Annotated in this window: 42 protein-coding genes, 1 tRNA gene and 1 pseudogene (2 of these 44 running past the window's edge); 19 read left to right on the forward strand and 25 right to left on the reverse strand. The window is 67.9% G+C overall.

Annotated features, from left to right (window positions below):
- On the forward strand, positions 1 to 518 hold the end of the coding sequence (locus L880_RS0113540) for an MFS transporter (RefSeq protein WP_027476143.1). The gene continues 1,069 nt to the left of window position 1, outside the view; 518 of the gene's 1,587 nt are visible here — the last part of the coding sequence; its start codon lies off the left edge, out of view; the stop codon is at positions 516 to 518.
- Here L880_RS0113540 and L880_RS0113545 read toward each other — a convergent pair.
- Positions 500 to 2,656 (reverse strand): EAL domain-containing protein, encoded by a 2,157-nt coding sequence (locus L880_RS0113545; RefSeq protein ID WP_084461297.1) that lies wholly within the window; start codon positions 2,654 to 2,656, stop codon positions 500 to 502. The two genes, L880_RS0113540 and L880_RS0113545, sit on opposite strands and share 19 nt — an antisense overlap.
- Positions 2,657 to 2,753: 97 nt before the next feature.
- Positions 2,754 to 3,959, reverse strand: a complete 1,206-nt coding sequence (locus tag L880_RS32385; protein WP_051443296.1) for a GGDEF domain-containing protein — start codon at positions 3,957 to 3,959, stop codon at positions 2,754 to 2,756.
- Positions 3,960 to 4,323: 364 nt separating this feature from the next.
- Between L880_RS32385 and kdpF the strand changes: the two genes are divergently transcribed.
- From kdpF to kdpE, 6 genes are all read left to right on the forward strand, one after another.
- Positions 4,324 to 4,422, forward strand: a complete 99-nt coding sequence (gene kdpF, locus L880_RS0113560) for a K(+)-transporting ATPase subunit F (protein ID WP_027476145.1) — start codon at positions 4,324 to 4,326, stop codon at positions 4,420 to 4,422.
- Positions 4,423 to 4,428: 6 nt separating this feature from the next.
- Complete coding sequence (gene kdpA / locus L880_RS0113565; RefSeq protein ID WP_027476146.1) at positions 4,429 to 6,228, forward strand: potassium-transporting ATPase subunit KdpA; 1,800 nt, start codon at positions 4,429 to 4,431, stop codon at positions 6,226 to 6,228.
- A gap of 25 nt (positions 6,229 to 6,253) precedes the next feature.
- On the forward strand, positions 6,254 to 8,344 hold the full coding sequence (gene kdpB / locus L880_RS0113570) for a potassium-transporting ATPase subunit KdpB (RefSeq protein ID WP_051443297.1): 2,091 nt from the start codon (positions 6,254 to 6,256) through the stop codon (positions 8,342 to 8,344).
- A gap of 51 nt (positions 8,345 to 8,395) precedes the next feature.
- Positions 8,396 to 8,968 (forward strand): potassium-transporting ATPase subunit KdpC, encoded by a 573-nt coding sequence (gene kdpC, locus L880_RS0113575; RefSeq protein ID WP_027476148.1) that lies wholly within the window; start codon positions 8,396 to 8,398, stop codon positions 8,966 to 8,968.
- A 118-nt stretch (positions 8,969 to 9,086) separates the two neighbouring features.
- Positions 9,087 to 11,792: a DUF4118 domain-containing protein gene (locus L880_RS0113585; RefSeq protein WP_027476149.1), complete on the forward strand. Its 2,706-nt coding sequence runs from the start codon at positions 9,087 to 9,089 to the stop codon at positions 11,790 to 11,792.
- Positions 11,793 to 11,802: 10 nt separating this feature from the next.
- Positions 11,803 to 12,516 (forward strand): two-component system response regulator KdpE, encoded by a 714-nt coding sequence (gene kdpE, locus L880_RS0113590; RefSeq protein ID WP_027476150.1) that lies wholly within the window; start codon positions 11,803 to 11,805, stop codon positions 12,514 to 12,516.
- Between the two features lie 14 nt (positions 12,517 to 12,530).
- Here kdpE and L880_RS0113595 read toward each other — a convergent pair whose 3' ends face one another.
- The 7 genes from L880_RS0113595 to L880_RS0113625 all read right to left on the reverse strand — a co-directional run bounded on the left by L880_RS0113595 (position 12,531) and on the right by L880_RS0113625 (position 18,868).
- Entirely contained in the window at positions 12,531 to 13,340 is an 810-nt protein-coding gene (locus L880_RS0113595) for an enoyl-CoA hydratase-related protein (RefSeq protein ID WP_027476151.1), read from the reverse strand.
- A gap of 32 nt (positions 13,341 to 13,372) precedes the next feature.
- A complete protein-coding gene (locus L880_RS0113600) occupies positions 13,373 to 14,347 on the reverse strand; it encodes a branched-chain amino acid ABC transporter permease (RefSeq protein WP_027476152.1) in 975 nt (324 codons plus the stop codon).
- A 9-nt stretch (positions 14,348 to 14,356) separates the two neighbouring features.
- Positions 14,357 to 15,229 (reverse strand): branched-chain amino acid ABC transporter permease, encoded by an 873-nt coding sequence (locus L880_RS0113605; RefSeq protein WP_019575701.1) that lies wholly within the window; start codon positions 15,227 to 15,229, stop codon positions 14,357 to 14,359.
- A 13-nt stretch (positions 15,230 to 15,242) separates the two neighbouring features.
- Positions 15,243 to 15,983, reverse strand: a complete 741-nt coding sequence (locus L880_RS0113610; RefSeq protein WP_043329439.1) for an ABC transporter ATP-binding protein — start codon at positions 15,981 to 15,983, stop codon at positions 15,243 to 15,245.
- Positions 15,980 to 16,780 carry an ABC transporter ATP-binding protein gene (locus L880_RS0113615; protein WP_019575699.1) on the reverse strand — a complete coding sequence of 267 codons (801 nt, stop codon included), beginning with the start codon at positions 16,778 to 16,780 and terminating at the stop codon, positions 15,980 to 15,982. Before L880_RS0113615 ends, L880_RS0113610 begins: the two co-directional genes overlap by 4 nt.
- Positions 16,781 to 16,787: 7 nt before the next feature.
- Positions 16,788 to 17,966 carry an acetyl-CoA C-acetyltransferase gene (locus L880_RS0113620; protein WP_027476154.1) on the reverse strand — a complete coding sequence of 393 codons (1,179 nt, stop codon included), beginning with the start codon at positions 17,964 to 17,966 and terminating at the stop codon, positions 16,788 to 16,790.
- Between the two features lie 119 nt (positions 17,967 to 18,085).
- Positions 18,086 to 18,868: an SDR family NAD(P)-dependent oxidoreductase gene (locus L880_RS0113625; protein WP_027476155.1), complete on the reverse strand. Its 783-nt coding sequence runs from the start codon at positions 18,866 to 18,868 to the stop codon at positions 18,086 to 18,088.
- 185 nt (positions 18,869 to 19,053) lie between these two features.
- On the opposite strand from L880_RS0113625, the gene L880_RS0113630 reads away from it, so the two are divergent.
- Complete coding sequence (locus L880_RS0113630) at positions 19,054 to 21,789, forward strand: winged helix-turn-helix domain-containing protein (RefSeq protein WP_027476156.1); 2,736 nt, start codon at positions 19,054 to 19,056, stop codon at positions 21,787 to 21,789.
- A 25-nt stretch (positions 21,790 to 21,814) separates the two neighbouring features.
- On the opposite strand, the gene L880_RS0113635 is transcribed toward L880_RS0113630, so the two are convergent.
- From L880_RS0113635 to L880_RS0113655, 5 genes are all read right to left on the reverse strand, one after another.
- Positions 21,815 to 22,717, reverse strand: a complete 903-nt coding sequence (locus tag L880_RS0113635) for an SDR family oxidoreductase (RefSeq protein WP_027476157.1) — start codon at positions 22,715 to 22,717, stop codon at positions 21,815 to 21,817.
- A 30-nt stretch (positions 22,718 to 22,747) separates the two neighbouring features.
- Positions 22,748 to 23,542: an enoyl-CoA hydratase/isomerase family protein gene (locus L880_RS0113640; protein ID WP_027476158.1), complete on the reverse strand. Its 795-nt coding sequence runs from the start codon at positions 23,540 to 23,542 to the stop codon at positions 22,748 to 22,750.
- Complete coding sequence (locus L880_RS0113645) at positions 23,535 to 24,662, reverse strand: CaiB/BaiF CoA transferase family protein (RefSeq protein WP_027476159.1); 1,128 nt, start codon at positions 24,660 to 24,662, stop codon at positions 23,535 to 23,537. Before L880_RS0113645 ends, L880_RS0113640 begins: the two co-directional genes overlap by 8 nt.
- 110 nt (positions 24,663 to 24,772) lie before the next feature.
- Positions 24,773 to 25,624, reverse strand: a complete 852-nt coding sequence (gene dinD / locus L880_RS0113650) for a DNA damage-inducible protein D (RefSeq protein ID WP_027476160.1) — start codon at positions 25,622 to 25,624, stop codon at positions 24,773 to 24,775.
- A gap of 126 nt (positions 25,625 to 25,750) precedes the next feature.
- Complete coding sequence (locus tag L880_RS0113655) at positions 25,751 to 29,359, reverse strand: indolepyruvate ferredoxin oxidoreductase family protein (protein WP_027476161.1); 3,609 nt, start codon at positions 29,357 to 29,359, stop codon at positions 25,751 to 25,753.
- A gap of 121 nt (positions 29,360 to 29,480) precedes the next feature.
- Between L880_RS0113655 and L880_RS0113660 the strand changes: the two genes are divergently transcribed.
- The gene (locus L880_RS0113660) at positions 29,481 to 29,960 is read left to right on the forward strand and encodes an Lrp/AsnC family transcriptional regulator (protein ID WP_027476162.1); all 480 of its coding nucleotides are present in this window, start codon (positions 29,481 to 29,483) and stop codon (positions 29,958 to 29,960) included.
- An 8-nt stretch (positions 29,961 to 29,968) separates the two neighbouring features.
- Here the strand turns inward: L880_RS0113660 and L880_RS0113665 are convergent, their stop codons facing one another.
- Together L880_RS0113665 and L880_RS0113670 are read right to left on the reverse strand one after the other, a co-directional pair.
- Positions 29,969 to 31,279 carry a PepSY-associated TM helix domain-containing protein gene (locus tag L880_RS0113665; protein WP_425389184.1) on the reverse strand — a complete coding sequence of 437 codons (1,311 nt, stop codon included), beginning with the start codon at positions 31,277 to 31,279 and terminating at the stop codon, positions 29,969 to 29,971.
- Positions 31,248 to 33,458, reverse strand: a complete 2,211-nt coding sequence (locus L880_RS0113670) for a TonB-dependent siderophore receptor (protein WP_027476164.1) — start codon at positions 33,456 to 33,458, stop codon at positions 31,248 to 31,250. The genes L880_RS0113665 and L880_RS0113670 overlap by 32 nt, the downstream gene beginning before the upstream one ends.
- Before the next feature lie 157 nt (positions 33,459 to 33,615).
- On the opposite strand from L880_RS0113670, the gene L880_RS0113675 reads away from it, so the two are divergent.
- Positions 33,616 to 34,818 carry a M20 aminoacylase family protein gene (locus L880_RS0113675; RefSeq protein ID WP_043329443.1) on the forward strand — a complete coding sequence of 401 codons (1,203 nt, stop codon included), beginning with the start codon at positions 33,616 to 33,618 and terminating at the stop codon, positions 34,816 to 34,818.
- A 23-nt stretch (positions 34,819 to 34,841) separates the two neighbouring features.
- On the opposite strand, the gene L880_RS0113680 is transcribed toward L880_RS0113675, so the two are convergent.
- The gene (locus L880_RS0113680) at positions 34,842 to 35,231 is read right to left on the reverse strand and encodes a hypothetical protein (RefSeq protein ID WP_027476166.1); all 390 of its coding nucleotides are present in this window, start codon (positions 35,229 to 35,231) and stop codon (positions 34,842 to 34,844) included.
- Positions 35,232 to 35,538: 307 nt separating this feature from the next.
- Here L880_RS0113680 and L880_RS0113685 point away from each other — a divergent pair, with 307 nt between their 5' ends.
- Positions 35,539 to 38,133 carry an adenosylcobalamin-dependent ribonucleoside-diphosphate reductase gene (locus tag L880_RS0113685; protein WP_051443298.1) on the forward strand — a complete coding sequence of 865 codons (2,595 nt, stop codon included), beginning with the start codon at positions 35,539 to 35,541 and terminating at the stop codon, positions 38,131 to 38,133.
- 7 nt (positions 38,134 to 38,140) lie between these two features.
- Here L880_RS0113685 and L880_RS0113690 read toward each other — a convergent pair whose 3' ends face one another.
- From L880_RS0113690 to L880_RS0113705, 4 genes are all read right to left on the reverse strand, one after another.
- Positions 38,141 to 38,452: a hypothetical protein gene (locus L880_RS0113690; RefSeq protein ID WP_027476168.1), complete on the reverse strand. Its 312-nt coding sequence runs from the start codon at positions 38,450 to 38,452 to the stop codon at positions 38,141 to 38,143.
- A 190-nt stretch (positions 38,453 to 38,642) separates the two neighbouring features.
- The gene (locus L880_RS34390; RefSeq protein WP_051443299.1) at positions 38,643 to 39,020 is read right to left on the reverse strand and encodes a hypothetical protein; all 378 of its coding nucleotides are present in this window, start codon (positions 39,018 to 39,020) and stop codon (positions 38,643 to 38,645) included.
- A gap of 127 nt (positions 39,021 to 39,147) precedes the next feature.
- Positions 39,148 to 39,597 carry a carboxymuconolactone decarboxylase family protein gene (locus L880_RS0113700; RefSeq protein WP_027476169.1) on the reverse strand — a complete coding sequence of 150 codons (450 nt, stop codon included), beginning with the start codon at positions 39,595 to 39,597 and terminating at the stop codon, positions 39,148 to 39,150.
- Between the two features lie 89 nt (positions 39,598 to 39,686).
- On the reverse strand, positions 39,687 to 40,610 hold the full coding sequence (locus L880_RS0113705; protein ID WP_043329445.1) for an RNA polymerase sigma-70 factor: 924 nt from the start codon (positions 40,608 to 40,610) through the stop codon (positions 39,687 to 39,689).
- A 992-nt stretch (positions 40,611 to 41,602) separates the two neighbouring features.
- Between L880_RS0113705 and cysC the strand changes: the two are divergent.
- Positions 41,603 to 42,190 (forward strand): annotated as a pseudogene (gene cysC, locus L880_RS0113720) (adenylyl-sulfate kinase); the annotation flags it as partial.
- A gap of 386 nt (positions 42,191 to 42,576) precedes the next feature.
- Here the strand turns inward: cysC and L880_RS0113725 are convergent.
- Both L880_RS0113725 and L880_RS0113730 read right to left on the reverse strand, forming a co-directional pair.
- Positions 42,577 to 42,652 (reverse strand) — tRNA-Arg (locus L880_RS0113725).
- Between the two features lie 119 nt (positions 42,653 to 42,771).
- Positions 42,772 to 43,401, reverse strand: coding sequence for a TetR family transcriptional regulator (locus tag L880_RS0113730; RefSeq protein WP_027476172.1), 630 nt, complete (start codon positions 43,399 to 43,401; stop codon positions 42,772 to 42,774).
- A gap of 154 nt (positions 43,402 to 43,555) precedes the next feature.
- Here L880_RS0113730 and L880_RS0113735 point away from each other — a divergent pair, with 154 nt between their 5' ends.
- The 7 genes from L880_RS0113735 (at position 43,556) to L880_RS0113765 (ending at position 56,375) form a co-directional block, all read left to right on the forward strand.
- Positions 43,556 to 44,812, forward strand: a complete 1,257-nt coding sequence (locus L880_RS0113735; protein ID WP_027476173.1) for an efflux RND transporter periplasmic adaptor subunit — start codon at positions 43,556 to 43,558, stop codon at positions 44,810 to 44,812.
- A 12-nt stretch (positions 44,813 to 44,824) separates the two neighbouring features.
- Positions 44,825 to 47,998, forward strand: a complete 3,174-nt coding sequence (locus tag L880_RS0113740) for an efflux RND transporter permease subunit (RefSeq protein WP_027476174.1) — start codon at positions 44,825 to 44,827, stop codon at positions 47,996 to 47,998.
- Positions 47,991 to 49,445 (forward strand): efflux transporter outer membrane subunit, encoded by a 1,455-nt coding sequence (locus L880_RS0113745; RefSeq protein ID WP_043329476.1) that lies wholly within the window; start codon positions 47,991 to 47,993, stop codon positions 49,443 to 49,445. The genes L880_RS0113740 and L880_RS0113745 overlap by 8 nt, the downstream gene beginning before the upstream one ends.
- A 198-nt stretch (positions 49,446 to 49,643) precedes the next feature.
- Positions 49,644 to 50,897 (forward strand): efflux RND transporter periplasmic adaptor subunit, encoded by a 1,254-nt coding sequence (locus tag L880_RS0113750; protein WP_157462860.1) that lies wholly within the window; start codon positions 49,644 to 49,646, stop codon positions 50,895 to 50,897.
- Between the two features lie 12 nt (positions 50,898 to 50,909).
- A complete protein-coding gene (locus L880_RS0113755) occupies positions 50,910 to 54,050 on the forward strand; it encodes an efflux RND transporter permease subunit (protein ID WP_027476177.1) in 3,141 nt (1,046 codons plus the stop codon).
- Positions 54,043 to 55,503 (forward strand): efflux transporter outer membrane subunit, encoded by a 1,461-nt coding sequence (locus L880_RS0113760; RefSeq protein ID WP_084461299.1) that lies wholly within the window; start codon positions 54,043 to 54,045, stop codon positions 55,501 to 55,503. Before L880_RS0113755 ends, L880_RS0113760 begins: the two co-directional genes overlap by 8 nt.
- A 359-nt stretch (positions 55,504 to 55,862) precedes the next feature.
- Positions 55,863 to 56,375, forward strand: a complete 513-nt coding sequence (locus tag L880_RS0113765; protein ID WP_019575673.1) for a c-type cytochrome — start codon at positions 55,863 to 55,865, stop codon at positions 56,373 to 56,375.
- Positions 56,376 to 56,461: 86 nt separating this feature from the next.
- Here the strand turns inward: L880_RS0113765 and L880_RS0113770 are convergent, their stop codons facing one another.
- Together L880_RS0113770 and L880_RS0113775 are read right to left on the reverse strand one after the other, a co-directional pair.
- Positions 56,462 to 57,004, reverse strand: coding sequence for a DUF2946 family protein (locus tag L880_RS0113770; protein ID WP_027476179.1), 543 nt, complete (start codon positions 57,002 to 57,004; stop codon positions 56,462 to 56,464).
- A 13-nt stretch (positions 57,005 to 57,017) separates the two neighbouring features.
- A protein-coding gene (locus L880_RS0113775) for a YheT family hydrolase (RefSeq protein ID WP_211245318.1) crosses the window boundary here: on the reverse strand, positions 57,018 to 57,671 show its 3' portion. It continues 327 nt past the right edge of the window; the window shows 654 of its 981 coding nt (coding positions 328-981); its start codon lies off the right edge, out of view — the gene reads right to left on this strand; the stop codon is at positions 57,018 to 57,020.

Raw genomic sequence — 57,671 nt, forward strand, 5'->3', positions numbered from 1 at the left:
TGGCCTCGCTGGGGGCGTTTGCCATCGGCTCGGCCTTCTGGGGTGCGGTGGCCGAAATGGCCGGGCTCAATGCCGCCCTCACGGCCGCGGCGGTGGCCATGGCGGCCAGCCTGCTGCTGGCCCGGCCCATGCCGCTGCGCATGGGCGACCGCCATGACGTGACCCAGGCCACGCCCTGGGAGGATCTGTTCGTGGCCGACGAGCCCGAGGCCAGCGCCGGGCCGGTGGCGGTGGAACTGGGCTACCGCATCCTGCCCGGACAGGACCGGGCCTTTCTGGATGCCGCAGCCCAGCTCAAGGCGCATCGCAGACGCGACGGCGCCACCTTCTGGCGTGTCTATAAGGACCTGGGTGAGCCTTCGCGCTACGTCGAGCGCTTCATCGTCAGCTCCTGGGCCGACTACCTGCACCAGCGCGCCCGCTCCACGCTGGCCGATCAGGCCCTGGAGGCCGAGGTGCGCCAGCACCTGGCGCCGGGTGAGAGCGTGCACATGTCGCACTACATCGCCGAACGCTGACGCACCAGATAGGCCAGAAACTCATCGGCCGGCAGGGCCGGGCTGAACAGCCAGCCCTGGAAGCGATCGCAGCCCAGGGCCAGCAGCGCCTGCCGCTGCTCGGGCGTCTCGACATATTCCGCCACCACCTCGACGCCCTGCGAATGCCCGAGGCGGCACACGCAGGAGATGATGTCGCGGTCCACCACGTTGCGACAGACCTCACGGGTCAGGCTGCCGTCGAGCTTGATGGTGTGCAACTTGAAGCGATGCATGTACAGCAGCGAGGTGCTGCCCATGCCAAAGTCGTCCATGGACAGCAGCAGGCCCTGGGCGTTCAGCTCCGCCAGCGAGCGGTCGGTCTGCGCCGTGGACGCCAGGGCCTGGCCCTCGGTGACCTCCAGCTCCAGGTCGTGTGCCGCCAAGCCATGCGCCTGCAGCACCAGGCCCACCTGCCTGGACCAGGCCGGGTCTTCCAGCTGCAGGGGCGACATGTTCACCCCGACGTGGAAGCCCCGGTGGCCCAGATCACGCCAGGCGCGCATGTCGCGGGCCGCCTGGTTCAGTGTCCAGCGACCGATCTCGAGAATCAGCGAACTCTCCTCGGCGATCTTGATGATCACGGCCGGTGAAATGGGGCCATGCACCGCGTGGGTCCAGCGCAGCAAGGCCTCGGCGCCCACCAGACGCCCATCCCGGTCATGCTGTGGCTGGTAGGCCAGGTACACCCGCGGCCCCCCCAGGTCGGCCTCGAAGTCCGCGTGCAGGGAGCGGGCCACCGCCCCCACGGCATCGGCCCGCGCCAGCACCCGGGGCTGCACCGCCGTCTGGGTGACGCCCTGCAGCGTGCCCAGCGCCTCGCGGAAATGCGCCGCCAGCCGGGCAGCGCGACGCTGCTCGAAGCGACGCACAAAGGGGGCATAGACCAGGGCACTGAGCCCGACGCCGGCGGCCTGCACCGCCACCCCCTGCCAGCCCCCCGAACTCAGGTAGCCCGAGAGCAGGGCCGGTGTCGACCAGGTGAGCGCCGCGCCCTCCAGCGGCAGACACTGCAGGTACACGGCCAGCTCGGCCACCAGGCAGGCAGCGAGCGGCGCCAGCACAAAAGGCAGGAACAAGGTCCGGCTCAGGATCAGGGGCAGGCCGAACAACAGCAGCTCGTTCACATTGAGCAAGGCCGGCAGCACCGAATACCAGGCCAGGCGCCGCAATGCCGGGTCGCGGGCCCGCAGCAAAGTGCACACGATCAGCCCCCAGGTGGCGCCGGCGCCGCCCAGGTGGGCATAGGTGTTGAGAAACATCAGCGAGGCCTGGTGAGGGGCATGCCATTGGGCGCCGGTGGCCAGCAGCTCCGAACCCTGGCCGGCCAGGTGCAGCAACCATTGACCGCCATTGATGCCCGCCGTCCACAACAGCTGATTCACCAGCACAAACACCGGGTTGAGCCACCACGCGCTGAGCTGCCCCTGCTGCGCCCAGACATGGGCCAGGCCCTGAAAGCCCGTCGCCAGTTGCGCCAGCATGCCCGCCACCGACACCCGCAACAGCCCGACCACGATGAACAGCAGCAGGGCGTACACCACCATCTGCAAGGCATAGCCCAGCGAGGCGCCGGCCTCCAGCAGGTTGCGCTCGGACCAGGCCTCGGCATGGTAGGCCAGCGCATGCATGCTCTCGGCCACCAGCACACCGATCACGATGCTCTGGAACACGCTGGCATAGCCCAGCACCTGGAAATCAGGCCCCTCCAGGGGCAGCACGCACACCAGAAACGCCACGGCGGCCACCGCCGACACGGTGACGATGGAGTGCCGGTTGACGCCATCCTCCTGCTGCAACAGCCGTGTGGTGCGGGCCGCAATCGCCATGGCGCCGAGCAGGCCCATGATTCCGAAGGTGGCATTGAAGAACAGTTTGGCGGCCCGCACCAGGTCGGAGGCCGGCAGTTCGAGATGGCGCAGCAGGGCCACCAGCGGAGGCAGTTCGGCCAGGCCCAGTGCCAGGGCGCCCACAATGGTCATGGGCAGCAGCGTGACGTAGGCATCACGGATCGCACCCAGCCACAGGTGCAAGCGATGCGAGAGCGTGCGCCGCGTCAAGGCACCGCGCGCACCGGACCAACCGAGTAGCCGAAGGGCCAGAGCAAGATCAAGTCTCATGCCGCCTACACCTAGAATTTGGCATTTCTGACCAATTCTAGGAGCCGGCAAAACTCAAAGGTATTGTTAAGACGACAGACGGACTACCGCCTGTCGTCTAGCCCCCAGCATTCAGTGCCCCAGCGCCCCCCCCAGCGGCCGGCCCACCCGGATCGGCCGTCACCACCCTGTTGCGCCCCTGCGCCTTGGCCTGGTACAGGGCCGTGTCTGCCCGCGCCACGGCTTCACTGCCCTCCTCCGGTGGCCGGTACTCGGTCAGACCGAACGACACCGTGAAACGCAGCAGGTGGCCGTCCGGCAGGGGCACGGCCAGGGACTCGACATGCTGACGCAGGCGCTCCAGGGCCTGGCTGGCCTGCACGGGGTCGGCGCCTCCCAGCAGCAGCAGAAACTCCTCGCCCCCCCAGCGCGCCAGCACATCACCCTCGCGCAGCAGCGGCATCAGTTCAGAGGCGAAGCGGCGCAGCACCAGGTCACCGACCGCATGGCCACACCGGTCGTTGACCGCCTTGAAGTGATCGAGGTCGGCCAGGGCCACACAAAACCCGGCCCCGCGGCGGGCCTGGGCGCAACGCTCCTGCAGCTTTTCAACCGCGCGGCGCCGGTTCATCAGGCCCGTCAGTTCGTCCTGGCCGGCCTGTTCGTCCAACCGCGCCAGGGCACGCTGCAACTCAGACTTCTGCCGGTTCAGCTGGACACGCAAATTGCTCTGGCGCCCGGCCAGCAAGGCAAAGGCGGGCAGCACCGTCAGCACGATGATGAAGTTGGCCAGTTCCTCGCCCGCGGGGTAGCGGCTGGGCTGCCAGTGCGGCAGGATGCCCATGGCCAGGGCATACAGCGACACCACGAAGGCAGTCAACCAGCGCACCTGGCGCGCCGACAGGGCGAAGATGCTGAACACCAGCGCCAGACAGGCCATGGCCAGGGAGGGGCCCCGCATCGGGCCTACCGCGGCGTAGCAGGCCACGGCCGACACCGAGGAGTAGGCGATCTGCGGCACGGTCAGGGTCGGGTCGCGCCAACGCAGCCCGAAGCCCAGCGACAGCCCCAGCAGCACCCAGAGGGTGAGCGCCATCGACAAGGGCGCCCACACCAGCACAAAGGCCCAGGAGGCATGGCCCAGCCGGGCTGCGATCACCATGAACAGGATGCCCCCGATCTGGCAGAGCAGAGCCGCCAGGGCCTGCAACTGCCAATGGCGCACGCGCCGGGCATCGCGCACCGGGCTGGCGAGCGAAGGGGTGACTTGGGCCGGCGTTTCGGCGCGGCCCGCCTGCCAGGGCGAAGTGGAAACGTAGGACAAGTGATGGCTCCCTGCCCCATCTCAGCAACCTCGCCTGTCGGGGACAGCAAGATCATGACGCGAAGCGAGCGGTTTTGTACAGAGCCCGTCGTCTGCTGCCCCCTTCCCGAGGCATGGCGCGCGCCGTCGCAGGCGGGCAGCAGGGCTGCTCTGAGGCTGGATTTTTACGCTTTTTATACAGCCCTCAGACCCAATTCAACCCGCTTTTTACGCCTGAAATCCTACGCTTGGCCCATCGTTTTTCACCTCGATGGAGCGTTGATATGGACATCGCCTGGCTCGCCTGTGCGGCCTTGCTGGGGGGCCTGCTGGCCGCCCTCACCCGCGGTCTGCAGGCCCTTGAACCCCGCGCGGGAGACGCGTCATGAACGCCGCCGACTGGCTCTACGGCCTGGGCGCCGTGCTCGCATGCGGCCTGCTGGCCTACCTCGTGTTCGCGCTGATCCGCGCAGAGGAGTTCTGAATGGGCATGAATTCCTCCGCCTGGGGCCTGCTGGCCCTGTACCTGGTGCTGCTGCTGGCCCTGGCCTGGCCGTTGGGTCGCTACCTCGCCGCCCTGTGCGCAGGGCGCCTGCCCGCCTGGATGCTGCGCAGCGAAGCCGCCCTCTTGCGCCTGGGCGGCCAGGGCAGCGACGCGCCGATGCGCTGGACCCACTACGCCTACGCCTTGCTGGCCTTCAACCTGCTGGGTGTGTTCGCGGTGTATGCCCTGCAGCGCCTGCAGGGCTGGCTGCCCTTGAACCCGCAGGCCTTTGCGGCCGTGTCGCCCGACTCGGCCTTCAACACCGCGGTGTCCTTTGTCACCAACACCAACTGGCAGGGCTACTCGGGTGAATCCACCATGAGCTACCTGACCCAGATGCTCGCGCTGACGGTGCAGAACTTCGTCTCGGCCGCCACCGGCATCGCCGTGGTGTTCGCGCTGATCCGGGGCTTTGCCGCGCGTTCGGCCCAGGCCATCGGCAATTTCTGGGTCGACCTGACGCGCGCCACCGTGTGGCTGCTGCTGCCGCTGTCACTGCTGCTGGCCCTGGTGATGGTGGGCCAGGGCGTGATCCAGAACTTCAGCCCCTACCAGGAAGTGCACACGCTGGAAACCCAGGCCTACACCCAGCCCAAGCTGGGGGCCGACGGCCAGCCCGTGCTCGACGCCCAGGGCCAGCCGGTGCAAGAGGCCCAGAGCACCGACACCCAACTGCTGCCCATGGGCCCCGTGGCCTCGCAAGAGGCCATCAAGATGCTGGGCACCAATGGCGGCGGCTTCTTCAATGCCAACTCGGCCCATCCGTATGAGAACCCGGGCGCCTTCAGCAACCTGCTGCAGATGCTGGCCATCTTCCTGATCCCGGCGGCCCTGTGCCTGGCCTTCGGCATCGAGGTGGGCGACCGGCGTCAGGGCGTGGCGGTGCTGGCCGCCATGACGCTGATGTTCGTGGCCGCCGTGCTGGTGATCACCCCGGCCGAACAGGCCGGCAACCCTCAGTTGACGGCCCTGGGCGTGGACCAGATGGCCAGCCTGCAGCAGGCCGGCGGCAACATGGAGGGCAAGGAGACGCGCTTCGGCGTCAACGCCAGTGCGCTGTTCGCGGTCATCACCACCGCCGCCTCCTGTGGCGCCGTGAACGCCATGCACGACTCGCTCACCCCCCTGGGCGGCATGGTGCCGCTGGTGATGATGCAGCTCGGCGAGGTGGTCTTCGGCGGCGTGGGCACCGGCCTGTACGGCATGCTGGTGTTCGCGGTGCTGGCGGTGTTCATCGCCGGCCTGATGATCGGCCGCACGCCCGAGTACCTGGGCAAGAAGATCGAAGCCTACGAGATGAAGATGACCTCGATCGCCATCCTGGTCACCCCCCTCGTGGTGCTGGTGGGCACGGCCGTGGCCGTGCTGGCCGAGGCCGGCCGGGCCGGCGTGGCCAACCCGGGGGCGCACGGTTTCAGCGAGATCCTGTACGCCTTCACCTCGGCCGCCAACAACAACGGCAGTGCCTTTGCCGGACTGTCGGCCAACACCCCGTTCTACAACCTGGCGCTGGGCCTGGCCATGTGGCTGGGGCGCTTTGGCGTGATCGTGCCGGTGCTGGCCATGGCCGGCGCCCTGGCCCGCAAGCAGCGCCTGCCGGCCAGCGCCGGCACCCTGCCCACGCACGGGCCGCTGTTCGTCGTCCTGCTGGTGGGCACCGTGCTGCTGGTGGGCTTGCTGAACTATGTGCCGGCCCTGGCCCTGGGCCCGGTGGTCGAGCACTTCATGCTCTGGCCCAGCCATTGAGCCCGACCGAGAAGGAATCAAAATCATGAGTCAATCCAGCGGTTTCGCACTCTTCGACCCGGCCCTGGTCAAGCCCGCCATCGGGCAGGCCTTTGCCAAACTCAACCCGCGTGTGCAATGGCGCAACCCGGTGATGTTCGTGGTCTACGTGGGCAGCCTGTTCACCACCGTGCTGGGCCTCCAGGCCCTGGGCGGTCAGGGTGAGGCCTCGCCCCTGTTCATCTTCAGCGTGGCGGTGTGGCTGTGGTTCACCGTGCTGTTCGCCAACTTCGCCGAAGCCCTGGCCGAAGGGCGCAGCAAGGCGCAAGCCGCCTCGCTGCGCAACATCCAGCAGACCGGCTGGGCCAAGAAGCTGCAGCACCCGCGCCACGGCAGCCCCTGGCTGCCGCTGGAGTCGCCCCTGCTGCGCAAGGGGGATGTGGTGCTGGTCGAGGCGGGCGACGTGATCCCGCTCGACGGCGAGGTGATCGAAGGCGTGGCCTCGGTGGACGAATCGGCCATCACCGGCGAATCCGCCCCCGTGATCCGCGAATCGGGGGGCGACTTCTCGGCCGTCACCGGGGGCACGCGCGTGCTCTCCGACTGGCTGGTGGTGTGCATCGCCGTGAACCCGGGGGAGAGCTTCATCGACCGCATGATCAGCATGGTGGAAGGCGCCAAGCGCCAGAAGACCCCCAACGAGATCGCGCTCAACATCCTGCTGGCGGCGCTGACCATCGTGTTCCTGGTGGTCACCGTGACCCTGCTGCCGTACTCGGTGTTCAGCGTGCAGGCGGCGCAAAGCGGCGCCCCGGTCACCATGACCGCCCTGGTGGCGCTGCTGGTGTGCCTGATCCCGACCACCATCGGCGGGCTGTTGAGCGCCATCGGTGTGGCCGGCATGAGCCGCATGATGCAGGCCAACGTGATCGCCACCTCGGGCCGCGCCGTCGAGGCGGCGGGCGATGTGGACGTGCTGATGCTCGACAAGACCGGCACCATCACCCACGGCAACCGCCAGGCCGCCACCCTGCTGCCCGGCAACGGCCACACCGAGGCCAGCCTGGCCCAGGTGGCGTGGCTGGCCTCGCAGTCCGACGAAACCCCGGAAGGCCGCAGCATCGTGGCGCTGGCAGCGCAAAAGCTCCATGCATCGGCCCTGGAGCGCCTGCAGGCCGGCCTGGGTCAGGCCCTGCCCGTGCCCTTCACCGCACAGACCCGCATGAGCGGCGTCGACCTGCCGGAGGGCGGCAGCATCCGGGTGCTGCGCAAGGGGGCGGTGGACGCCGTGCGCCGCCACGTGGAAGCCCTGGGCGGGCGCATGCCGCCCGAGCTGGTGCGCGCCGCCGAAGACGTGGCGCGCCGTGGCAGCACGCCGCTGGTGGTGGCCGATGGCGCGGTGGCGGTGGGCGTGGTCGAGCTCAAGGACATCGTCAAGTCGGGCATCAAGGAGCGCTTCGAGGCCCTGCGCCGCATGGGCATCAAGACCGTGATGATCACGGGCGACAACCCGCTCACGGCGGCCGCCATCGCCGCCGAGGCCGGTGTGGACGACTTCCTGGCCGAAGCCACCCCCGAGGCCAAGCTGGCGCTGATCCGGCAGTACCAGCAGCAGGGACGCCTGGTGGCCATGACCGGCGACGGCACCAACGACGCCCCGGCCCTGGCCCAGGCCGACGTGGCCGTGGCCATGAACTCGGGCACCCAGGCCGCCAAGGAGGCGGCCAACATGGTCGACCTCGACTCCAACCCCACCAAGCTGCTGGAAGTGGTGGAGACCGGTAAGGCCCTGCTGATGACCCGCGGCTCGCTGACCACCTTCTCGATCGCCAACGACGTGGCCAAGTTCTTTGCCATCATCCCGGCCATCTTCGTGGTGACCTACCCGCAACTGGGTGCGCTCAACATCATGGCCCTGGCCAGCCCCAGCTCGGCCATCCTGTCGGCGGTGATCTTCAATGCGCTGGTGATCGTGTTCCTGATCCCGCTGGCCCTGCAAGGGGTGCGCTACCGCGCCATCGGGGCCGCGGCCCTGCTGCGCCGCAACCTGCTGATCTACGGCCTGGGCGGTCTGGTGGTGCCTTTTGCCGGCATCAAGCTGATCGACCTGCTGCTGGTGGCACTGCACCTCGCCTGAACCTCATCCAACCCTGACTCGAGAATCGCCATGTCTCCCATGCCTCATTCCATGCCTCCCCTGGTCCGACCCGCCCTGGTGTTCTTCATCGCCCTGAGCGTGCTCACCGGGGTGCTCTACCCCCTGGCCGTCACCGGCCTGGGCCAGGCCCTGTTCCCCGACCAGGCCAACGGCAGCCTGCTGCTGCGTGAGGGCCGCCCCGTGGGCTCGCGCCTGATCGGGCAGAGCTTTTCCGACCCGGCCCACTTCTGGGGCCGCCCCTCGGCCACCGGCCCCATGGCCTACAACGCCAGCGCCTCCAGCGGCTCCAACCAGGGCCCGTTGAACCCGGCCCTGACGGAGGCGGTGAAGGCCCGCATCGCAGCCCTGCGCGAGGCCGACCCCGATCAGAAGGCCCCGGTGCCGGTGGACCTGGTGACGGCTTCGGCCAGCGGGCTGGACCCGCACATCAGCCCGGCGGCTGCGGCCTATCAGCTGCCCCGCGTGGCGCGGGCGCGCCACCTGGACCCGGCGCGGCTGCAGGCACTGGTCGAGCAACACACCGAGCGCCCCCTGATCAGCGCACTGGGCGAAGCCCGGGTGAATGTGCTGACCCTGAACCTGGCGCTGGACGCGCTGCACTGAGCCGCCATGCTGGAAGACCTTGCAATGGCCCTGCTGGCACTGGCAGTGCTGGCCTTGCCCATGGCGCTGGCCTGGCTGCTGATCGGCCGGGCAAAATGAGTGATCAAAGGAGTTCTGCTTGGCCTTAGCCCCTGACGGTCGCCCCGACCCCGATCAATTGCTGGACCAGATCCGGGGCGCCGAGGCGCGCGCCACGCAGGGCCGCCTGCGCATCTATTTCGGTGCCAGCGCGGGCGTGGGCAAGACCTACGCCATGCTGGCCACGGCCCAGCGCGAGCTGGCCGCCGGGCGCGATGTGGTGGTGGGCGTGATCGAAACCCATGGCCGGGGCGACACCGCGGCCCAACTGGCCGGCCTGCCCTGCCTGCCACTCAAGACGGTGCCCTACCGCGGTCGCGTGCTGGGCGAGTTCGACCTCGACGCCGCACTGGCACGCCGCCCCCAGGTGCTGCTGGTGGATGAACTGGCCCACGCGAATGTGGAAGGCAGCCGCCACCCCAAGCGCTGGCAGGACGTGAACGAGCTGCTGGAGGCCGGCATCGAGGTCTGGACGGCACTCAACGTGCAGCACCTCGAAAGCCTCAATGGCACGGTAGGCGCCATCACCGGCGTGCGCGTGCACGAGACCGTGCCCGACACCGTGCTGGACCGTGCCGACGAGATCATCCTGGTCGACGTCACACCCGACGAGTTGCTGACGCGCCTGAAGGCCGGCAAGGTCTACCTGCCCCAGCAGGCCGAGCGGGCGGCACAGAACTTCTTTCGCAAAGGCAACCTGATCGCGCTGCGCGAGATCGCCCTGCGCCGCACCGCCGAGCGGGTGGAAGACGATGTGCGCCACTACCGGGTGCAGCAGTCGCAAGGGCCCCAGCCGGTGTGGAACACCTCGGGTTCACTGCTGGTGGGCGTGGACGAGCTGGAGGGCGCCGAGCAGACCGTGCGCGCCGCGGCCCGGCTGGCCGGGCAGCTCAACGCACGCTGGCTGGCCACCTATGTCGAGACGCCGCGCCTGCAGCGCCTGCCCTCGGCCGAGCGCGACCGCATCCTGGCCGTGCTCAAGCTGGCCGAGGAGATGGGGGCCATCACCTCGGTGCTGGCCGGTGACGACATCGCGGCCGAGCTGCTGAAGCTGGCACGCCAGCAGAACTGCGCCACACTGGTGCTGGGCCGGCCACGCCGGCGCCCGCGCTGGCGCGCCCCACTGGCGCGCCGGGTGGCCGACGCCGCCCCCGAGCTGGACCTGGTCGAAGTGGGCCGCAGCCCCGCCTCGCGCCGCCTGCCCAGTGCCCTGCCCCGCGAGGTCGAAGACGACACCCCGGCTGGGCTGCCACGCCGCTGGCTGCGCTACGCCACGGCGCTGGCGGTGTCGGTGCTCACCGCGGTGCTGGCCACGCCCCTGATCGGCTGGTTCGACCTGGCCAACATCGTGATGCTGTTCCTGCTCGGCGTGGTGGGCGTGGCGGTCAAGCTGGGGCGCGGGCCGGCGGCGCTGTCGGCGGTGCTCAACGTGGCGGCCTTCGACTACTTTTTCGTGCCGCCGCGCTTCTCGTTCGCGGTCAGCGATGTGCAGTACCTGCTGACCTTTGCCGTGATGCTGGCGGTGGGCCTGCTGACCGGGCAGTTGACCGCCGGGCTGCGCTTTCAGGCGCGCATCACGGCCGGGCGCGAACGCCGGGCACGCTCGCTGTTCGAGCTGACGCGCGAACTGTCTTCAGCCCTGCAGAGCCAGCAGGTGGCCGAGATCGGCGAAGCCGCGGTGCGGGCCAGCTTCGGCGGCCAGGTGCGGGTGCTGCTCAGCGATGCCGACGACCACCTGCCGCTGCCGCCCGAGCTGCCGCCGGGCTTTGACCTGGCCGTGGCCGACTGGGCCTTCCGCAACGGCCAGCCGGCCGGGCTGGCCACCAGCACACTGTCGGCCAGCGCCTGGCACTACCTGCCGCTGAAAGCCCCGATGCGCATCCGTGGCGTGCTGGCCTTGCAGCCGGCGCAGGCCCGCTGGCTGCTGATCCCCGAGCAGTTGCAGCAGCTCGACACCCTGGCCCGCCAGATCGCCATCGCGCAAGAGCGCGTGCACTACGTCGAAGTGGCCCAGCAGGCCCTGGTGCAGATGGAGTCCGAGAGCCTGCGCAGTGCCTTGCTGGCCTCGATCTCGCACGATGTGCGCACCCCACTCACCGCCCTGATCGGCCTGGCCGAATCACTGCGTGCCTCGCGCCCGGCGCTGGATGCGGAGCAAGACCGCATGGCCCAGGCCATCACCGACGAGGCCCGCCAGTTGCACACCCTGGTCAGCAACCTGCTGGACATGGCGCGCTTGCAAAGCGGCGCGGTGATGCTGCGCAGCGACTGGCAATCGGTCGAAGAGGTGGTGGGCGCCGCCATCCGCCTGGCCGCCCCGGCCCTGGCGGGCCGCCCCGTGCAGGTGCAGCTGCCGGCCGAGCTGCCGCTGGTGGAGTTTGACGCCACCCTGATGGAGCGGGTGCTGGTGAACCTGCTGGAGAACGCGGCCAAGTACGGCCAGCCGCCGATCGAGGTCCACGCCGGCGTCGAGCCCCAGGCCCTGTGGATCACGGTGCGCGATCACGGGCCCGGCCTGCCGGCGGCCATGCGCGGGCGCGAGCAAGCGCTGTTCGACACCTTCACGCGGGGCGAGCGCGAATCGGCCACGCCGGGCATGGGCCTGGGCCTGGCGATTGCCCGCGCCATCGTCGAAGCCCACCACGGCCAGATCACGGCCACCGATCTGTCGCAGCGCGGTGGCGGTGCAGAATTCACCCTGCGCCTGCCGCGCGGCACCCCGCCCGCCATCGACCCCACCGAGTGACCTGATTGCCATGCCCAGCCCCACCGCCATCCTGATCGAAGACGAGCCGCAGATCCGCCGCTTCGTGCGCGCCGCCCTGGAAGCCGAAGGCTGGGGGGTGCACGAGGCCGAAGGCCTGCGCCGCGGGCTGATCGAGGTGGGCACGCGCAAACCCGACCTGATCGTGCTGGACCTGGGCCTGCCTGACGGCGATGGGCTGGAGCTGATCCGCGATGTGCGTGGCTGGAGCCAGGTGCCCATCGTGGTGCTGTCGGCACGCAGCGACGAGGCCGACAAGATCGCCGCGCTGGATGCCGGTGCCGACGACTACCTGGCCAAGCCTTTCGGCGTGGGCGAGCTGATGGCCCGGGTGCGTGCCAACCTGCGCCGCCCACGCGGCCTGCCGGCCGAGGCCGGCCAGCACGGTGAGGCCGCCGATCCGGTGTTCCGCTTCGGCGGCGTGGAGATCGACCGGGTGGCCCGGCTGGTGCGACGCGATGGCCAGCTGGTGCACCTGACCCCGATCGAATACCGGCTGCTGTCGGTGCTGGTCACCCACGCGGGCCGGGTGCTCACCCACCGCCAACTGCTGCGCGAGGTGTGGGGCGCCTCGCACACCGAGCAAAGCCACTACCTGCGCATCTACATGGGCCACCTGCGGCAAAAGCTCGAACACGACCCGGCCCAGCCGCGCCACCTGCTGACCGAAACCGCCGTGGGCTACCGGCTGCAGGTCGAGGGCTGAGCCCCTCGGGGCGGTCAGCTGCGCGGGGCGAACGCCGGCTCACGCTTGGCCAGAAAGGCCTGCACGCCTTCGGCGAACTCGGGCCGGTCGATCAGTTCGCGCTGGCGTTCGGCCTCGTGGCGCATCTGCTCGTTCAGGCTGTGGTGGGCGGCCTGCTCGTACACGCTGCGGATCTCACGCGCCGCATGGGCCGGCAGGCGCGCCAGCCGCTGCGCCAGGGCCAGGGCCTGCTCGCCCAGCACTGCATCGTCCACACAGGCCCAGGCCAGGCCCCATTGCGCGGCCTGCTCGCCTGACACGCGCTCGCCCAGCAGCGACAGGGCCACGGCGCGTGAGCGGCCCAGCAGGCGCTCCAGAAACCAGGTGCAGCCCAGGTCGGGCACGATGCCCAGGCGCGGCATGAAGGGCAGGTAGAAGTAGGCCGAGCGTGCCACCAACACCACGTCGGCCGCCAGCGCCAGGCCCACCCCGGCCCCTGCACAGGGGCCATTGACCGCGCTCAGCACCGGAAAGGGCATCTGGCGCAGGTCTTCGATCAGGCGGTTGGACAAGGCCTCCATGGTGGCTGCGGTCTGCTCGCCCAGGCTCTGGCCGGCGGGCGGTGCCTGCATGCTGCCCAGATCGGCGCCCACACAAAAGCCCTTGCCCACCCCGGTGAGCACCAGGGCCCGCACGCTGCGGTCGTCGGCCAGGCGGGCCAGGTGCGCGCGCAGGGCCTGCTGCAGGGGCTGGGCGAGCGGGTTCAGGCGCTGGGGCAGATTCAGCCGCAACACGGCCACCTCGCCATGGCGTTCTTCCAGCACGGGATCGTTGTCGGGGGTCATGGGGTCTCCTCCTCAAGGGGCGTCAAGGGGCGTCAAGGGCTGCGCCGAGCCAGGGCCTGAAGCTTGCGCAGCCCGCCCACCACGCCGCCCGGCAGCACGAACATCAGCAAAATCAGCACCACCCCATAGACCGCCCAGGGCGCCGCCTTGGAGACCTTCTCGGCCAGGTTGGGCACGAACAAAATGAACAGCGCGCCATACAAGGCCCCCCACAGGGTGCCCACCCCGCCGACCACGATGCCCACCAGCAAGGAGATCGAGAGGAACAGCGAGAACGAATCCGGCGACACGAACTGCACCGCAATCGCCGACAGCGCCCCGCCCACCCCGGTGTAGGCGGCCGACACCGCAAAGGCCGTGGCCTTGCAATGGCTGCGGTCCACCCCCATGGCCTCGGCCGCCATGGCGTGGTCGCGGATGGCGCGCCAGGCCCTGCCCCAACTGCCGCGCAGCAGGTTGTGCGCCAGCCAGAACAGCAGCAGCGCCACCGCGAGCGCAAACAGGTACAGCCATTGGTCCGGGTCCAGGGGCAGGCCGAAGGGCGCGTCGGGCTTCATCAGCACCAGGCCCTGGGCGCCACCCGTCCAGGCCTCCAGGTGCTTGTACTTGAGCAGCTGGGGCATGGCCAGGCCCAGCGCGAACGTGGCCAGGGCCAGGTACAGGCCTTCGAGCTTGAGCGCAGGGCGGCCGAACAGGTAGCCGGCCCCACCGCAGACACAAAAGGCCGCAGGCACGGTGGCCCAGTACGGCAGGCCCGCGTGCTCCATCAACGCCCCGGCGGCATACGCCCCCAGCGCAAAAAAGGCCCCATGACCGAGCGAGATCTGCCCGTTGTAGCAGGTGAGGATGTTCAGGCCCAGCAAGGCCATGGCATACGACAGCACCATGGTGGCCTGGAACAGCTGGTAGCCCTTGAGCACAAAGAGCAGGCTCAGGGCCAGCACCAGGGTCGCCAGCCACAGCCAGCGTGAGTGGAGAAATCCGGATGGGCTGGGCGCATTCAGCATGGGGGGCTTTCAGACACGGGTGACAAGGCGCCGCCCCAGCAGGCCCTGAGGCCGCACGATGAGCACGCCGATGATCAGGGCCAGGGCCACCGACAGCTTGAGCTCGGTGCCCACCACGTAGGTGCCGATCAGGTTCTCCAGCACGCCGACGATGAAGCCGCCCAGCACGGCGCCCACGGGGCTGTCGATGCCCCCGATCAGGGCCCCGGCGAAGGCATACAGCAGCACCCCCGTCATCATGTTGGGGTCGAGGAACACCACCGGCGCCACCATCATGCCGGCCACGGCACCGATGGCGCCGGCCAGGCCCCAACCCAGCATCAGCATGCGGCCGACCGAAATGCCCACCAGCCGAGACGACACCGGGTTTTGGGCCGCCGCGCGCAGTGCCAGCCCCACCCGGGTGAAGCGGAACAGGCCGAACAGCAGCGCCACCATCAGCAAGGCCACCACGATGGCGCCCACCTCGTGCGCCGACATCAGGGTGGAGCCGTACCAGGCATCGCGCGGAAACGGGCTTGGGAAGGGCTTGATGGTGTAGCCGAACAGCCAGCCCGCCAGGCTGTGAAAGATCACCAGCAGGCCGATGAAGACCACCACCACCGACAGCTCGGGCGCCCGGTGCATGGGCCGGATGACCACGAACTCGACCGCCGCCGCCACCACAAACGACAGCAGCACCGTGAGCGCGAAAGCCCCCCAGTAGGGCAGGCCCGCATCGATCAGCGCCCAGGCCACGAAGGTGGAGAACATGGCCATTTCGCCCTGGGCGAAATTGATGTGGTGGGTGGCCTGGTAGATCATCACCAGGGCCAGCGCCACGCTGGCGTAGATGCCCCCGGTGGCCAGGCCGGCCAGCAACTGGTGCAGGAATTCATTCATGGGGGGCCTCGCTTCATTCGCCCAGGTAGGCGCGCTGCACGGCCGGGTTGCTGCGCAGCTCGGCGGCACTGCCCGACAGCACCACGCGCCCCGTCTCCAGCAGGTAGGCCCGGTGCGCCAGCGCCAGGGCCAGGCGCGCGTTCTGTTCGACCAGCAGGATGGTCACACCCTCTTCCTGGTTGATGCGCCGCATGATCGAGAAGATGTCTTTCACCACCAGCGGGGCCAGGCCGAAAGAAGGCTCGTCAAGCAAGAGCAGGCGCGGGCGGCCCATCAGCGCCCGGCCGATGGCCAGCATCTGCTGCTCGCCCCCCGACAGGGTGCCGGCCTGCTGCCGGGCCCGCTCACGCAGGCGCGGAAAGTAGCCGTAGATGCGCTCCATGTCGGCCTCGGCGCCTTGCTGGCTGGCCCGGGCATGGCTGCCCAGGCGCAGGTTCTCCTCGGTGCTCAGGCCCAGGAAGGTGCCACGCCCGTCGGGCACATGGCCCACGCCCAGGCGGGCGATCTGCTCGGTGCTGCAGGCCTCGATGGCCTGGCCACCCAGCGCCACCCGCCCCGAGGTCTGCACCGACAGGCGACACAGGGCGCGCAAGGTGGTGGTCTTGCCGGCGCCGTTGGCACCCAGCAGCGCCGTCACCTGGCCCTGCGGCAGGTCCAGATCCAGGCCATGCAGCACCGGGGTGTTGCCGTAACGGGCGTGCAGGCCGCGCACCTGCAGCAAGGGGGCGCCTGCGGCGGCGGCTGGGGGTCTCATGCGGCCTCCTGCGGGGTGTCTTCGAGTTCGTCGCCCAGGTAGGCGCGGATCACCTCGGGATGCTGACGCACCTCGGCCGGCCGGCCTTCGGCGATCTTCTTGCCGAAGTTCAGCGCCACCACCCGGTCAGACAGGCCCATCACCAGGCCCATGTGGTGCTCGACCAGCAGCACGGTCACGCCCAGGCGGTCGCGGATGTCGCGGATCAGCTCACCCAGGCCTTGCAGTTCTTGGTGGTTGAGGCCGCAGGCCGGCTCATCGAGCAGCAGCAACTGGGGCTCGGCGGCCAGGGCGCGCGCCAGCTCGACCCGCTTTTGCGTGCCGAAGGGCAGATCGGCCACAGGGCGTTCGGCGTCGTCGCCCAGTTGCACGAAGTCGATCAGCTGCTGGGCCCGCTCGTGCGCCCGCGCCTCCAGCGCGGCCACGCCGGGCAGGCGCAGCGCATTGCGCCAAAGGCCCGCGTGATACCGGCTGTGGCAGCCCAGCAGCACGTTGTCGCGCACCGTCATGCTGCGGAACAGGGCCAGGTTCTGGAAGGTGCGCCCGATGCCCAGGCGCGCCATGCGGTGGCGCGGCAGCGCGGCCAGCGGCTGGCCCTCGAAACAGATGCGCCCGGCGCTGCATTCGTACAGTCGCGACAGGCAGTTGAACAAGGTGCTCTTGCCGGCGCCATTGGGGCCGATCAGGGCGCAGATCTCGCCGCGCCGCACCTCGAAGGACACACCATCGAGCGCCACGATGCCGCCAAAGCGCACCGTGACGTCTTCGACAGACAGCAGGGGCTGGCCGGTGCTCATGCCGGGCTCAGAGCCGTTCGATGATGGTGACGTTGGCCATGCCGCCGCCCTCGCACATGGTCTGCAGGCCATAGCGCCCGCCGCGCCGCTTGAGGGCATGGATCAAGGTGCTCATGAGCTTGGTGCCCGAGGCGCCCAACGGGTGGCCCAGGGCGATGGCCCCGCCGTGCACGTTCAGGCGTTCGGGGTCGGCGCCCAGGGCTTTCAGCCAGGCCAGCGGTACCGAGGCAAAGGCCTCGTTGACCTCGTACAGATCGATGTCGGCGATGTTCAGGCCCGCCTTGCGCAGGGCCCGCTCGGTGGCCGGAATCGGGGCCTCCAGCATGATCACCGGATCGTGGCCCAGCACGCTCATGTGATGGACGCGGGCCAGAGGTTGCAGGCCCAGGGCCTTGAGGCCGCGCTCGTTGACCACCAGCGCGGCGGTGGCGCCATCGCACACCTGGCTGGCATTGGCGGCGCTGATCACCCCGCCCTCCTGTAGCAATTTGACGCCCTGGATGCCGGCCAGCGTGGCATCGAAGCGGATGCCCTCATCCACGCTGTGCAGGCTGCCGTCATGGCCACCGTCAGCGCGCCGCACGGGCACCGGCACGATCTCGTCGGCAAAGGCCCCGGCCTCGGTGGCCGCGATGGCGCGCTGGTGGCTGAGCAGGGCAAACTGGTCGAGTGCGTCTTTGCCCAGGCCGTACTTGCGCGCCATCATCTCGGCACCGGTGAACTGGCTGAACACCACGTCGTGGTAGCGGCGGTTCACGCTCTCGCTCTGGTAGAAGCCCAGACCGGCCTTCTGCGCCAGGGCCGAGGGGCTGAACATCGGCACCCGGGTCATGGACTCGACGCCGCCGGCCAGCACGATGTCCTGCGCGCCCGACATCACGGCCTGGGCCGCAAAGTGCAGGGCCTGCTGCGAAGAGCCGCACTGCCGGTCGATCGAGGTGCCCGGCACCGCCTCAGGCAGGCGCGAGGCCAGCACCGCATTGCGCGCCACATTGGTCGACTGCTCGCCCACCTGGCTGACGCAGCCCAGGAACACATCGTCCACCAGCGCCGGGTCCATGCCGGTGCGGTCCAGCACGGCATTGATGACCTGGGCCGCCAGTTCCACCGGGTGCCAACCCGCCAGACGCCCGCCACGGCGCCCCCCGGCAGTGCGGACAGCGGCAACAACATAGGCTTCAGACATGGCGGGCTTCCTCGTCAAGAAAAGGATGGGATGGGGTGAGGTGGGGTGCCTGGATTGTTCGCCGGCCCGGCGTGCCGGGGCGTCGTCGGAACAGACGATATTGAGGTGGGCTCAGGGCTTCAGCGCGGGGCCATGCGGATGGCCCCGTCGAGGCGGATGCTTTCGCCATTGAGGTAGCCATTGAGGATCAGGCTCTCGGCCAGTTGGGCGTACTCGGCGGGTTGGCCCAGGCGTTTGGGGAAGGGCACCGAGACGGCCAGTGCTGCCTTCACATGTTCGGGCGCGCCTTGCAGCAGGGGGGTGTCGAAGATGCCGGGCAGGATGGTGTTGACGCGGATGCCTTCGTTCATCAGGTCGCGCGCGATCGGCAAGGTCATGCCCACGATGCCGGCCTTGGAGGCGGTGTAGGCGGCCTGGCCGATCTGGCCGTCTTGCGCGGCCACCGAGGCGGTGTTGACGATGGCGCCCCGCTCGCCGTCGGGCAGCGGCGCCAGGGTGAGCATGCCCGCCGCCGACTTGGCGATGCAGCGGAAGGTGCCCACCAGATTGATCTGGATGATGCGGTCGAAGTTGGCCAGCGGAAAGTGCCAGATCTCGCCCGTGGCCTTGTCGCGGCTGGCCGTCTTGACGGCATTGCCGGTGCCCGCGCAGTTGACCAGCACGCGCTCTTGCCCGTGGGCGGCGCGGGCCTGGGCAAAGCCGGCGTCGACCTGCGCCTCCGAGGTCACGTCCACCAGGCAGAACACCCCGCCGATCTCACGCGCCAGCGCCTCACCCTGGGCCGCGTTGAGATCGAACAGCGCCACCTTGACGCCGTGGCTGGCCAGACGCCGTGCCGTGGCCGCGCCCAGGCCCGAGGCCCCTCCGGTGACGACGGCGGCAATGCTGGAATCGAGTTGCATGGTGGGGCTCCTGGACGGGGATGCGTGGGGTTGTGATGGAAGACGAGTCTAGAAATCCAGCGACACCGATGCATCGTCCGAAGCGACGAAATGAAGCGCAAGGCGGCCGGCGCCACCGAGGTGACTCACGCCTCCGGACTTGTGTCGCAGAATGCCCCACGCCCCACGCCCACCCGAACCACGCCATGGATGCTGCCCCCGTCGCCCTGCCCGCCGAGCCCGGCCCACCCGCACGCGGCTTCGAGACCAAGCTGAACCCGCCCGCCCCCACAGCCACCCAGGTGGTGCGCGAGGGCCTGTGCCAAAGGATCACCGAAGGGGCAGGCCAGCTGGTGCTGGTGCGCGCCCCGGCCGGCTTTGGCAAGACCACGGCCATGGTGCAGGCCCGTGCGCGGTTCGAGGCCCAGGGCGTGAGCACGGCCTGGCTCACGCTGGACCGCTCCGACAACGATGTGTCGCGCTTTCTGGGCGGGCTGGACGAGGCGATCCAACGCCTGGGCGCCACTGCGGCCACAGCGGCCGGTGCGGGTTCGACACTCGATGCGCTGCGCGCGCTGGCCTTGTTTGACGAGCCCTTTGCCCTGTTTCTGGACGACTTCGAGGCGGTGCATGAGCCCGCCGTGCTGGGCCTGGTGCGCGAGATCATCGAGCAGTTGCCGCGGCGCGGCCACCTGGTGCTGGGCTCGCGCAGCCTGCCGGCCCTGGGCCTGGGGCGGCTGCGGGCGCGCGGCAAGCTGATCGAGGTGGATGCCGAGCGCCTGCGCTTCAGCCTGGACGACACGGCCGCCTTTCTGGCGCGCAGCCTGCCACAGGCCCTGGGGGCCGACCTGCTGTATCGCTTGCACGAGAAGACCGAGGGCTGGATTGCAGCCCTGTGGCTGGCCTCGCTGGCGCTGGAGCGGCAGGGCCAGCAGGCGCAGGCGGTGGAACAGTTCGTGGCGCGCTTTTCGGGCTCTGACCGGGCGGTGGCCGACTACCTGGCCGAAGACGTGCTGCAGCAACAACCACCCGAGGTGCGCAACTTTCTGCTGCGCAGCAGCATCCTGCGCCAGCTCGATGCCGAGGTGTGCGCTGCCCTGATGCCCCGAGCCGACTGCCGGCGCCTGCTGGCCCGGCTCGATGAGGCCCACCTGTTTCTGACCCCGGTGTCCAGCGAGCAGCGCACCTGGCGCTACCACAGCCTGTTTGCCGACTACCTGCGCAAGGAGCTGCAGCGCGAGTTACCCGACGAAGTGGCGCGGCTGCACCTGGCGGCCGCGGGCTGGTACGAGGCCCAGGGCCGCCCCGTGCCCGCCATCGACCACGCCATCGAGGGCGGTGACCACCCGCTGGCGCTGAGCCTGCTGGACCAGCATGCCGAGTCGTTTCTGCGCGCCGGGCGCATGCGCTTGCTGGCGCGCTGGTTTGACGCCGTGCCCGCCCCGCTGCTGCACCAGCGCCCGGCGCTGGAGATGGTGGCGCTGTGGGCCACCTGCTTCACCCGCGGGCCCTGGGCGGCGGGCGAACAGCTGGAGCAGGCCCTGCTGCGCCACCCGAACGACCCGCAGGTGCTGGCCCAGGCCGCCTGCATGCGCCCCATGCTGCTGGCCATGCAGGACCAGAGCGAGCAGGCCCTGGCGATCGGGCGCGACAGCCTGAAGCGCCTGCCCACCGGCCTGCCCTTTGCAGACAGCACCCTGCTCAATGCCATGGCCCACATCCTGTCGGTGATGGGCGACCCGGGCGAGGCCCAGCAACTGCTGGATGCGGCGCGGCGCGAGCAGGGCGGCGCCAGCACCTTTCACCGCATGTACACCGAGTCGACCGAGGGCCTGATGGACCTGCAGCAGGGGCGACTGCGCCAGGCCACGGCGCGCTTTCGGCTGGCCGTGGATGCCACCCACGCGGTGAACTACAACCACACCCACGGCAACGCCTGGGCCGGGGTGTTCTATGCCTGTGCCGTGTACGAGGCCAATCAGCTCGACCAGGCGGACCACCTGCTGAATGTGTACCTGCCGCTGGCCCGCGATGTGGGCCTGCCCGACCACATGATCCTGAGCCACGCGATGCGCTCGCGCATCGCCTTCGTCAGCGGCGACGTGGATGCCGCCTCGCTGGCCCTGACCGAGCTGGAGTACCTGGGCCACCAGCGCAAGCTGCCGCGGGTGGTGGTGGGCGCCAAGCTGGAGCGGGCCCGCCTGCTGCTGCGCCAGGGCAACACGGCCGCAGCGCGCGACGAGCTGCGCCGGGCCGAAGACCCCACCGTGTGGGCCCGTGAAGAACGGCTGCGCCTGCTGGCGCACGACATCGAGTACCTGGGCCTGGCGCGGCTGCGCTGGCAGATTGAGGCGGGCCAGGCCAGCGAGGCGCTGCCGGCGCTGGAGCGCGAGATCGCGGCAGCCCAGGCCGTGGCCCGCAACCGGCGCCTGCTGAGCCTGCGCGTGCTGCGCAGCCTGGCCCTGGCGCGCAGCGGCGACACCCCGGCTGCGGTGGCTCAGATCGGCCAGGTGCTGCAGCAGGCCAGTGCCGAGGGCTTCATGCGCCTGATCCTGGACGAGGGCCCGGCCGTGGGCCCGCTGGTGCAGCGCTACCAGGCCCTGCACGACAGCGGCACGGTGCGCGACCCCATCCTGGGTGACTACCTGCAACGCCTGCTGCAGGCCTTTGGCCCCCTGCCTTGCGATACCGACAGCGCGCCGGATGGCCCGGAAAGCCCGCAGGGCCCGTCAAGAGGCCTGACCGAGCCCCTCACGCGCAAGGAACTGCACGTGCTGCAACTGCTGGTGGAGGGCTACTCGAACAGCGCCATGGCCGAGAAGCTGTTCGTGTCCGACAGCACCGTGCGCACCCACCTGCGCAGCATCTTTGCCAAACTGGGGGCGCACAGCCGAACCCAGGCAGTGGCTTTGGCAAGGCGCATGAAGTTGATTCCCCCTTGAACCCCTTGAGGCAGAGGTTCAGTGCTCAGGCGAATCCTTCGGGCTGACGCTGACGCCGGTCTTCGGCGTTGCGCTTCTGGATGTTGTGGCGAGCCTGATCCCAGTCGTCGTCCGACCAACTGGCCATGCGAGAGAAGTTGCCACCGGTGGCCTGGAACTGGGCGCCATCGATGGCAATCGTCTGGCCGGTGAGGTATTCGGAGCCGGGGCCGAGAAGGAAGACCGCCAGGTTGGCCAGCTCGGGCATGCGGCCGGTGCGGCCCATGGGGTTGCCCACGGCCTGGTGCTCGCCGCCTTGCGGGTTGAGCCGCGCGCTCATGCCCTCGGTGGGGAACAGGCCCGGCGCGATGGCATTGAAGCGGATGCCGCGCCCGCCCCACTCCACGGCGAGCGACTGGGTCATGGCATGAACGCCGGCCTTGGCCATGGCCGAGGGCACGGTGTAGGGCGAGCCGTTCCAGACCCAGGTGGTGAGGATGGACAGCACCGAGGCCTTCTGCCCCGCCGCCAGCCAGCGTTTGCCACACTCCAGCGTGAGCACGAAGCTGCCGCGGAACACGATGCTGGCGATGGCATCGAAAGCGCGCGGAGACAGGTCTTCGGTGCGGCTGACGAAGTTGCCCGCGGCATTGTTGAGCAGGCCGGTGAGCGCGCCACCGTCGTCCCAGATCTGCTGCACCATGGCCGCGATGGCGGCCTCGTCGCGGATGTCGCACACCAGGGGCACGACACGACCACCGTGGGCCGCCATCAGCTCGTTGGCCGTGGCCTCCAGCACATTGGCGCGGCGGCCGCAGATGTAGATCTCGGCCCCGAGGATCAGCAGCGCCTCGGCCATGACCCGGCCCAGGCCGGTGCCGCCGCCGCTGACCAGAATGCGTTGGCCGGCCATGAGGCCGGGTTGGTAGATCAGGTCGTCCAGGGTCATGCGAGGTCTCCCAAAATGTCAAGGTTCGTCTCAGCGTTCGCGGTAGCGCGGCGGGCGCTTGCCCAGAAAGGCCTCGATGCCTTCCTGGAAGTCGTCTGTCTGGCTGCACAGGATCTGGTTGCGGTCTTCCAGCGCCACCACGGCCTCCAGGCTGGCGGCGTCCACCGCATGGCCCAGGGCGTCCTTGGTCAGGCGCAGGCCCAAGGGGCTGGCGCGCAGCATGTCGTGGGCCAGCGCACGGGCCTCCTGCTGCAACTCGGCCCAGGGGGCCACGGTGCTGACCAGGCCCAAGGCTTGGGCCCGGGCCGCGTCCATGAAGCGCCCCGTGAGCAGGTAGTGCGCCGCCACCGAGCTGCCTACCATGCGGGGCAGAAAGTAGCTGACGCCGACATCGCAGGCCGACAGGCCGATGCGGATGAAGGCCGCATTGAAGCGCGCATCGGGCGTGGCCAGGCGGAGGTCGGAGGCCAGCGCCAGCGCAAAGCCGCCGCCGCTGGCCGCCCCCTGCACCAGGCTGATGATGGGCTGCGGGCAGCGGCGCATGGCGATCATGATGTCGCGCAGATCGCGCTGCACCTCGAGCATGCGGGGCACACCCAGGGCGCGGGCATCGGGGGCCTCTTTCAGGTCCAGTCCGCTGCAGAAGGCGCTGCCGGCGCCCTGCAGCAGCACCACCCGCAGTTCTGGGCGGTGGTACAGCGCCTGAAAGTAGGTCAACAGGGCCTGCACCAGCGCGGGGTTGAGGGCGTTGAGGCGCTCGGGGCGGTTCAGCGTGAGGCAGGCCACGGCGCCTTCTTCGCGCACCTGCAGCACCGGCTCAGTCATGGGAGGCCCCGGTGGGCAGGACGGCGCTCAGGGCGTCTGCATCAAGGCCCCATCGGCGCAACAGCTCAGCCGCGGCCGGCGCCGGGCGGGTACCAGGCTGATCGGGCACGCTGCGGCTGAAGCGCGGGGCCGGCGCGGGCTGGGTCAGGCCATGGGCGGTCACGAAGGTGGCACGGGCCTGGTTGTGCGGGTGCTGCGGGGCCTCGTCCCAGTCGAGCACGGGGGCAAAGCAGGCATCGCTGCCCTCCAGCAGGGCACACCACTCGTCTCGGGTGCGGGTGCGGAACACATCGGCCAGCCGCAACTTGAGCAGAGGCCAGGCGGCAGAGTCCATCTGGGCATCGAAGGCGGGGTCGTCAGCGATGTCGCAGCGCTCGCGCAGCAGGGCATAGAACTGCGGCTCGATGGCGCCGATGGCGACGTAACGCCCGTCGGCACAGGCATAGGTGTCGTAGAAGTGGGCGCCGCCATCGAGCAGGTTCTCGCCGCGCTGGTTGCTCCAGCGCCCCGCGGCCTTGAAGCCATACATCATGGCCGACAGCAAGGCCGCACCATCGGTCATGGCCGCATCGATCACCTGCCCCTGCCCCGAGCGCTGCGCCTCGTACAGCGCACTGAGCACGCCAAAGGCGAGCAGCATGGCACCGCCCCCGAAATCGCCCACCAGGTTGAGTGGCGGCACCGGCCCCTCGCCGCTGCGGCCGATGGCATGCAGGGCCCCGCTGAGGGCGATGTAGTTGATGTCGTGCCCGGCGGCCTGGGCCAGCGGTCCGTGCTGGCCCCAGCCGGTCATGCGGCCATAGACCAGGCGCGGATTGCGCTGCAGACAGGGTTCAGGCCCCAGGCCCAGGCGCTCCATGACGCCGGGGCGAAAGCCCTCGATCAACACATCAGCCCGCTCGATCAGACCGAGCACCTGGTCTGCCGCCCCGGCGGCGCGCAAATCCAGCGCGAGGTGGGTACGGCCCCGAGCCAGGATGTCGTGTGGATCCTTCGGTGTGCCAGGGCGCTCGATGCGCAGAACCTCGGCGCCCATGTCGGCCAGCAGCATGGCGCAAAAAGGGCCTGGCCCCAGACCGGCCATCTCGATCACCTTGAGCCCTTGCAGTGGACCGGCCATGTGCGTCTCCTGCCGCCACGGTGGCGACTGTTGTGGTCACCATGATGGTTCAGTCCAGGCGCCGTTTGCATCGTCGAAACAGACGAAACTGCAGCAACGCCGGGGTAGCCTCAACGGCGCTTACGCCCCAGCTTGGGGGTCAGGCGGGGAAGTTTCTGGGCTTCGGATTTCAGGCGACGCTCCAGCTTCTTGGCATCTTCGGCGGCCGGCAAGTCCTCGGGCACGATGTCGCGCTGGGTCAGCAGTTTTCGCACATCGCGGTTGTTCTTGATGTGCTCGCGGCTGATGCCGGGCTCGCCCTGCAGGTCCTGTTGTTTGACCTGGGTGTTGGTGATTTCGTTGGCGAAGTCCTTGGCCTTGATCGTGATGGTCGGGAGGAAATCGGCCAGAGGTCGGCTATCCGGCACAGCCAGGCGCTGCTTCATGCCTTGTGTGGTCAGGCCACCGAACAAAGCCGCATCACCCCGGCTGAGGATGCGGCTGAAGCCAGGGCTGTCGATGCCGCGCTCGAACAAGACGCCCGACAACTCCTTTTGCGAGAGCGTCAGCTTTTCGCGGGCGCGCAGGCGTTCCCATTCGGCCATGCGGGTCTCAATCAACTCCTGCTTTCGGGTTTGTACCGCAAAGTAGGTCATAGCAAAGGCGACGGCATCCTTGCGTGGGTCACCATTCTGAGCGATCAGGTAGCAGGCATAGCGGGTCAGCGCGATGTCCTCGACTTCACGCTGGCTTTGCGAGCCGAGCTCGACCATTTTGTTGACGTCAACAAAATGGTCGAGCACCGCTTGCCCTGCCTTTTCGCAAGCCACCTTGGCTTTATCAATCACCAGATCAAAATTGCGCCATTCCTTGTAGCCCAGCAGGACTTGCAACTCCCTGGCCAGCCAATATTCCACGCCATCTTTCTGGCGCGCACAGTCCTCAAAGTTCTTGTGAAGTTGGTGAATGACTTCCTTTTTCATGGGGTCTCCCTGGCGTGAGGGCGCGTGCCCTCGGTTTGGAAAACCCCATGTTGATGCGCCGGCGGCTGGCCCCTCAGGGCCGGCAGGTTGAGCGTCGGCGCTGGCGGGTCAAGCGGGTCAACCAGGTCAGGCGGCGCGCACCTCGATGCCTTTGAACTGGCCGGCCTTCGGCCCCCCTTGCGGGCGCGGGTAGCGCTGCGGGTCCAGGCGGTGCAGCAGCTCGGCCTCGCGCTGGCGGGCGCGCTCGACGTTGCGCGCCTTGACGTGACCGAAGCCGCGCATGGACAGCGGCAAGGCGAGCAGTTCCAGCGCCAGGGGCAGTCGCTCGGCGTTGATCAGGGGCAGCAGTTCGTGCACACGGGCCTCGTAGGCCTGGATCAGCGCGCGCTCCAGGCGGCGTTCATCGGTGTGCCCGAACACGTCCAACAGGGTGCCGCGCAAGACCTTGCCGCGCGCCAGCAGGCGCATGGCCGGCAGCATCCAGGCCCCCAGGCGCAGCTTGGCCGGTGGCTGGCCCTGGCGGCCGCGTGCGAGCAGTGGCGGGGCCATGTGGAATTCAAGTTGCAGCTCACCCTCGAACTGCTGGGCCAGGGCCTCACGGAAGGCCGGTGTGCTGTAAAGGCGGGCCACCTCGTACTCGTCTTTGTAGGCCATGAGCTTGAGCGCGCTGCGCGCCACGGTCTGACTCAGGGCGCCACCTGCGGGCAGACCCAGGACCAGCTCGCGCGCCAGCACGGCTTGCACGAGATCCTCGTGCCGGCGGGCATAGGCCGCACTCTGGTAGGCACTGAGCAGATCACGGGCCTGGCGGCGCAGGGCCGCCAGATCGTCTGGCGCCTGCGCCGCCGTACTCTGCGCGGGGGCCTCCAGCAGACTCTGGCAAAGCTCGGGGCGGGCGGCGGCCAGACGCCCCAGCGAAAAGGCCAGCAGGTTGGTGGGCACGGCCACGCCATTGAGTTCGATGGCGCGTTGCATGGCCGCCAGGCTCAAGGGCACCAAACCACGTTGCCAGGCGTAGCCCATGGCCAGGATGTTGGCCACGATGGTGTCGCCCAGAAAGTCTTCGGCCAGGGCCTGTGCGTCAAAGGTCTCAAGCAGGCCCGGACCGGCCGCGAACTCGAGCTTGTCGAGCAGTCGATCGACCTGCAGGCTGGCATCGGGGTTACGGATCGATTCGGCGACCGGAACCTCGTGGGTGTTGACCAGCAGACGGGTGCGACCGCGGCGCACAGTCTGCAAGGCCTCGGGCGAGGCGGCAACGACGATGTCGCAGGCCAGCACGGCATCGGCCTGCTGGGTGTCGATGCGCACCTGGTTCAGGCGCTCGGGCAGGTCGGCCAGGCGCACGAAGGACAGCACCGAGCCCCCCTTTTGCGCAAAGCCCATGAAGTCGAGCACGCTGGCGCTCTTGCCCTCCAGGTGGGCCGCCATGGCGATCACGGCGCCCACGGTGACCACGCCGGTGCCACCCACACCGGTGACCAGCAGGTCATAGGGGGCGTCCCAGACATGGGCCGCGGGCTGGGGCAGTGCGGCCACATGCTGCTCGAAGGCCGCCGAGGCCGCTTGCAAGGCCCCCATCTTGCGCCGCGGCTGAGCGCCGCTGACGCTGACAAAGCTGGGGCAGAAGCCCTTGGCACAGGAATAGTCCTTGTTGCAGCTGCTCTGGTCGATGCGGCGCTTGCGGCCCAGGGGGGTTTCATGCGGCAGCACGGCCACGCAGTTGCTCTGGGCCGAGCAGTCGCCACAGCCTTCACAGACCGCGTCGTAGATGAACAGGCGACGCGAGGGGTCGGCCAACTGGCCCTTCTTGCGGCGGCGGCGCTTTTCGGCGGCACAGGTCTGCTCATAGATCAGCACGGTGACGCCCGGGGTTTCGCGCAGGCGGCGCTGCACCGCATCGAGCTGGCTGCGGTCGTGGAACTCGGTGCCGGCCGGAAAGCGCTCGCGCTGTGCGTCGTACTTGGCGATGTCGTCAGACAGCACCACCACCTGCTTCACGCCCTCGCTCTCGACCTGGCGGGCAATGGCATCGACGCTGATCACACCGTCCACGGGCTGCCCCCCGGTCATGGCCACGGCGTCGTTGAACAGGATCTTGTAGGTCAGCGTGGCCCGGGCGGCCACGGCCTGGCGGATCGCCAGGTAGCCCGAGTGGTAGTACGTGCCATCGCCCAGGTTCTGGAACACATGCGGCGTGCGGGTGAACATCGAGTGCGAGACCCAGTCCACGCCCTCGCCCCCCATCTGGATCAGGCCGGCGGTGTCGCGCTCCATCCAGTTGGCCATGAAGTGGCAGCCGATGCCGGCCCGCGCGCTGGAGCCCTCGGGCACCACGGTCGAGGTGTTGTGCGGGCAACCCGCACAGAAGTAAGGCAGGCGCTTGACGCTGTCGGCGCTGTTGGCCAGCAGCGGGGCGGGCACGAAGTCGACCACGTGGCGGCGGTGGTCGTTGAAGGTCGTGTTATCCGGGAAATGCCGCAGCAGCCAGTCGGCCATCAACTCGATCAGGCGCGAGGGGCGCAGCTCGCCCAGGGCCGAGACCAGGGGCCGGCCTTGCGCATCGTGCTTGCCGACCAGGGCCGGGCGGGCTTCGGGCGGGGCGTTGTAGAACAGCTCGCGCAGCTGCTGCTCGACCACCGCGCCCTTCTCTTCGATCACCAGGATCTCGCGCAGGCCCTGCGCAAAGGCACGCACGCGGGTGGTCTCGATGGGGAAGGACAGGCCCACTTTGTAGAGTCGCACGCCCGCCGTGGCGAGCATGGCGGGGCTGATCTCAAGGCGGCGCAGCACTTCCATCAGGTCGTAGTGGGCCTTGCCGCAGGTGATGATGCCAACCTGGGCATGGGGCGATTCGATGATGTGCCGGTCGATGCTGTTGACCTGGGCAAAGGCGGCCACCGCAGCCAGCTTGTCGGCCAGGCGCGACTCGATGCGCAGCGAGGGCAGATCGGGCCAGCGGTAGTGCAGGCCGTCGGGCGGGGGCTGGTGGCCCGTGAGGGCGCGCACCGCGTCGGCACCCTGCCACTGCGCCACGCGGGCATTGAGCTCGTCGAGGTTGACGGTGGCACCGCTTTCCACCACCTCGGACAGCGCGGTCAGCCCCACCCAGTTGCCGCTGTAGCGCGACAGGGCCCAGCCATACAGGCCGAACTCCAGGTACTCGGCCACATTGGCCGGCGAGACCACGGGCATGTGAAAGGCCTGCAGCAGTTGATCGCTCTGGTGCGGCATCGAAGATGACACGCAGCCGTGGTCGTCCCCCGCCACCACCAACACCCCGCCGTGCGGCGACGAGCCATAGGCGTTGCCGTGTTTGAGGGCATCGCCGGCGCGGTCGACGCCGGGGCCCTTGCCGTACCACATGGCGTAGACGGCATCGACGGTGCGCTCGGGGTCGGACTCGACGCGCTGGGTGCCCAGCACCTGGGTGGCGCCCAGTTCTTCGTTGATGGCGGGCACGAAACGCACCCCATGGTCGGAGAATTTTTTTCCGACCTTCCAGATCGCCTGGTCGAGCATGCCCAGGGGCGAGCCCCGGTAGCCGCTGACGAAGCCCTGGGTGTTCAGGCCCTGGGCCGCGTCACGGCTGCGCTGCATCAGCAGCAGGCGCACCAGGGCCTGGGTGCCGGTGAGAAACACCTGGCCGTGCTCGGCCCACAGGTTGTCGGACAGTTTGAAATCAGGGCGCAGCGCAGGGGCTTGCGGCGCCATCAAGGTGGCTTGTGTCTCCATGTTCTTCTCGCGCCCCGCAGGGCTTTGGGGAAGCCATGAGCTTGCCGCACCGGCGTGAGAATTTGGTTCTTCATTTTTGGAGAAATCCGCAGTTTCGAGATTTTCATTCCTAAAATCAGTCATGAACGAGAATTTCACACTGGATGCTGCCAGCCTGCTGATCCTGCAGGAGCTGCAGCGCGACTCACGCCAGACCGTGCAGCAGATCGCCGCCAAGGCCGGGCTGTCGACCACGCCCTGCTGGAAGCGCATCAAGGAGCTGGAGGCGGCCGGGGTGATCCGCGGCTACACCGCGCTGGTGGACCGCAGCAAGGTGGGGCTGAACCTGCTGGTGGTGGTAGAGGTGAACCTGAGCCAGCACACCGAGACCACGGTGCGCCAGTTCGAGCGTGAGGTGGCCGTGTCGCCCCACATCGTGCGCTGCCTGAGCACCACCGGCCAGGCCGACTACATCCTGACCGTGATGGCGCGCGATGTGGCCCATTACGAGCAGCTGTTGCACGGCACCATCTTCCGGCTGCCCGGGGTGTCGCAGGTGCGCTCCAGCATCGTGCTCAACGAGGTCAAGTCGGAGGTGCGGCTGCCGGTGGGCGAGGTCTAAGAGACTGTTCACGATCTCCCACGAGCGCGAGATCGTGAACAGGCTCTAACAGCCCGGCGCTTGCGCCACCAGATCACCACCCCGGTCACACTCAATGTGGCCACCACCAGGCCCATGGCCGAGATCAGCACCCGCCCCGGCAGGCCCAGGATGCGGCCCGAATGCAGCGGGAACTGGGCCTGCACGAACAGATCGGCCGCAGTGCCTTTCCAGGGTTCGCGCTGGCCCAGCACGCGGCCGTCGCGGCTGTCGATGTACAGCTCGCGGTGGCCCACGCCACCACTGCCGTGGCCGTCTTCGGGGCGGAAGAACTGCACCCCATACACGCCATGGAAGCGCGCGTGGTACAGCGCCCCGGCCGGCTCGCGCCAGCCCAGGCGAGCCGCCTCGCCGCGGGCCCGCGCCAGCGCCTCGGCCCAGTCCAGGCGCGGCGTGATGGCCGCCCCCGGGATGGCATCCAGAGGCGAAGGCGTGCGCTGCGACACCAGTGAAATCGCGGGCAGGAACAGCTCGCGGTAGAAGTTGAGCGAGAACGCGGTGAAGGCCAGCGTCAGCAACAGCGCCCAGGTCCAGAGGCTGCCCGCACGGTGCAGGTCGAAGTTGAGCTTGTAGGCGCCAGCGCCCCAGCGCAGCATCCAGGCGGGCTTCCAGCGCTGCCAGAAACCGGGGGCCGCCCGTGCAAGTGCGGCACGCCGGCGCGGCGGCAGGGTGAGCACCAGGCCGGTGAAGCAATCCAGCGTCCAGACAGCGGCGATGAGGCCCATCAGCCACACGCCCCAGCGGTCGATGCCCCAGGCGGCGGGCAGGTGCAGGCTGTAGTGCAGCACGTAGAGGAACGAGATCAGGTTCTCCCGCCCCAAGGGCCACAGGGCCCCCCATTGGCGGCGGCCCAGCTCGGCCCCCGACACCGGGTCGACGAAGACCTGGTTGAAATCCACGGCCACCGGAGCCCCCGTGGCGGGATCGATGCGCGGCTGCACGCCCAAGGCCAGGGCGTGGCCAGGCTCGGCCGCCAGGGGCAGGTAGCTGATTTCGACCTGGGGGTGGCGGGCCTCGACGGCCTGGGCCAATGCCAGTGGCGATTGAGGCGAGCCCTCGGCCGTGGCCTGGTTGAACTGAGGGTTCAGCCACTCGTCGAGTTCGTGGTCCCAGGAGATGACCGCGCCGGTGACGCCGGCCACGAACAGAAAGCCGGCCATCAGCAAGCCGGCCCAACGGTGCAGTCGAACCAGCCAGGCGCGCAGGCTCAGGGCTTGCGCTTGAGCCTGAGCCCTCGGCGCGACGCGCTCAGAAGCGCCACTGGACACTGAGCTTGGCATTGCGAGGCGCCCCATAGAAACCTTGCGCCCAGTACAGGCTGTTGATGTACTTGCGGTCGGTCAGGTTGTCGATGTTGAAGGTGGCGCTCCAGTGGGCGTCAAAGTCGTAGCGGGCCATCAGGCCGACCAGGGCATACGCGGCCTGGCGCGTGACGATCTCGCGCCCCTGGGTGTCGGTCACGCCCTGGTCGCGCGAGATCTGGCTTTGCCAGCGCAGGTTGGCCCCCAGCTTCAGGCCAGGCAGTCGGTCCAGCTTGTAGACGGTGGACAGGCGCAGGGTCTGGCGTGGCACATAGGTGCGCGCATCGGCCCCGGTGCTGTCGTTGCGGATGCGCATGTGGGTGAAGCCGCCACTGAGCTCCCAGGCCGGTGTCAGGCGGCCGGCCACATCGAGTTCAAAGCCGGTCGAGGTGGCATCCACCGTGCGGTAGACCAGGGTGCTGCCCACATAGGTGGCGGTGGCTTCAGCGGTGTTGTTCTGCTGGGTGCGGAACACCGAGGCCGATGCATTGAGTCGGCGCTCGAACCACTCGCCCTTGGCACCCACTTCCAGGTTGCGACCTTCGATGGGGGGCAGGGGTTGCAGGTTGGCGCCCACCTCGGTCTGCGGGTTGAAGATGCCCGCATAGCTGGCGTAGAGGTTGTGCTGGGTATCCAGCGCATAGGTGCCCCCCAGGTACGGCAGGGCCTTGGTCTTGGCGTACTGGTGTTGCACGCCATAGTTCTGGCCGCTGCTGTCGACCTGGGTCACATTGCCCCCGGTGAACAGCTTGAGTCGGTCGGACAGGTTCCAACGGGCCGTGCCGTACACGCTTTGGCGCCGGATCACAAAGCTGGCGCTGTTCGAATAGGCGTCGAAACTCGGTTGGGTGTAGTTGCCGGTCCAGTGGCTCAAAGAGGGCAAGGCGGTGCCGATATCAGCGCTGTACCAGGAGAGTTGCTGGGTGTCGCTGCGCGCCGTGCTGGCCCCCAGCACCAGTTCGTGACGGCGCCCGGCCAGATCAAACGGGCCGCTGGCATAGACGTCGACCAGGGTCTGCTTCTCGCGGCTGCGGTAGTAAGAAGGGTAGCTGTACAGGCCCAGACCGGTGCTGGCATCGGGTGTGCCATAGGCATAGAACAGATCGCCCTCTGAGCGCAACAGGCGCTGACTGAGCACACCTTTGACCTGCCAGCCGCTGTCGAGCTGATGGGCCAGTTCGATGAAGCTGCGCGCATCAGAGGTATTCCAGTTGCTCCAGTTGGCCGCGGTGCTGGTCGAGACGGGGTACTGGGTGGCGCTGCCGTCGGTGTTGTAGAGCGGCAGGGCCCCCCACATGCTGCCGCGTGGCTGGTTCTTCTGGTAGCTCAGGCCTGCGCTCAGTCGGGTGCTGGGGGCCAGGTCGGCCTCCAGCACGGCCGACAACACCTGCTTGTGCAGGGAGTAGCGGTCGAGGTAGCTGTTCTTGTCCTGATCGGCCAGCACCAGGCGCCCGCGCAGGGTGCCGGCGGCGTTCAGCGGGCCGGCGATGTCGGCGTCCAGGCGGCGGTTGTTCCAGCTGCCCAGGCTCAGGCCGGCCGAGGCCTGGAAGTCGGTGGTCGGGCGCTTGCGCACGAAGTTGATGGTGGCCGAGGGGTTGCCGGTGGACGACATCAGCCCGTTGGCGCCTCGCAGCACTTCGACGCGGTCAAACAGCGCGGTGTCCATGTCGCCCTCCTGCCCTCCGTTGGTGAAGGGCAGGCCCAGGCCGTCGACCTGGAAGTTGCTGATGTCAAAGCCTCGGGCGCTGTAGTAGGTGCGGTCTGTCTCGATGCGCTCGACCTGGATGCCGGTGGCGTTGTCCAGCACCTCGTTGACGTTTTGCAGCGCGAAGTCATCCATCTGCGAACGCGTGACCACGCTGATGGACTGCGGCGTGTCCTTGATCGACAGGTCGAGCCGGGTGGCGGTGCTGGTGGCGCGCGTGGTGTAGGCGCCGGTGCCTTCGGTGCTGGCGTCGGCGCCGGCCGACACCGTCACCTCCTTGAGGCTCTGGCCTGCCGGATCGGCCGCCTGTGCCTGCAGCGCGGGCACGCCCACAGCCATGGCAGCCACCAGGGCACGCAGGCTGAAAGCGGAAGAAGTGGCCGGTTTGAGCGGTTGGAGGGGGCGCCGTCGCAGGCGCCTGGCAAGCAGGGAAGAGGATGGTGCGGTCGTCATTCGCCGGATTCTAATGCGAATGATTCTTATTTGTGAATCAAGTTTGCAAAGGTAACACCCCCCGGCAAGCACCCGCTCAACACAAGATGGACAATGATCGACTTGTCCAGCCTGCGGGCCCGGCGCGCCTTGGTAGCGCAGGCCCCTGCCCCCACCCATGACCACCCTCACGCCCGATGTCGCCCCCTACCTGGGTCAGTTGATCGGCTTCCGCCGCGACCTGCATGCCCACCCCGAACTGAAATACGAAGAGCAGCGAACCGCCGCCCGCGTGGCGGCCTACCTGGAGGCCCTGGGGCTGCCGGTGCACCGAGGCCTGGCCCAGACCGGTGTGGTGGCCACGCTGCACGGCCGTGGCCGCAGCGCCGCCAACCCGGGGCCGGCGGTGGGGCTGCGCGCCGACATGGACGCGCTGCCGGTTCAAGAGATCAACACCTTCGGCCATGCCAGCCAACATGAAGGCCGCATGCACGCCTGCGGCCACGACGGCCACACCACCATGCTGCTGGGGGCGGCCACCCTGCTGGCCCAAAAACCCGACTTTGATGGCACCGTGCACTTCATCTTCCAGCCCGGCGAAGAAGGCGGCGCCGGCGCCCGGGCCATGATGCAGGAGGGCCTGTTCGAGCGCTTTCCGATGCAGGCGGTGTTTGCGCTGCACAACTGGCCGGCCCTGCCGGCCGGCCAGATGGGCGTGCGGGTGGGGCCCATCATGGCCTCGGCCAACCGCTTCGAGGTGCGGGTGCAAGGGCGCGGCGGCCACGCCGCCCAGCCGCATGCCGCGCTGGACCCGATCCCGGTGGCCTGTGCCATCGTGGGCCAGTTGCAATTGCTGGTGTCACGCCAGACCGACCCGCTGGACAGCGCCGTGCTCACCATCGGCAAGATCGAAGGCGGCACGGTAGAGAACATCATCCCCGACGAAGCCGCCCTGTACGGCACCTGCCGCACCCTGCAGCCCGAGACGCTGGAGCGCCTGGTGGCCGGCATCGAGCGCATCGCCACCCACGTGGCCGAAGCACACGGCTGTACCGCGCGCGTGATCATCAAGCCCGGCTACCCCTGCACCGTGAACCATGCCCGAGAGGCCCGCTTCATGGGCGAGGTGATGGCCGAGGTGGTGGGCGCACAGCAGGCCCACACCGACGTGCTGCCGGCCATGACGGCCGAGGATTTCGGCTTCATGCTGGAGCAGGTGCCAGGCGCCTACGGCTGGATCGGCAACGCGGCTGCGGGCCAGCCCGGCGTGAACCTGCACGCGGCGCACTACGATTTCAACGACGACATCCTGGGCCTGGGCGCCACCTTCTGGGACCGGCTGGCGCGGCAGTGGTTTGCCCGCGGCATGGGCGCCGCCTGAGGCAGCAGGCCCAGCCTGGCGGCTCAGGCCGCCGCTGACGGCACTTGCGGCTCCAGCGCCTGCCGCCCCAGCAGGGCCAGGCCCTCGGCCACGCCACGCAGGCGCAGGCTCAGCGCCTGACTGAGCAGCGAGGCCAGGGCGGCTTCGGCCTGGGGCCGGGCCACCACGTCTTTCACCAGCGCCCACAGCGTGAGCACGCCGCGCTCGGTCTCGACCAGCGTCAGGGGAGCGGCCTCGGCCCAGTCGCCGCCACCCTGCAGGGCATCGGCCAGCCCTTGCTGGGTGAGCAAAATGGCCGTCGCGCGGATGGAGCCGTCGTCCACCGTGGCTTTCAGGCGCGGGGCGGAATCCGGGAGGGTGTGGATGCGTGCCCCCGATGGGGTGCTGGGATCTTGCAGATGCGGGATGCGCATGGTGTCTCCGGGTTCAATGCGGCACACGGGCAAGCGCCCGGACCAGCGGAGTGCACCGAAGGCCCAAAACGGTGCGCAACGCCCCCAACCCAATGGGAGAGTCGGCACTTGTTTCGCCTAAAAAACATTGCTTTAAATTTGCACTCATCACAGTCTTCTCAAGCAAGGCACATGCCCGGGTTGTCTCCTGACACAGGATCCGATCATCAACAAGCGCTGAAACCTCTTGCTGATCAGGGTCAAGCACAGGGCTCAAGCTCGGCCTATGCTGCGTTCTTTTCGGTGGCCCGCCACCCAAGGAATGCCCATGGACACTGCTGTCACCGCCACCGCTGCGGCGCTCGCCCCCCAAAGCATCACCACCGAGGTGTTGCAGGAGAAATACTGCCAGGCCGAACTGGGTGAACACTCGGCCGGCCAGGTGTTCGAGCGCGTGGCGCGGGCGGTGGCCTCGGTCGAGCCCACGCCCGAACTGCGCGCCGAGATGGGCGAGAAGTTCCGCCTCAACATGCTGGCCGGGGCCATTGGCGCCGGGCGCATCATGGCCTCGGCCGGGGCGGGTCACAACGCCACCTTCATCAACTGCTTTGTGCAGCCGGTGGGCGATGCGGCGGTGGGCTACGACGAAGACGGTGTGCCCGGCATCTACACCGCGCTGTCGCAGGCCAGCGAAACCCTGCGCCGTGGTGGCGGCGTGGGCTACAACTTTTCGGCCATCCGCCCCAAAGGTGCGCTGGTCAAGGGCACGAACTCGGACGCCTCCGGGCCCTGCACCTTCATGGATGTGTTCGATGCCTCGTGCCGCACGGTGATGGCGGCGGGCTCGCGACGCGGCGCACAGATGGGCATCCTGAACATCGACCACCCCGACGTGCAGGAGTTCATCGAAGCCAAGCGCACCAAGGGGCGCTGGAACAACTTCAATGTGTCGGTGGGAGTGACCAAGGCCTTCATGCAGGCGCTGGCCGCACAAGGCCAGGTGCAACTGGTGCACAAAGCGCGACCGACACGGGCCCTGATCGAGCGGGGCGCCTTCCAGCGCGAAGACGGCCTGTGGGTGTACCAGGAGGTGAGTGCCAGCGCCCTGTGGGACCGGGTGATGCGCTCGGCCTACGACTATGCCGAGCCGGGCATCATCTTTCTGGACCGGGTCAACGAAGACAACAACCTGCGCTACTGCGAAGAAATCGTCGCCACCAACCCCTGCGGCGAACAGCCGCTGTGTGCCTATGGCTGCTGCGACCTGGGGCCGATCATCCTGCCAAGCTTTGTGCAGCAGCCCTTCACACCGGCGGCGCGCTTCGATGAGGCGGGCTTCATCGCCTCGGTGCGGCTGCAGGTGCGCTTTCTGGACAACGTGCTGGATGCCACGCCCTGGCCACTGAAAGAGCAGCAGGAACAGGCCATGGCCAAGCGGCGCATCGGCGTGGGCTTCACCGGCATGGGCAATGCCCTGGCCATGCTGAATCTGCGTTATGACAGCGAAGCCGGTCGACGTGAGGCCGCCCACATCGCCGAATTGATGCGCGATGCGGCCTACGCCGCCTCGATCGACCTGGCCATCGAGCGCGGTCCGTTTCCGGCCCTGCAGGCCGAGGCCTATCTGGCGCCCGGCACCTTTGCCTCGCGCCTGCCCGAGACCTTGAAGGCGCGCATCCGCGAGCACGGCATCCGCAACAGCCACCTGCTGTCGATCGCCCCCACCGGCACCGTGAGCCTGGCCTTTGCCGACAACGCCAGCAATGGCATCGAGCCGCCGTTCTCGCTGGCCTACACGCGCAACAAGCGCACCCCCGATGGCGGCACCCAGGCCTTTGCCGTGGTGGACCACGGCCTGCGGGTCTTCCTTGGCACGCTGGAGCCGGCCTTCGGCAACGCCGTGCTGGACGCGGTGTGCCGCTACCAGGACGAGTTCAGCCACGAGGGCCAGCGCCTGCGCGTGAGCCAGGTGCTGCCCGACTCGATGGTGACCGCGCTGGCCATGTCCTGCGATGACCACCTGGCCATGATGGGCGCGGTGCAGCCCTTCATCGACACGGCCATCAGCAAGACCGTCAACGTGCCGGCCGACTACCCCTTTGACGATTTCAAGAAGTTGTACCTGCGCGCCCACGCCTACGGGCTCAAGGGCTGCGCCACCTACCGGCCCAACGACACCCTGGGCGCGGTGCTGGAGGTGCCCACCGCCGCCACCGCCAACAACGCCGCCCCTGGGACCAGCCCCGGCCCCGCGCCGGCCCCGCTGGACATGGACCCGCTGCGCATCAGCATCGAAAAACGCCCCGAAGGCGAAACCCCGGCGGTGACCGAGAAGCTGGTCTACCACACCTCCGAAGGCCAGAAATCGCTGTACCTGGTGGTGTCCTTCGTGAGCGTGGAGGGCTTTCTGGAGGGCCAAAGCGTGACCGTGGAGCGGCCACTGGAGGTGTTCATCCCGGCCGGCCAGAACGACGAGGCCCAGCAATGGGTGACCGCCGTGGCCCGCGTGCTGTCGCTGACGGCGCGCGACGGCCGCCTGCCCAAGGCGCTGGCCGATCTGCGCAAGGTGACCTGGGACAAAGGCCCGGTGCGCTCGGGCTACTACCGCAAGGCCGATGGCACCCGGGTACCGCGCTTTCACAGCTCGGAAGTGGCGGCCATCGCCTATGCGGTGCAGCAGATCCTGTACCGACGCGGCTTTCTGGACGACGAGGGCCGTGTGATCCCGGCGCTGCGCCAGCACGCATCGCGGGCCGCCGCCCCAGGCCAGACCCCGGCGCCGGCCCCGGGCGAGCCCGCCATGCTGCCGCACATGGAGGTCACGCCGGGCAAGCCCTGCCCTGAATGTGGCGCCCATGCGCTGGTCAAGAAAGATGGCTGCGAATTCTGCACGCACTGCGGCTACCTCGGATCTTGCGGCTGAGCGGAGCTCAGGGCCGCTCGGCATCCTGCAGGCCGGCCTGGTAGCGGCAGCGCAGCTCGGTGATGCGCACGCCCTGCGGCGCGCTTTCCAGCGACTGGGCCTTGGGCTCCAGCCCACCCCAGCGGTTGCGCACCTGGTCGATCTGGTAGGTGCGGTCCCAATGCGGCCCCAGGCCGCGCGCCATGCAGCGTTGCACGTCGGCATAGCGCAGGGCCAGGTCGCTCTCGGCCTCTTCGGCATGGGCCAGGCCCAGGCTCAGCAACAGCGTGGAAAGCAGGAGAAAGGGAAGGATAAAGGAACGCAGAGGGCGCAACAGCATCGGTGGGGAGCAGAGAGGATCAAGCGACAGAAACCCCGTCGCGACACGACGGGGTTGAACCGGATCGACAAGAGACAGATCCGGCCAGGCTCACTGTGAGCAGCGCAGGCCGAGATGGTTCCGCGCTGAACACTTGCCTGATGAGGACAGCAGGTGCATCAGGGCCCCATAGGGCCTGGTGCATCCCCACTCACTTGATCGCGGCGCTACTGGTCACGCTGGCCTTGGCAGCATTGGCGGCCTTGGCGGTATTGGGGTGCACGGTCTTGTGAGCCGCCTTGGCATGCAGCGTGGTGGGCTGCTTGGCCTTGGCGGCCGGTGTTGCCGCGGCGGTGGTTGGGCTCGCCTTGTCTGCTGCCGGCGGGGTGGCAGCCGGGCCCACGGTGCTGACCACCGCGGGCTTGACCTCCACCGGCTTCACGCCCGGCGCCGAGGCCGCAACCGCCGGCGTGACCGGGGCGGCTGCAGCGGGCATGGCAGGGGTGGCGGCCGGTGCCTGCGCCCAGGCACCCAGGGACACACAGGCCGACAGCACGGTGGCGGGAAGGATGGCAAACAGCTTGTTCATAGCTAAACCCTTTTCTCTCGTTGAGCCCCAGGCAAAAGGCCTGGTTGCTACCTTCAACGCCCTGGTTTCGACCGTCGATGACGTCTTGCGCGCCAAGTTGTAACTACCGGTTTCCCGCCCGGACCACTCAGGCCGGCAGCGGCTGACGGAAGCCCACGTTGAGCAGGTTCCAGGCCACGATGGTGGAGATCGCAAAGCCCAGCTCGGCGATCTCGGCGGGCGAGAACTGCTGGCTCAGGCGGGCAAATTCTTCATCGCTGGCGTCGCCGTTCGGGGTGGCGTTGATGAGTTCGGTCCAGCGCAGGGCGGCCCGTTCGCGCTCGCTGAAAAACGGCGCCTCGCGCCAGCCGGCCACGGCATTGAGCTCACGTGGCGACAGGCCCTGGCGCAGCAGATCCTGGCCATGCATGTCGATGCAATAGGCGCAGCCATTGAGTTGCGAGACACGCAGCCAGACCAGGTCGATCAAGCGCTCGCCCAGGGGCCCCTTCTTGAGGGTCTGAGACAAGTCGAGCAGGCCTTGAAACGCCTTGGGGGCCAGTTGGATGTAGGGGACGCGGGCAGCAGAGGTGTGCATGGCATGGGCTTTCTGTTCAAGGTGGAGACCGCCCGATGCGGCCTCTCTCCTGTTAGACGCTGGCCGACGCCACGTTGTGACAACGCGCCTCAAGCCTGCAAGGCAATGCCCGCCAGTTTGTCGGGGTTGCGCACCACATACACCGCCACGATGCGTTCGCCCTCGATCACAAAGGCCTGGGCCGATTCGAGTTGACCACCCACATAGCGCAACAGCCCTGGCTCGCCATTGACCAGCACCTGCCGGTAGCGGACCTGATCACCCAACCGCAGCGCCACGGCCCAGTACAGGTTGGTGACGCGGAATGCGCCGCGCAGCACATGGCCCACCGACGCCACCCGGCCACCACCGTCACCCATCAGTTCCACATCGTCGGCCAGCAGGGCCTGCAAGCTCGCGCGGTCGCCCTGCTGGGCCGCCTGCATGAAGCGCGCCAGCAAGGCCCGGTGGCGCTCACGCGGGACCAGAAACCGGGGGGCAGGTTGCGCCCCCTGCGGCTTCACCCGCAGGCTGGCACGGTGCACCAGCTGCCGGCAGGCCGCCTCGCTCTTGCCCAGGGCTGCCGCGATGTCGGCGTAGTCGTGATCGAACACCTGGCGCAGCAAAAAGGCGGCCCGCTCTTCAGGCGACAGCTGCTCCAGCACCCGCAGCAAGGCCACCGACAGATCGTCGGCCAACTCGGCCGCCGCCTCGGGGCTGTGGTCGTCCACCGCCACCAGGGGCTCGGGCAGCCAGAACCCCACATAGGCCTCACGCTCGGCCTTGGCGGCACGCAGGCGGTCGATGGACAGTCGGGTCACCACCGTCACCAGCCAGGCCTCGCCCGATTGAAGTGCGGCACGATCGCTGCGATGCCAGCGCAGCCAGGCCTCCTGCAGCACGTCCTCGGCATCGGCGCGCGTGCCCAGCATGCGGTAGGCCATGCCAAACAGGCGCGGCCGCAAGGCCACAAAGGTGTCGGTATCGGCGTCAGACACGGGAAATGGGGTGAAGCTGGAGATCAGGCAGGTCATGGTAGCCACTAGACGCGGTAGCACCCGCTCTAGTGACAAATGGCTCCAACTGCACTTGCCCCTTTTGTCTCCAACCAGTTGCGCAACTTGCCTCCGGGTCCTGCACTTTCCGAGAATCAGGCGATAACGCAGCACGGGCTTCGGGGCGGGATCAAATAGCGCGCGAGAAATCAAGGCGTTTGCGGGTCTGGGGCCGCGTACATCAGCACCACTGTGTCATGGCCCAAGCTGGCGCCACCAGGCACGCCTGTCGAACCGGACTCACTCAGGCAAGGGCCTTGAATTCGGCCGACGCGGCCTTGCGCTGCAGGTGGAAACACAGTGCATTGGGTCTGCCGTCAAAGCGCTGAGGCAAGCGGGCTTCGACGCCCTGCCGAAAGCAGCAGGGATTCCAGGGCTGTAGCGCGCAGCTGTCTGTACGACGCGGCTGATCAGCCACCCCTTGGCTCACTGCGCCGGCGTCAGCAGCGGCACAAGAACCGAAATGCCTGCGGCTCAACTCAGGGGCTCCGCCAGGCGGTGAAACACCGCGCTGAAGATACGCAGCTTGGCGATGTCCAGCAGCAGCCAGTTGGGCAGAAGCCAAGGCAACACGAAAAGGGGGGCCCTGATACAAACTGCACAGCTAGAGCGCAAAACTGGGCCGCATCTGTAGCGGTCGCTCTGGCCGTCTTCACACCACGCGACGATATTTCGCTTGATTCCCGCCATGTACGTTGTCGGGCACCTCCGATAAGATCCAAAGAATATCGAACGCTCAAGGCTGTCGTCCAAAGAGGGGCCTCGTGTCAGCAGCGCTCGAAACCGGCGCTTGCAATACTTGCCTGCGTCATATCGCGACTGTCTCAGGTCATTCCGTCATCGGACTGACTTGTGCAGACCAACGAGCGCATGCCGTCGGGATAAACTTGAGAGCATCGATTCTATGGCCCGACTTCAACAGCAGAAATCAACTACCGATGGATACAGCAGGCAAGACAGCGCTTGTCGCCAATCTTCACTGGCAAACCGGCAGGATCGACCAGACTGCGCGTTCAGCCATGAAGCAGCAAAAGCCGGTTTGCATTTGGCTGACCGGTCTGTCAGGTGCCGGAAAGTCTACCCTGGCCTACCTGCTGGAGCAGCACTTGCACGCGGCAGGTAAGCACAGCTACGTACTCGATGGCGACAACGTTCGCCACGGCCTCAACCGCGACCTTGGCTTTGCTGACGCTGACCGTGGCGAGAACATCCGCCGTGTGGCAGAAGTCGCCAGACTGATGATTGATGCCGGACTCATTGTCGTGGTGAGCTTGATCTCTCCGTTCCGCTTCCAGCGCGAACACGCACGCAAGTTGTTTGCGCCGGGTGAATTTGTTGAGGTTTTTGTCGATGCTCCATTGGCAGTATGCGAGCAACGGGATGTCAAAGGTCTGTATGCCAAAGCTCGGCGCGGTGAATTGACACAGTTCACCGGTATCGACAGCCCCTATGAGCCCCCCCTGGCGCCGGAAGTGCACGTGCGATGTGACCTACTTGATCCGATGGACTGCGTCAACCGCATATTGCAGGCACTCGCCACCGATGAAGGCCATTTGTGACCTCATGTTGCGCGGGCACTTCATGCACGCATAAAGTGCCATGCTGCCAGCCGATGACATCGGCAGCGCTTCGTTGAAGCAATTCCGTCGAGGTCCGAAGAGGCTTCCAAGCAACCAGGAACAGAAAAAAACACTGAACGTTGGAGAAGGAACAGCTGCACCATGCCGATTGCCGCCCGGCGCCAGCCCATCTGCGTTAGGGCCCTCTCCAAGTCAGGACCATCCAAGGCCAGCCCCAGCAAAGGTAAGCCGCGCGTTGCCTCGCTCGGGCTCCTATCTGACCGGAACCATACCATCCCACGATCACCCAAAAGCCAGAAAACGAATAAGCCAACCTGGTCGGCTGGCTTTTTGTAACAGTCTTTGTCGGTAAGACCTCGGAGGTTTGGTGCGGCTGGCGGGGATCGAACCCACGACCCTTGGCTTCGGAGGCCAATACTCTATCCACTGAGCTACAGCCGCGTGCCTGACAGCAGGCAAACGATCCGCGGATTATGGCACGGGCCGGAGGCCTTGCGACGCAAAGGCGAGAGAGGCGTCAAGAGAGGACATCGGGCCTCTGGTGCCCGCTGGTGATGACCTCAGTTGGCAGGGTGGGCAAAGCCCAGGCCGGCCAGGTAGGTGTCCATGGCCTGCTCCCCGATGCTCACCACATCGAAGTCATCGGGCGACAGCAGCCAGTTCTGGATCAAGCCATCGAGCAGCGCATGCAGGCCGATGACGGCCGCCTGAACCGGCAAGCGCAAGGTCACGCCGCGCAATTGCGCTGCGGCCTGCAGGCTGCGGGTCATTTCGGCCAGGCAGTCGTGGCGGGCCTCGAGATGCCGCCCCTTGATGGCCAGGGCCTCGCCCACGTATTCGACTTTGTAGCTGGCCACCTCGAAGACCCGCTGGGTGGTGGGGTCTTGCGTCATCTTGCGCAGCACATCCAGGGTGGCGCGGCGCAGGTCAGCCAACGGATCGCGTCCGGGGTCGCGCCCCATCTGCTGCAGGGCCTCCTCCATGGGCAGGGTGACGCGATCCATCATGGCGTTGAACAGGTCGGCCTTGTCCTTGAAGTGCCAGTAGATGGCGCCACGCGTGGTCCCCGCGGCCACGGCGATGTCGTTCAGCGAGGACCGGGAAACCCCTTTTTCGGAGAACACGCGCTCGGCCGCATCCAGCAGGCTGTGCCGGGTGGCGAGGGCGTCTTCTTTGGTTCGGCGGGCCATGGCGTCTCCTGTTGTGGGTATGAAATACAGCGTACATCATACATTCACGAATGTATGTATACTGCCCTTTCGTTTTTTACACGAACAAGACACAGTACGGGATGACCCTAGCAAGTCTTACCCGATACCAACATACTCACACCGGAAAACGGACATGACCGAATCCCAACCTGCGGCAGCGGCCGCATTGCAGCGCCGGCCTTTGCTGAGCCGCCTGCCACTCTTCATGACTGTGGGCACGCTCAGTGCCGTTCTTGCCGCATGCGGCCCTTCGGGTGCACAGGGCGGGCCTGGGGGTCCTGGCGGCGGCATGCCGCCCACTGAGGTGGGTGTGGTCACTGTCACCCCGGGCGTGGTCGGTTTGCAGACCGAATTGCCGGGTCGCCTGGAGGCCTCACGCGTGGCTCAGGTGCGGGCCCGTGCGGCCGGCATCGTGCAAGAGCGTCTGTTCCGCGAAGGCAGTGACGTGAAGGCAGGCCAGCCCTTGTTCCAGATCGACGCCGCGCCCTACAAGGCCACCTACGACAGCGCCCAGGCCGCCGTGGCCAAGGCCGAGGCCACCTTGATGCAGGCCAGCGCCCAGCTGACCCGTTACAAGCCGCTGGTGGAGGCCAATGCCATCAGCAAACAGGATTACGTGAACGCCGAGGCGTCGCAGAAGCAGGCCGAAGCCGATCTGGCCTCGGCCAAGGCGGCGCTGCAGACGGCCAAGATCAACCTGGGCTACACCACGGTGACGGCCCCGATTTCGGGCCGCATCGGTCGTGAGCTGGTGACCGTGGGTGCCCTCGTGGGCCAAAGCGAGGCCACCCAGATGGCGGTGGTGCAGCAGATCGACCCGCTGTATGTGAACTTCACGCAGTCGGCAGCCGAGGTGATGAAGCTGCGCGATGCGCTGGCCAACGGGCAGCTCAAGCGGGCTCCGGGCACCGAGGCGGCCAGCGTGCGCCTGGTGAAGGATGACGGCAGCGAGTTCCCCAAGGCCGGCAAGCTATTGTTCTCGGACCTGACGGTGGACAGCACCAGCGGCCAGATCACCCTGCGCGCCGAGGTGCCGAACCCCGGCGGCCAGTTGCTGCCTGGCCTGTATGTGCGCGTGCGCCTGGAACAGGCCCAGGCCAGCGATGCCATCACCCTGCCGCAGCAAGCCGTCACACGCAGCGAAAAGGGCGATGTGGTGATGGTGGTCAGCCCCGAGGGCAAGGTCAGCCCGCGCCCCGTCAAGGTGGCTGCCGGCAAGGGCAATCAGTGGGTGATCCTGGACGGCCTGAAGGCCGGCGAACAGGTGATGGTGGATGGCTTCCAGAAGCTGCGTGGCGATGCCCCCGTGAAGGCCGTGCCCTGGCAGGCGCCGGGCAGCGCGGCACCGGCTGCTGCCGCCCCGGCGGCTGCCCCGGCCGCCAAGTCCTGAGGAGCCTGATCCATGGCGAAATTCTTCATTGACAGGCCCATCTTTGCCTGGGTGATCGCTCTGTTCATCCTGGTGCTGGGCGGGGTGTCCATCACCCAGCTACCCATCTCCCAATACCCGCCGGTGGCCCCGCCCTCGGTGGTGATCAGCGCCAGCTACCCCGGCGCCTCGGCCCAGACGCTGGAAGACAGCGTGATCAGTGTGATCGAACGTGAAATGAACGGCTCGCCGGGCCTGCTCTACATGGAGTCGGTCAGCCAGGCCGACGGCACCGGCACGATCACGCTGAGCTTTGACCCCTCGACCAGCCCCGATCTGGCCCAGGTGGATGTGCAGAACCGCCTCTCGCGCGCCACCCCGCGCCTGCCGGCGGCGGTGACGCAGCAGGGCGTGCGCGTGGACAAGTCTCGCAGCAACTTCCTGCTGTTCATCATGCTGTCCTCGGACAACGGTGCGCTGGACCCGATCGCGCTGGGCGACTACGCCTCGCGCAACGTGATCCCTGAAATCCAGCGCCTGCCCGGCATCGGCCAGGCCCAGCTGTTCGGCACCGAGCGCGCCATGCGGGTGTGGATCGACCCGGCCAAGCTGACCGGCTACAACCTGTCTCCTGCCGACGTGAACGCGGCCATCTCGGCCCAGAACGCCCAGGTGTCCTCGGGCGCCATCGGCGATTTGCCCAACATCACCGGCCAGGGCATTGCCGCCACGGTGGTGGTGAAGGGCCAGCTGGCCTCGGTGGAGCAGTTCGGCCGCATCGTGCTGCGCGCCAATGCCGACGGCTCGACCGTGCGACTCAAGGACGTGGCCCGCATCGAGCTGGGTGCCCAGACCTACGCCACCTCGGCCCGCCTGAACGGCAAGCCGGCCACCGGCATCGGTGTCCAGCTGACCCCCTCGGGCAACGCCCTGGCCTCGGCCAAGGCGGTGAAGGCCAAGATGGAAGACCTGCAGCGCTACTTCCCGGCCGGCGTGTCCTACGCGATTCCGTACGACAGCTCGGGCTTCGTGAAGATCTCGCTGTCGCAAGTGGCCGAGACCCTGGTGGAGGCCGTGGTGCTGGTGTTCCTGGTGATGTTCCTGTTCCTGCAGAACTGGCGCTACACCCTGATCCCGACCATCGTGGTGCCGGTGGCCCTGCTGGGCACCTTTGCCACGCTGCTGGCGCTGGGCTTCTCGATCAACGTGCTGACCATGTTCGGCATGGTGCTGGTGATCGGCATCGTGGTGGACGACGCCATCGTGGTAGTGGAGAACGTCGAACGCATCATGAGCGAGGAAGGCCTGCCCCCGCTGCAGGCCACGCGCAAGGCCATGGGCCAGATCTCGGGCGCGATCATCGGCGTGACCGTGGTGCTGATCTCGGTGTTCGTGCCGCTGGCCTTCTTCAGTGGCTCGGTGGGCAACATCTACCGCCAGTTCTCGGCCGTGATGGTGTCGTCGATCGCCTTCTCGGCCTTCCTGGCGCTGTCGCTCACGCCGGCGCTGTGCGCCACCCTGCTCAAGCCGGTCGAGGCGGGGCATCACCATGAGAAGAAGGGCTTCTTCGGCTGGTTCAACCGCGGCTTCAGCCGTGCCGCCAAGGGCTATGAAGGCTGGGTGGCCAAGCTGCTCAAGCGCGCCGGCCGCTTCATGTTGATCTATGTCGCCATCGGCGCCGCTGCAGTGGTGGTCTACCTGCGCCTGCCCACCTCCTTCCTGCCCAATGAAGACCAGGGCACGATGCTGGTGAACGTGCAACTGCCCCCTGGCGCCACCGTGGAGCGCACCCGCAACGTGATGGAACAGGTGGAAGGCTTCATCCTGAAGCAGCCTGAGGTCAAGAGCATGGTCGGCGTGCTGGGCTTCAGCTTCTCGGGCCAAGGCCAGAACGCCGCACTGGCGTTCGTGACCCTGAAGCCCTGGGATGAACGCCATGGCGAAGAGCACTCGGCCCAGGCCCTGGCCGGCCGCGCCTTCGGGGCGCTGATGGGCATCCGCGATGCCTTCATCTTCCCGCTCAGCCCGCCGCCGATTCCCGAACTGGGCAATGCCACCGGCTTCACCTTCCGCTTGCAAGACCGCGCCGGCAAGGGCCACAAGGCCCTGATCGATGCGCGCAACCAGTTGTTGGGCATGGCCAGCAAGAGCCCGGTGCTGACCCAGGTGCGCCCCGACGGCCTGGAAGATGCGCCCCAACTGCAGATCGACATCGACCGCGACAAGGCCCAGGCCCTGGGCGTGCCGTTCAACGCGATCAACACCGCCTTGTCCACCGCGCTGGGTTCCACCTACGTGAACGACTTCCCCAACTCGGGCCGTCTGCAGCGGGTGGTGGTGCAAGCCGATGCGCCAGCGCGCATGCAGCCTGAAAACATCCTGCAACTGCGCGTGCCCAACAGCGCGGGTCAGTTGGTGCCCTTGTCGACCTTTGCCAGCACCCGCTGGGAGAACGGTGCCATGCAGACCGTGCGCTACAACGGCTACCCGGCCGTGCGCATCAGCGGTGGCACCGCCCCGGGGCGCAGCACCGGTGAGGCCATGGCCGAGATGGAGAAGCTGGCCGCGCAACTGCCCCCAGGCTTCGGCTACGAATGGACCGGCCAATCGCGCGAGGAAAAGCTGGCGGGTTCGCAGGCCGTGATCCTGTACGGCTTTGCCGTGCTGGCCGTGTTCCTGTGCCTGGCGGCCTTGTACGAGAGCTGGTCGATCCCGCTGTCGGTGATCCTGGTGGTGCCGCTGGGCGTGCTGGGCGTGCTGCTGGCCACCTGGCTGCGGGCGTACTCGAACGACGTGTACTTCCAGGTCGGTCTGATCACGATCATCGGCCTGTCGGCCAAGAACGCGATTCTGATCATCGAGTTTGCCAAGGACCTGCAGGCGCAGGGCCGTGGCGTGATCGAGTCGGCCCTGGCGGCGGCGCACCTGCGCTTCCGCCCCATCGTGATGACCTCGCTGGCCTTCATGCTGGGCGTGGTGCCGCTGGCCATCGCCACGGGCGCCGGCTCGGCCAGCCAGCGTGCCATCGGCACCGGCGTGGTCGGCGGCATGATCACCGGCACCGCCTTGGCGGTGTTCTTTGTCCCCATCTTCTTTGTGGTGGTGCGCAAGCTGTTCAAGGGCAGCGAGCGCCAGCGCCAGATCTATGCAGAACATGCCCGACAGGCCGGTGTGGCCGAAGCCGCAGGAGGCCAAGACCATGCGTAAAACCCCCATCTGGCGAATCCGCCTGCCGCTGGCGCCCGTGGCGCTGGCCCTGAGCGCCCTGCTGGGCGGCTGCAGCATGATCCCGGCCTACCAGCGCCCGGCCGCCCCGGTGGCCGAGCAGTTCCCGGCGCTGAAGGCCGATGTGGCCCAGGCCGCCGGCAACAAGGCGGCGGCCGACCTGCCCTGGCAGGATTACTTCAGCGACCCCGCACTGCGCCGCCTGATCGCCCTGGCGCTGGACAACAACCGCGACCTGCGCGTGTCGGTGCTCAACATCGAGCAGGCGCGCGCCGCGCTGCAGATTGCACGGGCCAACCAGTTGCCCGCCGTCAACGGCGTGATCTCGGGCTCGCGCACCCCCAACACCAGCGGCGGCACCACCAGTGTCTACACCGGTGGTCTGCTGGTGTCGTCCTGGGAGATCGACTTCTTCGGCCGCCTGCAGGCGCTGAAGGAGCAGGCCCAAGCCCAGTACCTGGCCACAGGCGAGGCCCGCAAGGCGGCCCAGATCAGCCTGGTGGCCACCGTGGCCAACGCCTGGCTGGCCCTGGTGGCCGACGAAGAGCTGCTCGACCTGTCGGGCCGCACCCTGGCCACGCGGGAGGACTCGCTCAAGCTGACCCGGCTGCGCTTTGACCAGGGCTCGGCCTCCGAGCTGGACCTGCGCCAGGCCGAATCGCTCGTGGAAAGTGCCCGCGCCACGCTGGCCCAGCAAGTGCGCCAGCGCGCCCAGGACGAAAACGCCCTGGTGCTGGTACTGGGCCAGGGCCTGCCTGACGATGCCCGCCAGGCGCTGCGCCAGGCCCGTCTGAGCCAGGCAACCCTGCCCGAGGTGCCGGTGGGTCTGCCGTCTGAGCTGCTGATCAAGCGCCCCGACATCCGCCAGGCCGAACAGTCGCTGATCGCCGCCAACGCCAACATCGGCGCGGCACGGGCGGCGTTCTTCCCGACCATCAGCCTGACCACCGGCATCGGCAGCGCCAGCAGCGCCTTGTCGGGCCTGTTCAAGAGCGGCTCCTGGGGTTACACGATGTCGCCCCAGCTGTCGGTGCCGATCTTCAACGCCGGCCGCACCCAGGCGGGCGTGGAGACCGCCCAGGCGGCCCGCGACATTGCCGTGGCACAGTACGAGAAGGCCATCCAGAGCGCCTTCCGCGAGGTGGCCGACGCCCTGGCCGGGCGCGACACCCTGGGTGACCAGCTGCAGGCCCAACAGGCCCTGGTGAAAGCCACGGCGCGCCAGACCGAGCTGTCCGACCTGCGCTACCGCAATGGCGTGGCCAGCTACCTCGATCTGCTGGATGCGCAGCGCTCGCTGTTCACAGCCCAGCAGGCCCTGGTGCAGACACGCCTGAGCCAGCTGCAGACCCAGGTCACGTTGTACAAGGTGCTGGGCGGCGGCTGGACCGAGGCCGTGGCCGCAGCGCCGCAAAAGCCTGCCAACTGACCCCCTGCAGCAGCGGACACGCCCGCCCTGCCCCCCAGAAAGGCCCCGACACGGGGCCTTTCTTTTTGCGCCGCGGGCTTCTCGCAACAAATGCCGACAAAGCCGCAAGCCAGGCTTTCACTTGTTGCATTTACGAGCGCTGACCCCGACGGATGATGCGGCGACCCCGTTCGCCCCCTCGCCCCCCGAAGGACAGCCATGCCCGAAACACCCCCCACGGCCCACCGACAGCCTGCGCCCAACAGCGCCCTGCTGCAGACCAGGCGGCCCGCACTCCCGCTGGCACTGTGCCTGGCCTTGAGCACCCTGCTGAGCGCCTGCGAGCGCACCAGCCAGGCGCCTCAGCACGGCGCCATGCCCCCACCCGAAGTGGGTGTGGTGGTGGTCGAGCCCGGGCCCGTGGGCTTGCAGACCGAGTTGCCGGGGCGCATCGAGCCGTACCGGGTGGCACAGATCGGGGCACGGGTGGCGGGCATCCTGCAAAAGCGCCTGTTTGAAGAAGGCAGCGAGGTGCAAGCCGGACAGGCGCTCTACCAGATCGACCCCGAACCTTTTCAACTGGCCCGCGACAGCGCGCAGGCGAATGTGCTGAAGGCCGAAGCCGCACTGGCCCAGGCCCAGGACGTGCAGCAACGCTACGGGCCCCTGGCCGAGGATGGCGCCGTGAGCCAGCAGGCCCTGGTCGCCGCGCGGCTGGCCGTGCAACAGGCCACGGCCGACCTGGCCAGCGCCCGCGCCAGCGTGCAGACGGCGCAGCTGAACCTGGGCTACGCCCGGGTCAGCAGCCCAATTGCGGGCCGAGTGGGCCAGACCCTGGTGACCGAAGGTGCGCTGGTGGGCCAGGGCCAGGTCACGCCCCTGACCACGGTGCAACAGCTCGACCCGGTGTACGTCAACTTCACCCAGTCAGCCGACGAGGTGCTGCGCCTGCAACGCAGCCTGGCCCAGGGGCAGCTCAAGCGCGTGCGGGGCACCCAGGCGGCCAGCGTGCGCATCGTGCTGCCGGACGGCAGCGAGTACCCCCGCACAGGCAAGCTGTTCTTCTCAGGTGTGACGGTGGACGCCAGTACCGGCCAGGTGACGCTGCGCGCCGAGGTGCCCAACCCCGAGCGCCTGCTGATGCCCGGGCTGTACGCCCGCGTCAGGCTGGAGCAGGCGCAGGCCAGCGAGGGCCTGCTGCTACCGCAACAGGCCGTGAAACGCACCCAGACCGGCAACACGGTGATGGTGGTCGCCCCCGATGGGGGGGTGAGCGTGCGCGCCGTGCAGATCGCCCAGGCCGTGTCGGGCCAATGGGTGGTGCTGAGCGGCTTGAAGGCCGGAGAACAGGTGATGGTGGACGGCTTCCAGAAACTGCGCGGCAACGCCCCCGTGAAGCCCGTGCCCTGGAAAAGAGCCCCTGAGGCCACGCCCACCCCGGGCACGCCAGGCACCACGGGCACCAAGCCCTGAGGACGCTGCGCCATGTCCAACTTCTTCATCAGCCGCCCCATCTTCGCCTGGGTGATCGCGTTGTTCGTGGTCGTGCTCGGCTGTGTCTCCCTGACCCAACTGCCGATTGCCCAGTACCCCACGGTGGCGCCCCCCACCATCGTGCTCAACGCCAGCTACCCGGGAGCGTCGGCCGAAACGCTCAAGAACAGCGTGATCAGCGTGATCGAGCAGCAAATGAACGGCGCCACCGGTCTCATGTACATGGAGTCGGTGGCCCAGGCCGATGGCACGGGCACCCTCACCCTGAGTTTTGAGCCCGGCACCGACCCGGCCATGGCCCAGGTGGACGTGCAAAACCGCTTGAGCCGAGCCACGCCACGCCTGCCCGCGGCAGTGAATCAGCAAGGGGTGGTGGTGTCCAAGGCCTCGAACAACTTCCTGCTGTTTGCCTTGCTGTCTTCGGACGACCCGGCCTTCGGGCCGGTCGAGATCGGCGACTACGTGGCCCGCAACGTGGTGCCCGAAATCCAGCGCCTGCCCGGCGTCGGGCAGGTGCAGCAGTTCGGTGCCGAGCACGCCATGCGCATCTGGCTGAACCCCGCCAAGCTGGTCAGCTACAAGCTGTCGCCGGCCGACGTGAACGCGGCCATCGCGGCGCAGAACGCGCAGGTGGCCTCGGGCGTGATCGGCGACCTGCCCCAGTTGCCCACCCAGGAGATCTCGGCCACCGTGGTGGTGAGTGGTCAACTGGCCTCGGTGGAAGACTTTGGCCGCATCGTGCTGCGCGCCAACCCCGATGGCTCGACCGTGCGCCTGCGCGATGTGGCCCGGGTGGAACTGGGGGGCTCCAGCTACGCCACCTCGGCGCGGCTCAACGGCGTGCCGGCCTCGGGCCTGGGGGTGCAGCTGTCGAGCACCGGCAACGCCCTGGCCACGGCCACCGCGGTGCGCCAGAAGATGGGCCAGCTGGAGCGCTACTTTCCCAAGGGCATGAAGTGGGCCATCCCCTACGACACCTCCAACTTCGTGCGCATCTCCATCAGCCAGGTGACCGAGACCTTGTTCGAGGCCCTGGTGCTGGTGTTCGTGGTGATGTTCCTGTTTCTGCAGAACGTGCGCTACACCATCATCCCCGCCATCGTGGTGCCGGTGGCCCTGCTGGGGGGCTTTACCACCATGCTGGTGATGGGCCTGTCCATCAATGTGCTGACCATGTTTGCCATGGTGCTGGTGATCGGCATCGTGGTGGACGACGCCATCGTGGTGGTCGAGGCGGTCGAGCGCATCATGGCCGAAGAGGGACTGGGGCCCATGGAAGCCACCCGCAAGGCCATGGGCCAGATCTCGGGGGCCATCGTGGGCATCACCGTGGTGCTGATCTCGGTGTTCGTGCCCCTGGCCTTTTTTGCGGGTGCGGTGGGCAACATCTACCGCCAGTTCTCGGTGGTCATGGTGTCTTCGATCGCCTGCTCGGCCTTTTTGGCGCTGACGCTGACCCCTGCGCTGTGCGCCTCGATGCTCAAGCCGATTCCTGCTGGCACCCTGCATGAGCGCAAGGGGTTCTTCGGCTGGTTCAACCGCGGCTTTTCACGCACCGCCTCAGGATATGAAAGCACGGTGGCGCGCCTGCTCCAGCGCAGCGCGCGGTACCTGGTGCTTTATGGGGCGCTGATCGGCGCGGCACTGCTGGTGTTTGAACGCCTGCCCACCGCCTTTTTGCCCGACGAAGACCAGGGCAGCATCCTGATCAATGCCCAGTTGCCTGCCGGGGCCTCGCAAAACCGCACGCTGGAGGTGATGCAGGATGTGGAGCGCTACGTGCTCGCCCAACCTGAGGTGAAGAGCATGGTGAGTGTGCTGGGCTACAGCTTTTCGGGCAGCGGGCAGAACGCCGGCCTGGCCTTTGTGACGCTCAAGGACTGGTCTGAGCGCAAAGGCCCCGAGCATTCGGCCCAGGCCGTGGTGGGGCGGGCCTTTGGCGCCCTGATGCAGATCCGCGACGCCTTCATCCTGCCCCTGAACCCGGCGCCGATTCCAGAGCTGGGCAACTCCACAGGCTTCACCTTCCGGCTGCAGGACCGCAGCGGCAAGGGACACGAGGCCTTGATGGCGGCACGGGCCCAATTGCAGGCGGCGGCGGCCAGAAGCCCGCTGTTGTCGCAGGTGCGGGTGGACGGGCTGGACGACGCGCCTCAACTGCACCTGCAGATCGACCGCGACAAGGCCCAGGCCCAGGGGGTGAGCTTTTCAGCCATCAACACCGCCTTGTCGGCCCTGCTGGGCAGCAGCTATGTGAACGACTTCCCGAGCCAGTCCCGCATGCAGCGCGTGGTGGTGCAAGCCGACGCGGCGCACCGCATGCAGGGCGAAGACCTGTTGCAGTTCCAGGTGCCCAGCAACACGGGCGCGCTGGTGCCTTTGTCCACCTTTGCCAGCACACACTGGCAAAACGGCCCCATGCAGGCTGTGCGCTACAACGGCTACGACGCCGTGCGCTTCAGCGGCAGTGCGGCCCCGGGCCACAGCAGCGGGGAGGCCATGGCCGAGATGGAGCGCCTGGCGCGCGAACTGCCCGAGGGCTTTGGCTACGAATGGACCGGCCAGTCGCTGCAAGAAAGCATGGCAGGGTCTCAGTCAACGGTGCTGTATGGCTTTGCACTGCTGTCGGTGTTTCTGTGCCTCGCCGCCCTGTATGAAAGCTGGACGATTCCGCTGTCGGTGATTCTGGTGGTACCGCTGGGCTTGCTGGGAGTGGTGCTGGCCACCCTGCTGCGGGCCTACTCCAACGATGTCTACTTTCAGGTGGGCCTGATCACCATCATCGGGCTGTCGGCCAAGAACGCCATCATGATCGTGGAGTACGCCAAAGACACCCAGGCGGCTGGCAAGGGCTTGCTGGAAGCCACACTCGAAGCCGTGCGCCTGCGCTTTCGCCCCATCATCATGACCTCGCTGGCCTTTGGGTTGGGGGTGCTGCCCTTGGCCATTGCAAATGGCGCCAGCGCCGCCAGCCAACGCGCCATTGGCACAGGGGTGCTGGGCGGCATCCTGGTCGGCACCACGCTGGCCGTGTTTTTTGTGCCGCTGTTTTTTGTGGTGGTGCGCACGCTGTTCAAGCCCCGGCGCACCCTACCGGCGGCCGCCCCACACTCTGGAGTCACGCATGACTGAGCCCTTGACTCCCCCCGGCGCGGCCGGGTTTGCTGCGCGCACCCGCCTGCCTCTGCTGGCCCTGCCCTGGCTGTTGGCAGCCTGCAGCCAATTGCCCGACTACCAACGCCCCGCTGTGGCGGTACCGGCCCATTGGCCCGGAAGATCGGGCTTGGACGTGGACGCGGCCGAACCCATCCGCACCGGCGATTGGGCCGACTATTTCAACGATGCGCGGCTCAAGCCCCTGATTGAACAAGCCCTGGCGAACAACCGCGACCTGCGGGCAACGGCACTCCGGGTCGAGCAGGCCCGGGCCCAGTTCCAGATCAGCCGCGCCAGCCAATGGCCCGCCTTGAACGGCGTGGCAGGCGGGTCTCGTGCGCCCGTCGCGACGGCAGCGGGCACGGTGCAAGCCAGCACTTACTCGGTCGGTCTGACCGTGACCGCCTTCGAGCTGGACTTCTTCGGGCGGGTGGCGAGCTTGAAGGAGCAGGCCCTGGCCCAGTACCTGGGCAGTGCCCAGGCCTATGACAGCGCCCGCCTGAGCCTGATCACCAGCGTGGCCACAGGCTGGTTGACCCTGCTGGCCGATGAGGCCCAGCTGGCCTTGCTGCGCGAGACCTTGCTCAACCTGGAAGCCACGCTGCAGCTGACGCGACGGGCCGTGGCCCGGGGAACCCTGGCACAGCAGAGCCTGCTGCAGGCCGAGAGCCAGACCCAGGCGGCACGCGCCGCAGCAGCCCAGGGAGAGCTGCAACGCCAACGCGATGAAAACGCGCTGCAACTGCTGTTGGGCCTGCCCGACGCGGTGCCCTTGCACGACAGCGTGGACGCCAGCACGCTGGATGTGGCGCCCTGGGCCGACCTGGCGCCGGGCCTGCCCTCGGAACTGCTGCTGCGCCGGCCCGACATCGCCCAGGCCGAACAGGCACTGATCGCGGCCAACGCCAACGTGGGCGCAGCCCGGGCCGCCCTGTTTCCCCGCATCAGCCTGACCGCCGGGGTCAGCAGCCTGAGCCCGCAACTGTCGGGGCTGTTCAAGAGCGGCTCCCAGGGATTCACGCTGACGCCCCAGGCGAGCCTGCCGTTGCTCGATGCCGGGCAGAACCAGGCCCAGGTGGAGGCCGCCAAGCTGGGGCGCGACATCGCCACCGCCCAGTACGAAAAGACCATCCAGACGGCCTTCCGTGAAGTGGCAGACGCCCTGGCTGAGCGCGAGGCGGCAGTGCAACAGCTCGATGCCAGCGAGCGCCAGACTACCGCAGGCCAGGCCCAGTTGCGTCTGGCCCAACGCAGCCTGGAGATGGGCGTGAGCAGCCGGCTCGACTGGCTGGCCAGCGAGCGCAACTGGCTGAACCTGAAGCAACAGCGCGTGCAGGCCCAACTCAATCGGCTGCAGAACCAGGTGTCGATCTACCAGGTGCTCGGTGGGCATTGGCGCGCCGGCCGTGACGCATCGAATCCCGCATGAGCATGCGGGCTGAGATCAAAAAAACGGGACGGCACCTTTCGGCGCCATCCCGTCGCAATGGAGCACCCGAGCCCGCGCCAGTGCGCGGGTGGCGCCCCCCCTCATTCAACCGACGGACCGGCAGCGCCAACGCCCCCGGGCGGTAGCAGGCTGAATCCATCAGGTCCACGCCTGGAGCGTAAACGGCGGATGTGACGGGCGCATGACCTCCACGGCCGCCGCACAGAGACCAGCCCGGAACGGGCGAATGGCTTGGCTCGCACACAACACCCTCAGGACAAGCCCCTGGTCTGGCCAGGGTGACCCGTCGCTATAATCAAAAGTTAAGTTCCCAGCCTTACCACAACATTGAGGACGCCATGAGCGACATCCACGAAGACGCACACACCGGCCCGATCAAGAACCCCAAGCAACTGCTGGTGGCGGTTATTTTTTCGTTTGTCATCCCGGTGTTTTTGATCATCGGTCTGGTCGCTTATGTCACCTCGGGCAACAAGCCGGCGGTGGGTTCCGGCAATGAAGAGCGTGCTTTGGCAGAGCGCATTCAAAAAGTGGGCGCAGTGGACATCCGTGATGCCAACCGCCCTCTGCGCTCTGGCGAAGAAGTGTTCAAGGCCCAGTGCTCGGCCTGCCATGCCACCGGCGCCGCCGGTTCGCCCAAGTTCGGCGATGCTGCGGCCTGGGCACCGCGCATCAAGACCGGCTTCGAATCGCTGGTGACCTCGGCCCTGAAGGGCAAGGGAGCCATGGGTGCCCAGGGTGGTGGTGATTTCACCGATGTTGAAGTGGCACGCGGCGTGGCTTACATGGCCAACAACGGTGGCGCCAACTTCCCCGAACCCAAGGCACCTGCCGCTGAAGAAGCCAAATAAGGCATCCCTGCACAGCCCCATGGGCTGCCCGCTGAAAAAGCCGGTCTCAAGGACCGGCTTTTTCGTTTCTGCCTCAGCGGCCGTGCTCAGGGCACCGCACTGTGGGCGGCCGGGCTCAAGACATAGCCGAAGCGCGCGGGCAGACTCTCAGAGGCCACCTCCAACGGAGTCCACAAGCCCGTCTCCACGGCTTGGGCGGCATGGCCCACATCGAGGGTGTGCACCAGGCCGAAGCCCAGGTCGGTGTCCAGGTAGACCCGGCCCTGCTCATCGAGCAGACAATGTTTGACTTGTGCCTCTCGGCCGGTATGGCTGCAGACCTTCAAGGCGTCGTCGATGCGCAAGACCCAAGGGGCGGCTTCGAGCTCGACATAGACCCGTTGAGGGCCGTTCTGGAAATACCAGCAGCCCCGGGCATCGGGTTCGTAGTTGCGCTGGATGAAGTCAATGAGTTTGTCGTGCCGCAACACCGAACCTCGAGCCCCGGGCTGGCCACTTGCGAAGCTGCCCAGGGCCTGGGCCCGATCGTCTCGCATGTACCACTGGCCGCGTGCGTCCAGGCCCAGCCAGCCATAGCAGTCGGGCACGTTGGGCCACTTGGCCATGGCCTGTCGAACAATGTCATCCATCGCGTGTCCTGTTTCAGATGTGGGTGGCCAGCCAGCCTCCGACGGCCTCTGGCATGCCCCGTACATGGCCTGGCAATCGTCCATGCGGGAAGCCGACATGGCCCCCATGAGCCGGTTGCCACAGGGTGACCTGCTCGCCTACCTCGGCCTGGCTCGGCAGGCACCAGGCCGGCACAAAGGGGTCGTTGCGGGCGTTGACCACCAGAGCAGGCACACGAATGCTCGCCAGATGGGGTTTGGCGGAGGCGCGGGCCCAATAGTCTTCCGTGCTGCGAAAGCCGTGCAGCGGCGCGGTGAACACATTGTCGAACTCGTACAGGTCACGCGCGCTGGCCAGGGCTTGGGGGTCGAACAGGCCTGGGAACTGGGCCAGTTTCTGCAGGGCCTTGGGCTTCATGGTGTTGAGGAACATGCGCGTGTACACCAACCGGTTGAAGCCCCGCCCGATGGCCCACCCACCTGCGGCCAGATCGATCGGCGAGCAGACCGCCGCCACACCCTGCACCACCTGTGCCGCCGTGTGACCGGCCTCCTCGGCCCAGCGCAGCAAGGCATTGCCCCCGAGTGAGATGCCCACCGCGATCAAAGGCCCACCGTGGACCTCTTTCAGGCGCGACAGCACCCAGCCGATCTCCTCATGATCACCCGAATGGTAGGCCCGAGGCGC

The sequence above is a fragment of the Curvibacter gracilis ATCC BAA-807 genome (assembly GCF_000518645.1).
In the GTDB taxonomy this organism is placed as follows: domain Bacteria; phylum Pseudomonadota; class Gammaproteobacteria; order Burkholderiales; family Burkholderiaceae_C; genus Curvibacter; species Curvibacter gracilis.

Coding starts and splice junctions, on each gene's coding strand:
- L880_RS0113690 (WP_027476168.1), bottom strand. CDS start 38,452: ATGCTGTTGCGCCCTCTGCGTTCCTTTATCCTTCCCTTTCTCCTGCTT.
- L880_RS0113705 (WP_043329445.1), bottom strand. CDS start 40,610: ATGACCTGCCTGATCTCCAGCTTCACCCCATTTCCCGTGTCTGACGCC.
- L880_RS0113755 (WP_027476177.1), top strand. CDS start 50,910: ATGTCCAACTTCTTCATCAGCCGCCCCATCTTCGCCTGGGTGATCGCG.
- kdpB (WP_051443297.1), top strand. CDS start 6,254: ATGAGTCAATCCAGCGGTTTCGCACTCTTCGACCCGGCCCTGGTCAAG.
- kdpC (WP_027476148.1), top strand. CDS start 8,396: ATGCCTCCCCTGGTCCGACCCGCCCTGGTGTTCTTCATCGCCCTGAGC.
- L880_RS0113605 (WP_019575701.1), bottom strand. CDS start 15,229: ATGAATGAATTCCTGCACCAGTTGCTGGCCGGCCTGGCCACCGGGGGC.
- L880_RS0113595 (WP_027476151.1), bottom strand. CDS start 13,340: ATGACCCCCGACAACGATCCCGTGCTGGAAGAACGCCATGGCGAGGTG.
- dinD (WP_027476160.1), bottom strand. CDS start 25,624: ATGAAAAAGGAAGTCATTCACCAACTTCACAAGAACTTTGAGGACTGT.
- L880_RS0113630 (WP_027476156.1), top strand. CDS start 19,054: ATGGATGCTGCCCCCGTCGCCCTGCCCGCCGAGCCCGGCCCACCCGCA.
- L880_RS0113680 (WP_027476166.1), bottom strand. CDS start 35,231: ATGCGCATCCCGCATCTGCAAGATCCCAGCACCCCATCGGGGGCACGC.
- L880_RS0113750 (WP_157462860.1), top strand. CDS start 49,644: ATGCCCGAAACACCCCCCACGGCCCACCGACAGCCTGCGCCCAACAGC.
- L880_RS0113620 (WP_027476154.1), bottom strand. CDS start 17,966: ATGTCTGAAGCCTATGTTGTTGCCGCTGTCCGCACTGCCGGGGGGCGC.
- L880_RS0113770 (WP_027476179.1), bottom strand. CDS start 57,004: ATGGATGACATTGTTCGACAGGCCATGGCCAAGTGGCCCAACGTGCCC.
- L880_RS0113640 (WP_027476158.1), bottom strand. CDS start 23,542: ATGACTGAGCCGGTGCTGCAGGTGCGCGAAGAAGGCGCCGTGGCCTGC.
- kdpA (WP_027476146.1), top strand. CDS start 4,429: ATGAATTCCTCCGCCTGGGGCCTGCTGGCCCTGTACCTGGTGCTGCTG.
- L880_RS0113730 (WP_027476172.1), bottom strand. CDS start 43,401: ATGGCCCGCCGAACCAAAGAAGACGCCCTCGCCACCCGGCACAGCCTG.
- L880_RS34390 (WP_051443299.1), bottom strand. CDS start 39,020: ATGAACAAGCTGTTTGCCATCCTTCCCGCCACCGTGCTGTCGGCCTGT.
- L880_RS0113670 (WP_027476164.1), bottom strand. CDS start 33,458: ATGACGACCGCACCATCCTCTTCCCTGCTTGCCAGGCGCCTGCGACGG.
- kdpF (WP_027476145.1), top strand. CDS start 4,324: ATGAACGCCGCCGACTGGCTCTACGGCCTGGGCGCCGTGCTCGCATGC.
- L880_RS0113645 (WP_027476159.1), bottom strand. CDS start 24,662: ATGGCCGGTCCACTGCAAGGGCTCAAGGTGATCGAGATGGCCGGTCTG.
- L880_RS0113685 (WP_051443298.1), top strand. CDS start 35,539: ATGGACACTGCTGTCACCGCCACCGCTGCGGCGCTCGCCCCCCAAAGC.
- L880_RS0113665 (WP_425389184.1), bottom strand. CDS start 31,279: ATGCCAAGCTCAGTGTCCAGTGGCGCTTCTGAGCGCGTCGCGCCGAGG.
- L880_RS0113765 (WP_019575673.1), top strand. CDS start 55,863: ATGAGCGACATCCACGAAGACGCACACACCGGCCCGATCAAGAACCCC.
- L880_RS0113625 (WP_027476155.1), bottom strand. CDS start 18,868: ATGCAACTCGATTCCAGCATTGCCGCCGTCGTCACCGGAGGGGCCTCG.
- L880_RS0113760 (WP_084461299.1), top strand. CDS start 54,043: ATGACTGAGCCCTTGACTCCCCCCGGCGCGGCCGGGTTTGCTGCGCGC.
- L880_RS0113610 (WP_043329439.1), bottom strand. CDS start 15,983: ATGAGACCCCCAGCCGCCGCCGCAGGCGCCCCCTTGCTGCAGGTGCGC.
- L880_RS0113660 (WP_027476162.1), top strand. CDS start 29,481: ATGAACGAGAATTTCACACTGGATGCTGCCAGCCTGCTGATCCTGCAG.
- kdpE (WP_027476150.1), top strand. CDS start 11,803: ATGCCCAGCCCCACCGCCATCCTGATCGAAGACGAGCCGCAGATCCGC.
- L880_RS0113635 (WP_027476157.1), bottom strand. CDS start 22,717: ATGACCCTGGACGACCTGATCTACCAACCCGGCCTCATGGCCGGCCAA.
- L880_RS0113745 (WP_043329476.1), top strand. CDS start 47,991: ATGCGTAAAACCCCCATCTGGCGAATCCGCCTGCCGCTGGCGCCCGTG.
- L880_RS0113735 (WP_027476173.1), top strand. CDS start 43,556: ATGACCGAATCCCAACCTGCGGCAGCGGCCGCATTGCAGCGCCGGCCT.
- L880_RS0113600 (WP_027476152.1), bottom strand. CDS start 14,347: ATGCTGAATGCGCCCAGCCCATCCGGATTTCTCCACTCACGCTGGCTG.
- L880_RS0113655 (WP_027476161.1), bottom strand. CDS start 29,359: ATGGAGACACAAGCCACCTTGATGGCGCCGCAAGCCCCTGCGCTGCGC.
- L880_RS0113700 (WP_027476169.1), bottom strand. CDS start 39,597: ATGCACACCTCTGCTGCCCGCGTCCCCTACATCCAACTGGCCCCCAAG.
- L880_RS0113615 (WP_019575699.1), bottom strand. CDS start 16,780: ATGAGCACCGGCCAGCCCCTGCTGTCTGTCGAAGACGTCACGGTGCGC.
- L880_RS0113675 (WP_043329443.1), top strand. CDS start 33,616: ATGACCACCCTCACGCCCGATGTCGCCCCCTACCTGGGTCAGTTGATC.
- L880_RS0113740 (WP_027476174.1), top strand. CDS start 44,825: ATGGCGAAATTCTTCATTGACAGGCCCATCTTTGCCTGGGTGATCGCT.
- L880_RS0113545 (WP_084461297.1), bottom strand. CDS start 2,656: ATGAGACTTGATCTTGCTCTGGCCCTTCGGCTACTCGGTTGGTCCGGT.